Below are 56,086 nucleotides of genomic sequence, written 5' to 3' on the forward strand. Positions count from 1 at the left end.
TTTTTAAAAAGTGAGGGATTGGTTATGTTATTTCTTCATGACGTATGGGTGAATTGGTTTGAAGGGGAAGAGAATGGCTATAATGTGTGCCATTTTCATGAGTGGCGCAAGGAGGACAGCGTGGAGCTGTTAGATCAAGTACCTTTACTCAAGGTGCAGAGTCCTTTGTTTGATTACATAGAGAATGATCTATCAGAGCTGCCAAAGACGCTGCTAGAGACTGTATTTGAGAAATCATATATTCGAAAAAATCATGAACGCCGTAAATTAGAGTATTGCTTTGTGGTCACGGACGGGATTAGAATCATCGCTGTGGATACGATTGGTTATTCCATCCCTGTGAGAAAGAGCCGATTGATTCCAAGACAGGAGCAATTGGTGTATGAAATGGTGAAAGATGTGAAGGCAGAGGAGTATGAATTTACGACAGACAGCCTTGAATCGACGAAAGAATATCACATCCTATCATTACCACCGCAGCATATCAGCGGATTAACGAGAAAAGAAAGACAGCTGAAGCAGCTGATGTTTATGGCGCTAGATCAACTAAAGGGGCTTCAAAACCGAGCAGAAATTGCCTATTGGTATACAGAATGGAATCCGCGTATGTACAACCAGATCAAACGAATGTCTTTCGAGGAAATTTGGAACATGCTTTATAACGAAACCATTGATGGATGGTCAGAAAACCATTTAGCCTTTTGTGAAAAAATGATTAAAGGACAGCCATTTTTTGAAAAACTTTGGGAAATGGAAAACGAATCAAAAGTGAATTAGAAAAAGCTTGCAGCTGAATATGCTGCAAGCTTGTTTTATTTGCGTTTTCGGCCAAGACCCATTGCATTCTCCATTTTTTTCAGCATTTTGTTTGCCGCACGGTTTGCCTTTTCAGCACCCTCATCTAAAATGCGGTCAAGCTCATCTGACTCAATGAGTTCATAATAGCGATCTTGAATCGGTCTTAAAGCATCCACGACCACGTTCGCAAGATCTCCCTTAAATTCACCATAACCTTTGCCTTCGTATTTTTGTTCAAGCTCTGCAATCGATACGTTCCCTAATACAGAATAAATCGTCAGCAAGTTGGCAATTCCAGGTTTGTTTTCTTTGTCATATTTGACGATGCCTTCTGAATCAGTCACAGCACTTTTGATTTTCTTTTCAAGCTGTTTTGGCTCATCTAATAAGGTAATGAAAGATTTTTGGTTCGGATCAGATTTGCTCATCTTTTTCGTTGGGTCTGTTAAAGACATAATCCGAGCGCCTTCTTTTGGGATTTTGACTTCAGGTACAGTAAAGATGTCGTTATACTTTCGGTTAAAGCGTTCAGCAAGCGTTCTCGTTAATTCAAGATGCTGCTTTTGATCTTCTCCTACAGGAACTAAGTCCGTACCGTATAACAAAATATCGCCAGCCATTAATGGCGGATACGTTAATAGTCCTGAAACGACTGCTTCCTTACCAGCAGATTTGTCCTTAAATTGAGTCATTCTTTCTAATTCCCCAATATAAGCGACACATTGCAGCATCCATCCTGCCTGGGCGTGGGCAGGTACCTCTGATTGGATAAACAATGTTGCCTTCTCAGGATCAAGTCCCACTGCCAAATAAAGAGCGGCTAAGCTTCTAATATTTTGTCGAAGGGCTAAACGATCCTGACTCACCGTAATGGCATGCTGATCGACCACACAAAAGTAGCCGTTGTAATCATGCTGAAGATCGACAAATTGTTTCATCGCTCCAATGTAGTTCCCCAATGTCACAGAACCGCTAGGCTGTATGCCTGAGAAAATCGTCTTTTTTGTCATACTAAAACCTCTTTTCTTCAATATAAAAAGGCCCACCCATCACTTTTCAACAGAAAAGGGACGAATGAACCGTGGTACCACCCTTGTTATTTCAATACGAAATCACTCAAGACGTTGATATCGGAGACTGCTCCGTCTAAGCCTACTGACTCTGTCAAGTGTTCGGTTAGCTGCTCCAAAGCCCATTCCATACATGCCATTATCTGCTTGCACCGACCGCAGACTCTCTGTAAATGGTGAATATATGTACTCTTCTTTTTCATCGCAACAGTATGTCTATCTATTATAAAGGATGACCATGAAAAAGTCACGAAGCCTATTTGTGACCTTCTCATCATGTCGTTTGACACTTAAAATTTTAGATAAAATAGTAACTATCTGTCAGAATTTTTTAAAAAAGGATGATTAATTATATGTATAAAACATTATTCCTGCTGAATTTGTTAAATTATTTTAATCAATTTACGCTTTAATTTGTTGAAGTGATTGAGACTTTAGTTTATAAAAATCAATCTTTATCCCCATTTACGTTTTTTAAAAATATGTGAAATTGATATTGCAATAAATTATTCTATTCATTATAATGAATTTGTTCACACGTTTGTGCTAGGCTCTTTACATAGTGAAAATTCAGAAAAAACAAAAGAAATAGAAAGTAAGCTATTCAGGGACTTTTTTACGCTATTTCTTAAATCTGAATCTCATCTTCTATCGAGACCTTTGAACTAAAAACATATTATAAGGGGGAATACAGTTGAAAAAGCGTTGGTCTGTTGTTACTTTAATGCTTATTTTCACACTTGTATTAAGCGCTTGTGGTTTCAGCGGAAACAAATCAGGCGACAGCACGAGCAGTTCTGGAGAGGCTAAAACAACATTAAATGTGAATATCTCCACTGAGCCTTTTTCTCTACATCCGGGATTGGCAAATGATTCAACTTCAGGAAGTGTCATCCGTCAGACTTTTGAGGGATTAACAAGAATTAACGCTGAAGGTAAGCCAGAAAACGCAATGGCTTCTGATATCAAAACAAGTGATGATGGTAAAACTTACACATTCACACTTCGTGATGCAAAATGGTCTAATGGTGACCCTGTCACAGCACAAGACTTCGAATATGCTTGGAAATGGGCATTAGATCCTAAAAATGAATCTCAATATGCTTACCAGCTTTATTATATTAAAGGTGCTGAAGCTGCTAACAAAGGGGAAGCAAAAGTTTCTGATGTTGGCATTAAAGCAAAAGACGACAAAACGCTTGTAGTTGAGCTAGAGAACCCAACACCGTTCTTTACTGAACTAACTGCATTCTATACGTATATGCCAGTCAACAAAAAAGTGGCTGAAAAGAATAAAAACTGGTACACAAATGCTGGTGAAAACTACGTATCTAATGGACCATTCGTTCTTTCTAAATGGAAACACGGCGGTTCTATCACACTTGAAAAGAACAATGAATACTGGGATAAAGACACTGTGAAATTGAAAAAGATTAACATGTCTATGATCAAAGATACAAACACTGAACTTAGCATGTTCAAAAAAGGCGAACTTGACTGGGCTGGTTCTCCAACTGGAAGCCTTCCAACTGAGTCTTTAAAAACGTTGAAAAAAGAAGGCGGTCTTGAAATTCAAACGATCGCTGGTATCTATAACTACAAATTCAATACAAAAGTAAAACCTTTAAACAATGCGAACATCCGTAAAGCCCTTGCTTACTCAATCAACCGTCAAGCAATCGTTGACAAAATTACGCAAGGTGAACAAGTTCCAGCGATGGCAATCGTTCCTCCAACAATGGAAGGATTCACGGATAACAAAACTGGTTACTTCAAAGATCATGATGTAGCGACTGCTAAAGAACTTCTTGAAAAAGGTGCGAAAGAATTAGGTTATAAGTCAGTTTCTGATCTTCCAACATTGAAATTGTCTTACAACACAGATGAAGGCCACCAAAAGATTGCACAAGCAATTCAAGAAATGTGGAAAAAAGATTTAGGTGTGAACGTTGAACTTGATAACTCTGAGTGGAACGTATACATCGATAAAATCCACAGTGGAGACTACCAAATCGGACGTATGGGCTGGTTAGGAGACTTCAACGATCCAGTGAACTTCCTTGAGCTTTACAAAGATAAAGACGGTGGAAACAATGACACTGGATGGGAAAGCAAAGAGTACAAACAATTATTGAATGATTCTGCAAAAGAAACAGACAAAACAAAGCGTGAAGAAATGCTGAAAAAAGCAGAAAAAATCATCATCGACGATATGCCTGTAGCGCCTATTTACTTCTACACTCAACTTTGGGTACAAGATCCAAAACTTAAAGGTGTGGTTGTATCTGGACTTGGTGATGTTCAATACAAATGGGCACATTTCGAAAAGTAAGAGTTATAGTGTAAGAGATCTACGGCAAGGATCTTAAGGTATATGGAGGATGTCTCTCCATATACCTTTCTTGCTGATTAGAGAAATTGTTGTAAAATCATGGAGGTGCAATTCCGTTGCTTAAATATATCGGTAAGCGATTAATATATATTTTAATCACACTGTTTGTTATTGTAACTGCAACTTTCTTTCTCATGCAGGCAGCACCTGGTGGTCCATTCTCTGGAGAGAAGAAACTTCCTGCTGAAATTGAAGCAAACCTAAACGAGCACTACGGGTTGGACAAACCCTTATTTGTTCAATACGTGAGCTACCTAGGTTCAGTTGCAAAATTAGATTTTGGTCCCTCATTTAAATATAAAGGACAAACTGTTAATGATTTAATCAGTTCTGGATTCCCCGTTTCCTTTACCCTCGGAATTGAGGCAATTCTCCTCGCATTAGCATTTGGTGTATTGTTTGGGGTCCTTGCAGCGCTCTATCATAACAAGTGGCAAGACTATACGATTGCCATTTTAACGATCTTTGGAATCTCAGTTCCAAGTTTCATCTTAGCGGCGCTATTACAATATGTATTTGCATCTGAGGCAAGCTTTTTAGCGATCTTCCCAGTTGCAGGATGGGAGTCTTGGGCAAGCACCGTACTACCTTCTATTGCACTTTCCTTCATGCCAATGGCATTTATCGCTAGACTTGCACGGTCAAGTATGCTTGAAGTATTAAATAGTGACTACATTAGAACGGCTAGAGCAAAAGGATTAACAAAATCAGCTGTGACGATCAAACACGCCATTCGAAACGCATTGTTACCTGTTATCACATACATGGGACCAATGGCAGCTTCAGTGTTGACAGGTAGTTTTGTCGTGGAGAAGATTTTTGGTATTCCTGGTCTTGGCTCTCACTTTGTTACAAGCATTACAAACCGTGATTACACCGTCATCATGGGTGTCACAGTCTTCTACAGTATTATTCTATTAGTCAGTATTCTAGTTGTTGACGTCCTCTACGGTATTATTGATCCTAGAATTAAACTGACGAAGGCGAAGAAAGGGGTCTAACACATGGAAGAGATGAGAAAAGATTTATTTGTGCCTGCGACAGCTGACGCAGCAGAATCTGAAAAAATTTCTAAACCTAGTCTATCTTTATGGAAGGATGCCATGCTTCGCTTCCGTGCAAATAAACTTGCAATGGTTGGACTTGCAATCATTTTCATTATTGTGATTCTGGCCATTTTCGTTCCAGTGTTCTCGAAATATGATTATTCAACGACAGATTTGCTTAATGCAGATCAGCCGCCATCAAAAGAGCATTGGTTTGGTACAGATGATCTTGGCCGAGACATGTTTGTTCGTACATGGGTAGGGGCAAGAATTTCGATCTTCATCGGTCTTGCTGCAGCAGTTCTTGACGTGATCATCGGGATCATCTGGGGAAGTATTGCTGCGTTCAAAGGCGGCCGTACAGATGAAGTCATGATGCGTATCGCAGACGTTTTATGGGCAATTCCAACACTATTAATGGTTATTTTAATGATGGTGGTTCTGCCAAAAGGATTATTAACGATTATCCTTGCTATGACAGTCGTAGGCTGGATTAACATGGCACGTATCGTTAGGGGACAAGTTTTACAATTAAAGAGCCAAGAATACGTTCTTGCAGCACAAACATTAGGTGCAAAAACATCTAGACTTTTATTTAAACACTTGATTCCAAACTCAATGGGACCCATTCTTGTCACAATGACATTAACGATTCCTTCTGCTATTTTCACAGAAGCATTCTTAAGCTATCTAGGGCTTGGTGTACCGGCTCCATTAGCTAGCTGGGGAACAATGGCTTCTGATGGAATTCCGGCCATGACGTATTATCCATGGAGATTATGGTTCCCAGCCGCATTTATCTGTATTACAATGTTTGGTTTTAACGTGGTTGGAGACGGACTAAGAGACGCTTTAGATCCGAAGTTGCGTAAATAAGGAGTGATTAGGATGGAACGTGAACGTATTCTAGAGGTGAAAGACCTTGCAATCTCATTTAAAACATATGGTGGAGAGGTTCAAGCCATTCGCGGTGTGAACTTCCACTTAAATAAAGGCGAGACACTTGCTATTGTAGGTGAATCTGGTTCTGGAAAAAGTGTAACATCACAGGCCATCATGAGATTAATCCCGATGCCGCCAGGTTATTTCAAGCGCGGAGAGATTTTATTTGATGGGCAGGATATTGTCAAGAAAACGGAAAAGCAAATGCAAACCATTCGAGGAAAAGACATTTCGATGATCTTCCAAGATCCGATGACTTCTTTGAACCCAACCATGAAGGTCGGGAAACAAATTACAGAAGTACTTTTCAAGCATGAACAAATCTCAAAAGAAGCGGCTGAAAAAAGAGCCATTGAACTTTTAGAGCTTGTTGGGATTCCAATGCCTGAAAAAAGAATCAAACAATATCCGCATGAATTTAGTGGCGGGATGAGACAAAGGGTTGTCATCGCGATGGCACTTGCAGCCGATCCAAAGCTATTGATTGCTGATGAGCCAACGACTGCACTTGATGTAACCATTCAGGCACAAATCTTAGAATTAATGAAAGAAATTCAGCAAAAAGTCGAAACATCTATTATCTTTATTACCCATGATCTAGGTGTTGTGGCCAATGTTGCTGATCGTGTAGCCGTTATGTATGCTGGACAGATTGTGGAGACAGGGACTGTTGATGAAATTTTCTACAATCCGAAACATCCATATACATGGGGACTTTTAGCATCTATGCCAAGCCTAGACACTGATGGAGGAGCTGAAGGGAAACTAACGGCGATTCCAGGAACACCACCAGATTTAACAAACCCGCCGAAAGGAGATGCATTTGCACTCCGGAGCGATTATGCAATGAAAATTGACTTTGAACAAGAACCACCAATGTTCAAAGTATCAGATACGCATTATGTGAAATCATGGCTACTTCATCCGAATGCCCCTAAAGTTGAACCGCCTGCTTCCGTAAAGGCGAGAATGCGTGAACTAGAAGGTAGCTACGAAAAACCTGTATTAGTAAAAGAGGGTGAATAGCATGGCAGAAAAACTGTTAGAAATTAAAAATTTAAAGCAGCATTTCCATACAGCAAGAGGGACTGTAAAAGCAGTTGATGGTGTCTCATTTGATATTTATAAAGGTGAAACACTTGGACTTGTAGGTGAATCTGGATGTGGAAAGTCGACAACTGGCCGTTCAATCATAAGACTTTATGATGCGACAGATGGCGAAGTTCTCTATAAAGGGGAAAGCGTTCACGGAAAGAAATCAAGACAAAAAATGCTTGAATTTAACCGTCAAATGCAGATGATTTTCCAAGACCCATATGCTTCACTTAACCCTAGAATGACAGTTCTTGATATCATTGCAGAAGGGATTGACATTCATGGCCTTGCGAAAACAAAGCAAGCACGTAAAGACCGTGTATATCAATTGCTTGAAACGGTTGGTTTGAATAAAGAGCACGCGAATAGATACCCACATGAATTTTCAGGTGGTCAAAGGCAGCGTATTGGGATTGCTCGTGCGTTAGCTGTTGAGCCAGATTTCATCATTGCCGATGAGCCAATCTCTGCACTAGATGTGTCGATCCAAGCGCAGGTCGTCAACTTAATGAAAGAACTGCAAGAAGAAAAGGGCTTAACGTATTTATTCATTGCCCATGACCTTTCCATGGTGAAATATATCAGCGATCGTATCGGTGTGATGTATTTTGGGAAATTGGTTGAGCTGGCACCAGCGAATGAATTATATGAAAACCCGCTTCATCCATATACAAAATCATTACTATCTGCGATTCCGCTTCCAGATCCTGATTATGAGCGTAACCGCAAACGGATTAAATACGATCCATCTGTTCATAAAGGAACAAATACGGAATTTCGTGAAGTTAAGCCAGGTCACTTTGTCAGCTGTACTGAGGAAGAATTCAAAGAGATCAAAGCAAAACAATAAGAACAGAGAAGAAGCACTGCGATATCAGTGCTTCTTTTTTTTATTTTACAAAAAAACAAGTTGATGGTAATTTTTATGTAAAGTGAGTAAACTAGGAGGAAATGAAATGTTGTTATGGAAGACGTTTCGCTATTCATGTCTTCACTTTTTTATCGTCACAATGCTTTTTTCAATATCTTTTTTAACGGAACCAAACGGAGGAAAGTGGATGATCGCATTTTTAGTGCTCATTTGCATTATTTCGTTTTCGGTTGAATTTGCTGTGTATCGGCGCACGAATAAACAGAAGGAAGAAGTCCGGCGTATGAAGTACCTTTATTTCATCATGTTTCAGATCGCCATGACACTTCTTTTGTTTGCTTGCTTTCAAATGCTCATGAATCGTTCGATATAAAACTTTTTTGCTTTCTCTTGAAAAAAAGTGAAACCACCAATGGCATTGCTGCGTCTTACTAGTACAGGCGTTTAAATAGCAGGAAATCGGGAATAGATAAGGAAGTGGTTCTTAACTACATCATAAGGAGCGGATCCATGAATTGGTATGAAAAGCTCAGTGAATACTTCCCGATAGAAGAAATGAAGTCAAAAGAGCATATGGAAGCTTTATTAAAGGAAAGAAGTGATATTTATCATAAAGAAGAAGGGCCTCATCATGTGATGATGTACGCTGAATTTGATTCTTTCATCTTTATTGATTATTTATTTGTTTCCAAGGATGCAAGAGGTGAAGGCCTCGGCTCAAAGCTCATTCATAAGCTGAAGGAAAAAAGAAAACCGATCTTGCTTGAGGTCGAGCCTGTAGATGAAGATGATGCAGATACTGCAAAACGCCTAAAGTTTTATCAGAGAGAGCACTTCAAGCATGCTGAATCAATTGGTTATAAACGCAGGTCACTTGCAACGAATGAAGTCAACCGCATGGAAATTCTTTATTGGTCGCCTCGTACAGATCATGAGGAAGAAATGATGGAGGCCATGAGAAAGACGTACGAAAGAATCCATACGTATAAAGACGAAGAATGGTATGGACAATCGTATGAGGATGTTGATGATGTGCTGAAACTCATTGAAAATAGAAAACAAAAAAATATTTTCGATCATCTCGACTAAATGAGAATGTTCAGACTTCAAACATCAGCACAAAAAGAATGAAATTGTCTAGTTTTTGTCACAAAAATTGCAAGAAAATCTGTTCACACTTACTTTTTTATAGTATAATCACTATAAAGATTACTTATTTAGAACAATTTTAATTTAAGAATACAGATCAATATTCATTCTACAAATTGAGGAGTGAAGATTTATGGTAACATTATACACATCACCAAGCTGTACATCATGTAGAAAAGCAAGAGCGTGGTTAGAAGAGCACAATATTCCATACCAAGAGAGAAATATCTTTTCTGAGCCTCTTTCAATCGATGAAATCAAAGAGATTCTTCGTATGACGGAAGATGGTACAGATGAAATTATCTCAACACGTTCTAAAGTATTCCAAAAACTAAATGTAAATGTTGAGACAATGCCGCTTCAACAATTGTATAAACTAATCAATGAGCACCCTGGTCTTCTAAGACGTCCAATTATTTTGGATGAAAAAAGACTGCAAGTTGGGTACAACGAAGATGAAATTAGACGTTTCCTTCCTAGAACGGTTCGTACATTCCAACTTCGAGAAGCTCAGCGACTTGCTAACTAATAGACAACACGAAAAGCTGCCGATCATTTGGCAGCTTTTTTTATTTATTTTCAGCCGTTTGTTCGTAAAAGAGACTGGCTAAAATAACGGTTGCGACGGTTAAAAAAGGAAGCAACAATTCAAGTGTTGTATGCTGCGCCATAAATTCATTCAGTTTTACATCACGGACAATCATTTCTCCGCCAGTAAAAGCTAAAAGGGCACTCCCTCCGTATAAAAGAATCGGAAACTTGGTTAGTGCTGCATGAATCAGCTTACTCCCCCAAATAATAATCGGAACTGAAATCATTAAGCCAAAGGCAGTGAGCACCATGTTCCCCTTAGCTGCCCCTGCAACAGCGATCACATTATCAAGTGACATAAAAAGATCTGCAATCACGATGGTCTGAACAGCACGCCAAAGGGAGCCGCTGCTTTTAATCCGAATGGATTCTTTCTTTTGTTCAATTAACAAATTGTATCCTATATAAAGGAGAAAGAGACCGCCGATAAATTGCAAATAGGGGATGGTCAATAAATAAACGGCAGCACCAGTCATGGTGATTCTCATCAGCACTGCCAAAAGTGTGCCGATCCATATGGCTTTGTTTCGTTTTTCATTTGATAAGCTTCGACTGGCCATCGCAATGATTAATGCATTATCTCCGCCTAATATGAGGTCTATGCCAATAATCATCAGTAAGGATACGATCCACTCTGTTTCCATCCAGTTCACCTCATTTCACTAAAATAGCTCGTACAACCAATATATGAGGACAATTCAAATATATGTTTCTGCAAGTTTTCTCTGCAAAAAATGCGTTTTTATTTCTTTTATTCATGTTTTATCATAAAATAGACAGTACACAGCAATACCTCATTTCTTTAAATGGTTAACATGTAGACGGAACGGGTAAAGTGTAGTAAAGTACTATTAATTGGGAGCTTGTATGTCCCTTCAACATCTTATATAGAAGGGAAGGTTGGCAAAATGGAAATCGAAAGAATAAATGAACATACAGTCAAATTTTATATTTCCTACGGTGATATTGAAGATCGCGGTTTTGACCGTGAAGAGATTTGGTATAATCGTGAGCGCAGTGAAGAGCTGTTCTGGGAAGTGATGGACGAAGTGCACGAAGAAGAAGAATTTGCAGTAGAGGGGCCACTTTGGATTCAAGTACAGGCACTTGATAAAGGTCTTGAAATTGTCGTGACAAAAGCCCAACTTTCTAAAGATGGACAAAAGCTCGAATTGCCGATTCCAGAAGATAAAAAAGATCAAACAGATGAAGAAAGTTTAGATGCTCTGCTTGATGATTTTCATAAAGAAGAGCAAGATCAAGAAGATCATAATGAGAAGGACAAAAAACTTCAACTTCAGTTCGTATTGAAAATGGATGACTTTGAAGATTTGATTGCACTTTCTCAATTAAATATGCAGGATTTTACGACAAGTTTATATTCGTTTGAAAACCGTTATTATCTATATGTTGACTTCCACGAGGATTTGTCAGATGAGCAGGTGGAGAATAAGCTTAGTATTCTGCTTGAATATGCTCATGAATCAGTGGTCAGCATCTACAGACTGCAAGAATACGGTCAGCTGATTGTCAAAGAGAATGCGCTTGAAACGATTCAACAGCACTTCTCGTAACAACCAAAAGTCGATTTCTATAGAGGAATCGACTTTTTTATCTGAATGAAAAAGTAAATAAAGTGATCGGCAAGGAGAAAATGAAATGAGAAATGTAGTCAAAGTTCTATTTTTTCTTATCATTACGATAGGTGCTTATTTGATTATCCAAATTTTTGCCGGTGATCTAGCGGTAAGTGTATTAAGTTCCGTCAGTGTTCTATTCACTTTATCGATTATCTTCATCGGGTTTGTCATTTTCTTAGAAAACAGAAATCCCTCTCAAACGATTACGTGGCTTGTGCTGCTTGGGAGCTTTCCGCTTTTCGGGTTTTTGTTTTATATTTTCTTTGGACGCAATATTAAAAAGCGCAGACTTTTTGAAAAGAAAGCGGTACTGGATGAACAGCTTGTCCAGGAAGATGAACGTATCCACAGAGAAGCAATTGAAAAAATGACTCATATGGGTGACCATCAGCAGCTCTTATTTAAGCTGGCCCACAGACTTGGACATACCCCTATTACGTATCGCACATCCTCTAAAGTTCTGACCAATGGAGAAGAAACGTTCTCTCATATTTTTGAAGAGATCAAAAAAGCAACACATCACATTCATCTAGAATATTATATTCTCCGTCATGATGATCTGGGACAAGAATTAAAGGACATTTTAATCGAGAAAGCAAAAAGTGGTGTGATTGTCCGCTTTTTATATGATGATGTAGGCAGCCTAAAACTCTCCCGTCAATATATTGCTGACTTAGAAAAGGCTGGCGTGCAGATCGTTCCGTTTTTACCAGTGAGACTGCCCTTATTAAATAATAAAATCAATTTCCGAAATCACCGGAAAATCGTGGTGATTGATGGAGAAGTAGGATTTGTCGGCGGACTTAACATTGGGGACGAATATATGGGCAGAAGCAGACAATATGGATTTTGGCGTGATACCCACCTGATGATTAAAGGTGAGGCCGTTCGTGATTTGCAGCAGATTTTTATGCAGGATTGGTATTACATGACCAATGAAAGATGCTCGGGTGTGGATTATTTTAAAGATTTCAGCCATATGGAGAGTCGAGCAGAAGGCGTACAAATGATTGCGGGTGGTCCTGATAAACAGTGGGAAGTCATTAAAAATCTCTTTTTCTCCATGATTATCTCCGCCAAAAAATCAATTTGGATTGCTTCACCTTATTTTGTACCTGATGATGATATTTTGTCCGCACTGAAAATTGCTGCGTTGAGCGGAGTCGATGTGCGAATCATTGCGCCGAAAAATCCAGATAAACGCATCGTATTTCATGCGTCCCGTTCATACTTCCCCGAACTTTTAGAAGCAGGTGCGAAGGTATACGAATATGATCAAGGCTTTATGCATAGTAAGTTTATCATTGTGGATAGTGAGCTAGCTTCAATTGGTACAGCAAATATGGATATGAGAAGTTTTCATCTGAACTTTGAAGTGAATGCTTTCCTCTATAAAACAAAAAGCACAGAGAAGCTGGTCAACGATTTCTTAGGTGATTTAGAGCAGTCACATGAAATTGTTCCAGAAGAATTTGCGAAGAGACCTTTGAGGGTGAGGCTGTTTGAATCAACAGCAAGATTATTATCACCACTTTTATAAAAATTGTATTTCCCCCTTTTCTAAAAGGGGGATTTTTGATTTTACTAAGGGAAAGCAGGTTGAAATCGTGTTTTGACACGGTAAAAGTTCATTTTCCATATTCGCTTTCTTGTGAGAGAAAAAGCTATAATACGGTCATCAAAGAGCAAGGGGCGAAATATATGAATGCAGCGATCATGGAGAATGGCAAGCTGGTTCGCATCACACAACATCTGACTAAAAGGCGGCTAGAGCATGTAAGAGCTACGTGCAAATTTTACTGTCCTGAATGTAGGCAGGAGGTTCTATTAAAGCTAGGTGAGCATCGTGTCCATCATTTTGCACATAAACAGCTCTCGGCATGTCCATTAGCGTCCACCGGTGAAACAGCTTATCATCAGGCAGGGAAAATGGCTCTTAAGGATTGGCTCACGCAGCTTGGATATGAGCCGTTACTAGAGAAATATGTTTCAAACATTCAGCAGCGCCCTGATGTGACCGTTGCTATAGAAAATAAAAGCTATGCCATCGAATTTCAATGTGCAAATATTTCGTGGAAAGAGCTACATAAACGAACGGAAGGTCTCCAAGCTGCGGGGCTCTATCCTATATGGATCATAGGGGCGAATCGTTTAAAACGAATGGCTGGCCAGCTCTTTTCATTCTCCTCCATTCATTGGGGAATTTTAAGGCAGTCAAAGAATAGGAGACTCATTTTTTATTGTCCGATCCAAAATAGATTCATCCACCTGGATCAACTTCTCGTGTTTCAGCCAACGAAAATATGTGCCTCAATGACCGTTAGACCGCCTTCAGCTTATCGCCAACTACCAGCACTCTTATCTGTTTCCTCGAGCAATCATCAATTGTATAAAGAGTGGCTCAAGTGTATTCGGCAATTTAGGGAGCGGCCACCCCGCATTTTAGCAAATGAAAGCAAGCGTTTAAGAACCATTTTTTATGAGCATCATCAAACAGCATGGCCATTTCTACCGACAGAATTATTTATCCCCCTGACAGAAGCATATATCTTTTCAAGCCCTGTTTATGTGTGGCAAGGATGTCTTTATGATTGGATGGTTAGAAAGGGAAAAGAACAAGTGACCATTCATCTACTTTTAAAAGAAATTAAGCGATGTGTCCAGAATAAAGAAGTGAAGCTCCGATATACCAATGTCACAATAGAAGAAATCAAAGGGGTGATCATTTCATATGTACGGGCGCTTGTGAATCTAGGGTTTTTATACATGACGAAAGAGGGTAATTATCAAGTAACGTCGAATCAAAAGCCTATACAAACAGCAGAGGAAGCGATAAAACGAGATGCTTTCTTATTTCATTAGCATGTTTCATGCCCACTTTGATCATGATAAGAAAAAGGTGGTGCTGCTATTGAATAGAAAGAAACGCTTTTTTCTCATTTTTTTAGTTTGTTTGGTATTTATTTCTGCATATGATTTGACAAATATAGTTCAAAACAAAGAAGATAAATACAACACCAATTTCTTTCACTTTCCGAAAGGTTGGTTCAACACAACTCATGCAAGGGGGATTCATATGACTTCACAAAATAACAACAATCATTTACCAGACAGAAGCGAAGTAAAAGAAGAAAACAAATGGCGCCTTGAAGATATTTTTGAAAGTGTCGATTCTTGGAATAAGGAATTCGAAGCTGTAAAAAAAGAAATTCCGAAGCTCGCCCAATTTAAAGGCAAGCTGGCCCATTCTGCTGATGTCTTGTATGAAGCCCTAACATTTCAGGATCAACTTTCTGAAAAGCTTGGTAAGCTTTATACATATGCGCACATGAAATACGATGAAGATACAACAAATTCATCATTTCAGGCTTTAAATGATAAAGCATCCAATTTATTTACACAGCTGTCTAGTACATCTTCCTATATTGTTCCGGAAATTTTATCTATTCAAGAAGATAAGCTGCAGCAATTTATTTTGGAAAAAGAAGAATTAAAACTTTATTCTCACGCTCTCGAAGAAATTAACAAAGAGCGTCCGCATATTTTAAGTGAGGAGCAAGAAGCTTTATTAGCTGAAGCCTCTGAACCTTTATCAACATCATCCACTACGTTTAGTATGTTTAATAATGCAGATATTTCGTTCCCTTCTGTTAAGGATGAAAATGGAGAAGAAAAGAAAATTACTCATGGCAACTTCATTACCTTTTTAAACAGTGATGATCGTGAAGTGAGAAAGAATGCTTTTAAAGCCGTTTATAAAACGTATGATCAATATAAGAATACTTTGGCGTCTACACTCAGCGGCTCGATTAAAAAGGATAATTTTTATGCGAAAGTACGTCATTACAAATCTGCAAGAGAAGCAGCGTTATCACGCAACAGTATTCCTGAAGAAGTGTATGACAATCTAATTGATACAGTTCATCAATATTTACCGTTATTACACCGCTACATTGAATTGCGTAAAAAGGTATTAAAGCTTGATGAAGTGCACAATTATGACTTGTATACACCATTAGTAAAAGATGCTGGCATGAAGCTGACCTATGATGAAGCAAAGGATTATATGCTGAAAGGGTTAGCGCCATTAGGAGAAGAATATGTTTCGGTATTAAAAGAGGGACTCGAAAATCGCTGGGTAGACGTTTATGAGAATAAAGGGAAACGAAGCGGTGCGTATTCTTCTGGAAGCTATGGTACGAATCCTTATATCTTAATGAACTGGCAAAATAATATTGATAATTTATTTACACTGGCTCATGAATTTGGTCACTCTGTTCATAGCTACTATACAAGAAAGCATCAGCCATATCCGTACGGAAACTACAGTATTTTTGTAGCGGAAGTAGCTTCTACAACAAATGAAGCATTACTAGGTGAATACTTACTGAATCATTTAGAGGACAAAAAGCAGCGCTTGTATGTGCTCAATCATTTGTTAGAAGGATTTAGAGGGACGGTATTCAGACAAACGATGTTTGCAGAGTTCGAGCACCTGATTCATGTGAAAGCGCAAGAAGGGGAGGCATTAACGCCAGAGTTTATGACGAACCTGTATTACGACCTGAATAAGAAGTATTTTGGCGAAGGTATGGTTGTGGATAAGGAAATCGGATTAGAATGGACGCGAATTCCGCATTTCTATTACAACTATTATGTGTATCAATATGCGACAGGCTATAGTGCGGCTCAGGCATTAAGTAAACAAATTTTAGAAGAAGGGAAACCTGCGGTGGAGCGTTATACAGACTTCCTTAAAGCAGGAAGCTCTGACTATCCAATCAACGTGCTGAAAAAAGCTGGTGTAGATATGGCATCGAAAGAGCCAATTGAGGCAGCATGTCAATTGTTTGAAGAAAAATTAAAGGAAATGGAAGAGCTCATCTCAAAGACTGGTGAGTAACGAGAAGACTTCTGTCAGATGTGTGAGTGCAAACTCACCTTTTGGCAGGAGTTTTTTCTTGAAATAAAAAGACCAGATTGTTGACAAAGGGCTAAAATGAACTTGATTTTAGCCCTTTGACTTCTTTTTAGCGTGATAGAAAACCTTTGCAGGACTGACACCGAATGCGAGGGTTTGCCTACACGCTAGACCTCGTCTATATGAACGAGGTTTGTATTACGCTTTAAATCCTTTGAAGGTTTTCCGGTGATTCATTCGATAGAGTGTAAAGAGAATGGAAGCGAATAGGAGTGGAGACGTCAGGTAAAGAGGCAGCATCTTCATTAAGCCTAATATATTTAAACAGAAACATAAGCCAATGGCAACAAGTCCAATGGTTGTGCTGCGCATGCAGATCCCCCCATTTTTTTGTTACTTTCACTATATGAAAGTGACAGTCCTCTTATGTTTTGTGACAAAAATATGAACATATAGTATATCGGTTGTCATAAGTCGACAAAATTTGATATACTACAGATGTGAAATTAATCACATACAAACATTACCCCTTTGTTTGACCGTGAAAAATTTCTCCCATCCCCTTTGTTGTCGTTAAGACATAGTGAAACCGCGCTTATCCCGGCGCGGTTTCTTCGTACTTATCAATAGAACAAGTGTTCTTTTGGAGGTGAAGAAAAAAACATGGGTCAGCACCCATGTTCATTCTCACAGCGGTAGACATCAAGATCTGGATGATTGTCTCCTTCTGTATAACGCCAAAACATTTCCTGATGTACTTGTACACGTTCTACCTTTTTAGCGAATGCGAGCTTTTTCATCTCGCGTTCAACTTCTTCAAGGGTCAGGTCATATACAACGGCAATTTCTTTTGCTGATGCAAATTGAAAGTAAGCGATAAACCATTCAATTGGCGGTCGTTCTGAAGGTGTTGGTTTTTCGCCAATCATTTCAAAGAGAATTTCCTCGTAAATATCATAAGAATATGCACCTGAAATCTTTAATCCTTCTTCACCATTTATCGTATTAAAAAAGGCGAAAGTGGGAAGCTCAGACACATCCATTTCAGCTGCGATTTTCATATCACATTGGAGCGCTTTGACAGCACTTTGAGAATGGATATCTCGCTGGAACTCTTCAATGTCCAGTCCAGCCGTTTTTGCATTTTCTAGCAAGACTTGTTCACTGGTGACGTCCTGCTGATGGCAAAAAAGTGATTCTTGAATGAGTCGTAAAAATTTCATTCCGCATTTTCTGCCTTGAAGTTCAGCTGCTTTTAATGCAAGAGAGGCGAGATAAGGTGATGTCACAATTTGTTCAGACAGCATTTGTTCTTTTTTGGTCTGAGTTTTCGTGGCAAATTTCCCCCACGCTTCGGTTAGTAAATGTTTTTTTCGTTTCCGGTTCAAAGCATTAATACTAGAACTTGTAACCGTTCGTAAAGTGAAGAAACGGCCATATTTCATTTTCAACTTTTTAATTGATGGCTCTAATAACCAGCAGTCCGGGCTGAGAGGATCAATGAATACATAGATTTCAATCGGCTTTTGAGGATGTCCGTGACAATGTGAGAAATATTGCTCATGCGGATTGCAGCTCAAGATCGTCCGTCCTTTTCAGGTATTTGGTTGACCATGTGACGAGCCGTCAAAGACAGCCGCTCAAATAAAAAGTCACGAATATCGCCGGTTAGTCCTACTTGATCCATTGCATCCTCCATGCATTCAAGCCATGCGTCCGCCCGCTTCTCAGTAATCGGAAAAGGGAGATGTCTCGCCCGTAGCATTGGGTGACCATGCTCCTCAGTATAAAGCGGCGGTCCGCCTAAATATTGAGTTAAGAACTGTTTTTGTTTTCTTGCTGTTTCTTTTAAGTCATCCGGGAAAATAGGATGAAGCAAAGGATGACACTTTACATTTTCATAAAAAGTATCAACAAGTTGCGATAGAAGTTCCTCTCCAACCGCTTCGTAAGGTGCGTTAAACGATTGTACCATGTTGACTACTCCTTTAACTCGTAGCTAATAGGATGGCTCACCCTATTGCGAATTTCATGTATTTCAAAAGTGATATTCAGTTTGTTCTATTTTGTTGTTTCTATTCTTGTATACTTATTTTAACAACCTCTACTCAATTCCACAAACAAACCGCTTTGGTCCTTTGGGAATAGTGAGGGAGACAGGGTCCGTGTTCAATTGACCATATCATAACACATTCAGTCAAAAAAGGGTGAAAAGCGACATACAAAAAACCGAAGAGGTTATTCTCTTCGGTTTAGGCGAAATATTGAGCTGTGATTTTCTTTACATAATTTTGTGTTTCTTTAAATGGAGGAATGCCTCCGTACTTATCTACATTCCCTGAGCCTGCGTTATAAGCGGCTAAGGCAAGTGAGACATTTCCATTATATTTTTGCAGCATTTGTTTTAAATACTTCGTTCCGCCTTCGATGTTTTGGGCTGCATCAAAGGCATTGTTCACGCCAAGTGATTTAGCAGTAGACGGCATAAGCTGCATCAGTCCAAGTGCACCAGCATGGCTGACAGCATTCGTGCGATAACCGGATTCTTGCTTGATCACTGCGTGGATCAGCTTTTCTGGAACTCCGTGCTTTTGAGCCATTTGTGAGACGATCTGATTAATCTCTTTTGATGAAGAGCCTGAAACAGCTTTTTGAAGCGGCGGTGTGTAGCTGTTATTTAAGACGTTTCCAATACCATTTGCGGTATTCAATTGGCTGTCATTTGCATAAAGAGACTGAGATTGAAGCTGTTCACTGCCCGCTATCGCAGATAAATATGGATTCATGCGTGCATATTGCGTGTTCGGAGACGTTGATGGGTCCGATCCCATGAAAGCAGAAATGGAAAGCGGGAGACGAGATAATTCTGATCCGCCTAAAAAATCTTGCAACAGCGACTGGAATGAAGTCTCAGCGCTTGATTCTTGTCCAGCTGTGAGTTGTGTTTGTCCATTATCAGATTGTAACGTTTTGAGTGCTTGAAGCTGCATAAAGGATTGAAGTTGATTGACGTTCATCATGTTCCTCCTTCAAGGAATTCATCTATTCTTTTGTTTTCATTTTTTCTTCATAAAAACGTACGACTTTGTTTTTCGTGTGTCTTGGTGGGATTTGAAATTGCTGAAGCAATGCTGTGAAAGCGGCTTGTCCAATGTCTAAATCGCTCACTTCAAATTCAAGTTCATAGTCCTCTACTGTTAAATATCGGCTGTGATCCAAAACAATTAAGCCTTCTTTGATCATTTTTTCTGCTCTTGACGTTTCCAGTGAACCAAAATACACGATTTGATCCTTTTGAATGTGAAGGTGTACTAATCTGTCTGCCACTTCACCTTCAGGCAGGTGGAAATGTTCAAGACTTGCGGGAGGATCGATCGTTTGGTGAGTTTCCAAAAGGCCGATCTCATGCGGTTCCTTTAATGTGAGGACCCACTGCCCGCCTTTTTCTCTCATTCGTAATGCAGCGAATTTGGATTTTATATCAAATTGAGGTGTATCAAAATAATAGTTGGTTTGAGTGTGGAAGTCCTCGTCCTTTAATTGAAAATAATCTTTTAGCTGTTCAAATTCTTCTTTCATTAATAATTGTTTTAGTTCTATCTCAATTTCCTGTGCCATTTTGACATCAACCTTTCATTTAGAGGAAATATGATTATTGTACATGAAAAGCTTCTTTTTTTCTTATTTATTCCTTAAAAAGAGACGTATATAGATGCTAAATGAGGCAAAATGAACAATGAAATGGAGAAATCAAATTTTCTCAAAAAGTTCGGTTTATCAATATTGAACTTGATATGATAAAATAAAGCTGTACTTTGTTGTAAAGGAGATCATGATGCAAAACAGAATTGAAATCACAGAAGCAACTTTAAAAGAAGACAGGCTGATCTTGACGGTCCAGTCAGATGAGCAAATTCAAAAAGCAAAAGCATCAGGACAAATGCTTGTTGATTCTGATCACTTTGCGTTCGTTTACATACTTGAGACTGAGGAGTCTTTTACGTATCTTATTTTAGGAGAACATACATGGGCTCCATTAAAAGAAGCAATGAATCGTGAAATCCCTGTCTATTTGGCGGCGGAAGAGCAAACACTAGAACTCATTCAACTTCATCAGGAATTAAACTATTTAATCGACAATATTAAAGACAATGCCAATTACGGAGATATGGAAGAGAAAGTGAAGAGCACATTCCTCTGAAATAATTAGGTATTTGGAATTGGGGGAAGTTTCATGGACAAAAAACAATGGGATCAATTCCTCGCACCATATAAGCAAGCAGTCGAAGAATTAAAAGTGAAACTAAAAGGCATTCGAAAACTGTATGAATTTGAGGATGACCATTCACCAGTAGAATTTGTCACTGGCCGAGTGAAACCCGTTGCCAGCATATTGGAAAAGGCAAAGCGTAAAAACATCCCGATGCATGAGATTGAAACGATGCAGGATATTGCAGGGCTTCGCATTATGTGCCAATTTGTAGAAGATATACAAGTCGTCAAGAAAATGCTCCAGTCACGAAAAGATTTCGTGGTTGTAGACAAACGCGACTACATTGCAGAACATAAAGAAAGCGGATACCGCTCGTACCACCTTGTTGTGTTATATCCGCTGCAAACGATCAATGGAGAGAAGCAGCTCCTCGTCGAAATCCAAATCCGTACATTAGCCATGAACTTTTGGGCGACCATCGAGCATTCTCTGAATTATAAATATAGCGGGAATATCCCTGAGAAGGTCAAGCAGCGCCTTCAAAGAGCTTCTGAGGCAGCATCTCTTCTTGATGATGAGATGTCTGAAATCAGAGGGGAAATTCAAGAAGCGCAAGTGGCATTTTCCCGGAAAAAGAAAAACGATAGCTGAGCCTAAGCTTGATCAAATATGATGCTGCTTTCTCGTCGCAGCAAGGTGGAAAAGGAGAAGAATTCATGAAATTTGCAGTTTCTTCGAAAGGGAATTCTGTATCTGACACACTTAAAAATAAAATACAGACCTACTTATTGGATTTTGGAATGGAATTAAATGAAGAGGAACCCGATCTCGTCATTACAGTTGGCGGAGACGGAACCCTTTTATACGCTTTTCACCGGTATAGCAACCGTCTGAACGAAACCGCTTTTGTCGGCGTACATACAGGCCATCTTGGTTTTTATGCGGACTGGGTCCCGAGTGAAATAGAAAAGCTTGTGTTAGCCATTGCCAAAACGCCTTATCATATTGTGGAATATCCGATTCTTGAAGTCATCGTCAGGTACAACGATGGGGGCCGGGAAGAAAAATATTTAGCAATGAATGAATGTACGATTAAAAGTATGGAAGGTACACTTGTGGCAGATGTTGAGATTAGGGGTCAGCTTTTTGAAACATTCAGAGGAGATGGTCTTTGTTTGTCTACACCATCTGGCAGTACAGCCTATAATAAGGCACTTGGCGGGGCTATTATTCACCCATCCATTAGGGCGATCCAGCTGGCAGAAATGGCTTCAATCAACAACAGAGTGTTTAGAACGGTCGGTTCGCCGCTCATTTTGCCCGACCACCATACGTGTGTGATCAAACCGATTAATGATGTGGATTTTCAGGTGACGATAGATCATTTGTCGCTGCTGCATAAAGATGTGAAATCCATTCAATGCCGAGTGGCAGACGAGAATGTCCGGTTTGCCCGATTTAGACCATTTCCGTTTTGGAAAAGGGTGCAAGATTCCTTTATCGGCAAAGGAGAATAAGAAAGAGGTTGTTCTCGCTGGAATACTTTAAGATAAACAAAACCATATCAGCCAAAGAAGAAGGCAGGCTGCTGAAGGACTATTTAATCGATCTTGGCATTTCAAAACGAATGCTGACAGATATTAAATTTGATGGCGGTGACCTTCTGATTAATGGAGAGCATGTAACCGTGAGATATGAGCTACGCGAGGGAGACAGGCTCACCATTTTATTCCCCGAGGAAAAAGTGAGTGAAGGGCTAAAACCTGCGGCCATTCCGCTTGATATTTTATTTGAGGACGAGCACGTGCTTGTGCTGAATAAAAAGCCGTATATCCCATCGATTCCTTCTCGAGAGCACCCTGAGCATAGTATTGCAAATGGGGTGCTTCACCATTATGCTGAGCAGTCCGTTCGGCTGACTGTCCACTTGGTGAACCGTCTTGATCGTGATACTTCTGGTGTCATGTTAGTCGCTAAACATCGCTTTGCACACAGCCTTTTATCAAAGGCGCAGAAAAAAGGGGAAGTCAAGCGAACGTATAGAGCCATTACACATGGCATGATCACGCAAAAGGAAGGAACAATTAGAGCAAAAATTGCTCGAAAAGAGGACAGCATTATTGAACGAATGGTGGATGAATCTGGTCAGGAAGCCGTAACACATTATACGGTGCGGGCGGTACATACTCATTTAGATATGTCTGATGTGTCCCTTACCCTTGAAACGGGAAGAACTCATCAAATTCGTGTTCACATGCAATTCCTTGGTCATCCGCTTGTTGGAGATACGCTATATGGTGGAACAAGCGAGAGAATAGGCAGGCAGGCACTTCATAGTGAAACCCTTGTTTTTCCGCATCCGATAACAGGGGAGTCCATGACCTTTTCGGCTCCTTTGCCGGATGATATGACATTATTGCTTCAGTAAACAAGTAAACCCGGTCACCTGTCATGGTGGACCGGGTTTTTTATTGCGTGAAATGCTGAAATCTTGAATCGTCATATGGCATAGATGAAGGAACAGATACTGTCTCAAGCTCTGGATATCTAAGGGCAGAGAGCTTGTGGCCAAAGACGCAGCCTGTATCAATGTTAACCGTTCTACCGATAAATCTTGGTTCTTTTACGGGTGTATGCCCGTACACAATCCATGGTTTTCCGTGATATTCCTTTGCCCAGTCCTTCCTGACAGGTCGACCGTCTGGCCATGTTTCTCCGGTGACTGCTCCAAATAATAGATAAGACCTCATCTGTTTGTTCGGTTTTTTGCCAATATCCTTTTCCTTCATCGCTGCGTGTGCAATGATCAGTTCATTCGGAATCAGTACATCATAAAGCGGTGCCTTTTCAAATAAATGTTTAAATTCACGTGATAAAATGGTTTGTTCATCATGCGGCAGGTTTTTGATTTCGTTCACCGTTGTTTCAATGCCATGCAGTAATTTTACGGGATTTCCTTTCAAATAGCGATACAGCTTAAAACAATGGTTGCCAGGCACATAGCGGATTGCGCCCTTAGAATAGGCGTGTATGACAAATTGCATCACGGCAACTGATCGAGGGCCGCGGTCTGTTAAATCACCAACAAGGGCCAGTGTTCTCTTATCAGGGTGGACAGGTAGTCCATGTTTGAGTTCGTATCCTAGTTTGTGTATGAGGGTAAGCAGCTCTTCGTAGCAGCCGTGGATATCGCCGATGATATCGAATTTCATAAAGGTTCCTCCTGATTTTTTCATCCATTGATCGGATATAAAGAAGTTTGAATTTTAGAAAATATAACGAATGGCTTTCATTTCATTTGCGCAATTGTTAGAATCAATGCTTTAACGTAAAACTTAAAAATTAAACATGAATGTTAGGAGGCTTTAGCCAATGGAGCATACATCTGTTTCATCACTCGTTGTCGTTATTATTGTAGCCTTTTTCACCCCCATTTTATTGCACCGATTTAAGCTGACCATCCCGGTCGTTGTCGCTGAAATCATCATGGGGCTCATCATTGGAAAAAGCGGTCTTCAACTAGTTGTTGAACACGACGCATGGCTAGATACGTTATCCATGCTAGGTTTTATTTTTCTTATGTTTTTAAGTGGACTTGAAATAGATTTTTCTTCTTTTGAATCAAAGAAGAAAGCGCGAGAACTGCCAAATGGTTTAAAAGAACCGAATACATTTAAAACAGCGACCATTATTTTTGTTGGCGTATTTTGTATGTCCTTTATCCTGTCTTATGCGTTTGTCCTTGCAGGATTTATTCAAAATGCCTTTTTAATGACGCTTATTATTTCCACCATCTCATTGGGTGTCGTGGTTCCTACCTTAAAAGAGGAAAAGTTGATGCAGACGAATATTGGTCAAATCATTTTGCTTGTAGCCGTCATTGCTGATTTGGTGACAATGATTTTACTTGCTGTGTTTTCCTCCATTTATGGCGATGGAACAGGGAACATGTGGTTGCTCTTATTATTATTTGCGGCAGGTATTCTTCTTTATTTATTTGGCCGGGTATTTAAGACAAAGTCCATTTTTCAGTCCATGTCAAAAGGAACGGTGCAAATTGGGACAAGAGCCATCTTTACTCTCATTATAGTCTTAGTTGCCTTATCTGAATCACTCGGTGCTGAAAATATTCTTGGGGCTTTTTTAGCAGGTGTGCTTGTGTCTCTTCTTTCGCCTAATAAAGAGCTCGTACAGCAGCTGGACTCGTTTGGCTATGGATTTTTAATTCCGATCTTTTTTGTGATGGTCGGTGTGGACCTGAATATATGGTCACTCTTTAAAGATCCAACCATCATGATCATGATTCCGCTGCTGTTTATCGCATTATTGCTTAGTAAACTCGTTCCGATTCTTTATTTAAAAAAATGGTATGACATGAAAAAAGTTATCGGTTCTGGTTTTTTATTAACCTCGACGTTATCCCTAGTTATTGCGGCTGCAACGATTGGTGAGCGGCTTGGTGTCATTGATCATAAAATGTCAGGAGCCCTTATTCTAGTCGCTGTGCTCACGAGTGTTTTAACACCTGTTTGGTTTAAGGCGTTATTTAAACAAGAACGTGAAACCAATCATAAAAAGCGTGTGACGTTTATTGGAGCGAATCAGCTGACGTTACCTGTGACGCTTGATTTGCATCAGGATGAATATGACATCCGTATTTTACACGTCTTTCAGGAAAATAAAGAAGCCTTGCTTGCTGACTCCATCTTTGAAGTTGAAGCGATTGAACAATATGACGATGATACGCTCAGGCAGGCTGGCATCGGGCAAGAGGATGTGCTCGTTGTGGCTACAGGCAGTGAAACGAAAAATAAGGAAATTGCTTTATTTGCAAAAGAAGAAGGGTCTAAACAAGTCATTGCAAGTGTTAACAAAGCGGAAACCGAGCTGACTTTAAAGGAAGCAGGGATCGATACCTTTTCTAACTTCTTATCATCTAAAACGGTGCTGAGGGCATTGATTGAAGCACCTGATGCGATTCGCTTGTTAACAAATGAGGATTCTTCTTTGTATCAAATTCAAATGAACAATCATCGGTATCATAATGTCATGCTGAGGGAATTTCCTTTTACCGGCGATTTGGTGTTTGTCCGTATTTTTAGAGGAATTGACAGCTTAGTACCGCATGGGGATACGACGCTTAGAAGCGGTGACCGCGTGCTTGTGTCTGGCTCCCGGGAGTATGTGGCAGGACTTAGAGCCCAATTAGAGTTGCAATGAACCCTTGACCGATGAACAAATCCTGATTAAGATAGAGGTACAACAATATATGTTTGATCCACTAGGGGAGTCCTTTAAAAGGGCTGAGATAAAAGTGTAGACTTTTAGACCCTCATTACCTGAACAGGTTCATACCTGCGTAGGGAAGTGGTGCGGTGTTTGACTATGCTTTTTACAAATTCCAAACCACTTTCCACGCGGAAAGTGGTTTTTTTATATGGAAAAACAGGAGGAGAGGAACATGACATTTTCGAACGAATGTAAAGAAGCAGCAGCTAGATGGTGGAATGGGAGCTTTACACACCCTTTTGTGAAAGGGATTGGTGATGGCACACTTTCACTCGATCGTTTCACTTATTATGTGATGCAGGATTCGTACTATTTAACTCATTTTGCAAAAGTACAATCGTATGGAGCCGCTATTAGTGAGGACTTACATACGACAGGCAGAATGGCATATCATGCGCAGGGTACGTATGAAGCAGAGCTATCACTGCATAGAAAGTTCACAGAACTGCTCCAGATCTCTGATGAAGCGCTGGCAAACTTTAAACCTTCTCCAACTGCTTATGCATATACCTCGCATATGTACCGATCTGTGAAAAGCGGTCGTTTTGAAGAAATTTTAGCCGCATTATTGCCGTGCTACTGGCTTTATTATGAGGTAGGAGAAAAACTGAAACAAACAACGCCTGACCATCCGATTTATCAAGAATGGATTTTGACATATGGCGGGGATTGGTTTAAAGAGCTTGTTTTTGAACAGGTGAACCGTTTTGATGAACTTGCAGAAAAAGCGCCAGAACATGTGCGGGCTAATATGAAAGAAAATTTCGTGATTTCGAGCTATTACGAATACCATTTCTGGGAGATGGCGTATGAAAAAGAAATGTGGCAAACAGCATGCTTAGATGGGGTTGGTGCAAATGGAACTCCATGCAGTGACAAATGATACGCTTCCTGTCAGGGAGCTCATCAAGCAAATAAAAGACATTGCGTCTGAAGTAGACTTTATTCATATTCGTGAACGATCGAAGGCAGCAGGTGAGCTGGTTCACCTCGTGAAACAACTCCTAGCAGAAGGTGTTCCGAAAGAAAAGCTGATTATAAATGACCGAGTTGACGTTGCGCTGCTGACCAATATTCACCGGGTTCATCTTCCAGGACACAGCTTTTCGCCAAAGGAATTAAGACAAAAATTTCCTCACCTCCATGCGGGGGTATCGGTTCATTCGATAGAAGAAGCCAAAGCAGCAGAGAAGAACGGGGCAGAGTATGTCATGTTTGGGCATGTGTATGATACCGCATGCAAACCCGGACTTCAGGCGAGAGGCATAAAGATTGTGGAAGACATGACTTCTGCGCTGTCCATTCCAGTCGTTGTCATTGGTGGAATCACACCAGAACGACTGCCAGAATTGATGCATGTTGATTTAAAGGGAATAGCCGTCATGTCGGGGATTTTTGCTCATCCTCAGCCGCGCAAAATGGCGCAAACATTTTCTAAAAAGCGAAAGGAGAATCCTTATGAACAAGCATTATGATGTTGCAATCATTGGTGGTGGAATCATAGGGATGTCGATCGCTTATCACCTTGCAAAAGTAGGAAAGCAGATTGTCTTATTTGAGGCAAATGAGATCGGGAAGCAAACGACGAGTGCGGCTGCTGGCATGCTGGGTGCACATGCTGAAGGAGAAGGTGATGAAGATACTTTCTTTCAAGTAGGCAGACAAAGTCAGGCTTTATATGAAAAATTAACGGTCGACCTTCAGCATGAATCGGGCATTGATATTCGGACATCAGTGGGCGGGATTATGAAGGTGGCTTTTACAGAACAAGAAAAGCGAGCTCTTTGCCGGATGCAGCATTTGCCCACATTTGAATGGCTTGAAGCAAGCAGCGTAAAAGAACGTATGCCTCAAATAGCAGATGACATCGTAGGAGCAGGCTTGATAGCAGATGATGTCCATGTCGAGCCATATGCGGTGTGCAGGGCTTTTTGGCAGGCGGCTGTTCGGCACGGAGCGGATGTGAAGGAGTTTACCCCCGTTATCGATGTGAAGAGGGGGAAAGAAACATTGACAGTCAGTACAGCTAAAGGCATCTTCACATGTGATCATCTGACTGTAGCAAGTGGTGTATGGTCAGGCCGTTTTTTAGAAGAACTGGGGTTATCACATTCTCTCTATCCTGTAAAAGGAGAATGTGTGTCTGTTTGGAATAACGGTCCAGCGCTTGCACACACCATCTATCATGATCATTGTTATATCGTTCAAAGGGATAGCGGTAAGCTAGTGATTGGTGCAACGATGAAACCGAATGACTGGCAGGCCGTTCCGACACTTGGCGGTATTGAAGCAGTTATTCACAAAGCATCTCAGCTCATGCCTTCTATTCGAGAGATGCCGATTGATCAATGCTGGGCAGGACTTCGGCCAGCGACAAGCGACCGGCACCCCTATATCGGAAAACATCCGGAAGACGAGCGTATTCTTTTTGCAACGGGACATTACCGAAATGGCATTTTACTTGCGCCAATTACGGGGGAAATCATTCGCGGCTTGATAGTAGGCGAGTCTGTGAATAAGGAATGGCTTCATGCGTTTCGTATTGGGCGAAAGGAGGCATTGTTCGTATGAAAATTCAATTGAATGGAAGAATGGTTGATTTCGATAAGGAAAATGGCACGATTTTTGATCTGCTATCAGCCTATCAACTTGAAAACCGAGTGGTGATCGTTGAAAAGAACCAAGAAATTATAGATAAAGAAGCCTTTCAACAGGTAAAAATTCAACCAAATGACACGATTGAAATCGTTCACTTTGTAGGAGGAGGATGACAACATGCTGCGCATTGGCGGAAAAACATTTACATCAAGACTATTACTAGGGACCGGAAAGTATCCATCATTTGAAGTTCAAAAAGAGGCGGTCAACGTATCAGAAGCTGAAATTTTGACCTTTGCTGTGCGAAGAATGAACATATTTGAACCATCCCAGCCCAATTTTTTAGAGCAGCTCGATTTATCAGCCTATACATTGCTGCCAAATACTGCCGGGGCAAGTACAGCGGAAGAAGCGGTGCGGATTGCCCGTTTAGCGAAAGCTTCTGGACTGTGTGACATGATCAAAGTAGAAGTTATTGGCTGTTCAAGGTCTCTTCTGCCAGATCCAGTCGAAACGTTAAAAGCATCTGAAATGTTATTAGAAGAAGGTTTTATCGTGCTGCCATATACGTCAGATGATGTGGTGTTGGCAAGGAAATTAGAAGAACTTGGTGTCCATGCCATTATGCCAGGTGCTTCTCCAATTGGATCAGGTCAAGGGCTTTTAAACCCTCTGAATCTATCGTTTATTATCGAACAGGCAAAGGTGCCAGTTATTATTGATGCGGGTGTTGGTTCTCCGAAGGATGCTGCTTATGCGATGGAATTGGGCGCTGATGCTGTATTACTGAATACAGCCGTGTCTGGCGCAAAGGACCCTGTGAAAATGGCTAAAGCGATGAAACTGGCGATTGAATCTGGAAGACTCGGGTTCGAGGCAGGCCGTATTCCACTCAAAAACTATGGAACAGCCAGCAGTCCGCAGGAAGGAATGCCAGCATTTTGAGCACACGTTATTCACGCCAAGAGCTTTTTAGGCCTATTGGAGAGGAAGGGCAAAAACGGCTACATGCCTCAAAGGCCGTCATTATTGGGGCTGGGGCACTTGGAACAGCGAGTGCTGAAATGCTCGTCCGTGCCGGCGTAGGATCTGTCACCATTTTGGATAGAGATTATATCGAATGGAGCAACCTGCAGCGTCAGCAGCTATACACAGAACAAGATGTTCTTGATCGGCTGCCAAAGGCTGTGGCTGCTGAGAAAAGACTCAAGCAGGTGAACAGTGACGTTCATGTGAGAGGAATCGTCATTGACGTGACCGCTCAAAATATTGATGAGTACGTCAGCGGGGCATCCATCATCGTGGATGCAGCGGATAATTTTGAGGTCAGAATGATTGCGAACGATGCAGCCGTCAAACATCAAATTCCGTTCCTTTACGGAGCCTGTGTAGCAAGCTACGGTATTCAATTCACAGTGATCCCTGGTGAAACACCATGTTTACACTGCCTACTTGAGCATTTACCTGCACAAGGCATGACATGTGATACAGCAGGAATTATTAGTCCAGTTGTGCAGCAGGTTGCGGCCTATCAAGTGGCGGATGCACTGAAGCTTTTAACAGGACACCACATCACGCCGGTATTAAGATCGTTTGATTTATGGACAAACGAGCGATCTGATATTCGATCCGTTACGTCTTTAAAAAAGAAACAATGTCCAAGCTGCGGTCTTAAGACATACCCATTTCTCTCATATGATCAAAGAGCAAAAGCAGATGTATTATGTGGACGAAATACCGTACAAATTCGCAGTGCACTAGGGGCACCCCCGGCGCTGCATGAAGTAGCCCGTCAGCTAAAGAAAGCAGGAATGGATGTGCTGGAAAATCCTTATTTGCTTTCGTGTCAGAAGGATGAGTACAAGCTCGTTTTATTCAAAGATGGCAGAGCGCTTGTACATGGGACAAATGATATTGCGAAAGCGAGAACGATTTATCATCAATGGATTGGCTAATGAGAGGGTGAGATGACATGACGATTAAAAAAGCATTAACCATCGCAGGTACTGATTCTGGTGGTGGAGCAGGTATTCAAGCAGATTTGAAAACCTTTCAGGAGCTTGGTGTGTACGGAATGTCCGCCATTACGGCCATTACAGCTCAAAACACACTTGGTGTTCACGGTATTTACCCACTGTCTATTGAGGCGCTCGAAAGTCAAATTGATGCAGTAGCAGAAGACTTGTTGCCAGATGCCGCTAAAACAGGGATGCTGTGGAGTGCCGACATGATCAGTGTCGTTGCTGAAAAGACGAAGCAATATGACTTGAAACTAATTGTCGATCCAGTCATGATTGCCAAAGGCGGCGCTTCTTTATTAAATGAAGATGCGGTCTCTGCTATGAAAACACAGTTACTACCTGTCAGTTATGCAGTCACACCGAATCTCCCTGAGGCAGAAGTGCTGACAGGCATGCGCATTCAGACAAAAGACGATCGCCATAGAGCAGCAGAACGACTTTATGAGCTTGGCACGTCCTATGTTGTGATCAAAGGAGGTCATAGCCCTTCAGACGGCCTCATTACAGATCTTTTGTACGATGGAAAAAGCTTTTTTGAACTCAGTAATGAACATATTGATACACCACATACACACGGAACAGGCTGTACATTTGCAGCGGCATTAACGGCAGAAATAGCAAAAGGTCGTTCCATGAAGGAAGCCTTTGAAACGGCAGAAACCTTTGTCCATGAGGCGATCAAATTTCCTCTGAATATTGGCGCTGGGCACGGACCGACTAACCACTTTGCTTATCAGCAAAACAGAGTCAAAGCATAAAAAGAAGACTGTCTTCACTTGTGAGGACGGTCTTTTTTCTGAAATAAAAACTTTCTTTCAGGGGAAATTGTCAATATCTCATGATTTGTGATAAGATTATGATCAGGTACTAATACTATGTCTTGAAAAAATAGGAGGCTTTAATACATATGAACTTTTCTTTAGAAGGCCGTAATATTGTGGTGATGGGTGTTGCCAATAAACGAAGCATCGCTTGGGGAATTGCTCGTTCACTTCACGAAGCAGGAGCTCGTTTGATTTTTACTTATGTTGGAGATCGTCTGGCAGAATCAGTGAAAGAGCTAGCAAGCACGCTAGAGCGTGATGATTCCATTATTCTTCCTTGTGATGTGACAAGTGATGAAGAAATCGAAAAATGTTTTGCAACGATTAAAGAAAAAGTACAAGTCATCCATGGTGTTGCACATGCGATTGCATTTGCGAACAAAGAAGAGCTTGTCGGTGAATATTTGAACACGAACCGTGAAGGTTTCCTTTTAGCGCACAACATTAGTGCCTATTCACTAACAGCTGTAGCAAAAGCAGCACGTCCGCTCATGACAGAAGGCGGAAGCATTGTCACACTTACTTACCTAGGCGGAGAGCGCGTTGTCTCTAACTACAATGTCATGGGTGTAGCAAAAGCAGCCCTTGAAGCAAGTGTGAAATACTTAGCAGCTGATCTTGGAGCGGAAGGCATCCGTGTGAACAGCATTTCTGCTGGTCCAATTCGTACGTTATCTGCAAAAGGAATCAGCGGCTTTAATACGATCCTGAAGGATATTGAAGAGCGTGCACCGCTTCGCCGTACAACGACTCCTGAAGAAGTTGGCGATACAGCACTATTCTTATTCAGTGATTTATCGCGCGGCATGACAGGTGAGAATCTTCATGTTGATTCTGGCTTCCATATCATTGCCCGCTAAACGAATAAATGATTTGCAGCATACCAATCACTGGTATGCTGTTTTTTATTTTTCTTCTGATTTGGGGTGTCCTCTCATATATATAAGGAATGAATCATTCGGGAGGGATCAGTATGTCAAATAAAGGTGATGAGAATCAAAAGCCGCTTATGTATATTGTTCAGCCGAGCTATGATGAATCAGCGCCGGCCATGCAAAATATTGTGAGAAAGCGCAAGAAGTCAGAAAAACCTTCAGAAACCAAAAAAAGTGCCAAAGAGGATGCAATTGAAGAGAGCGTGCAAGATCCTGTATCACAGGAAGTAAAGCAGAAAAAAGAAGAGCCGCCTGCGCTACAGCAAGAGCGGGAGATCAATCAAGAAAAAGATAATTCACAAAATCGAGAGCCAGTACAAGAACAAGAAAAACAGCCAGAAGGCGTATTTCATGAAACAAAAGAAGAACCAAGAAGAAAACGAGTGAAGAAGCCGTTAAGCCAAATGAATATCGAGGAGAAAGTCGATTTTCTTACAAGTCTGCCGCATAATATGCCGAGAGCGCTTTGCCTCATTGAAGCCGATGGAAAAACATACAGAGGAATCATCATGGAGAGAAAAGACAATATGGTCGTCATCCGCACGGCAGGCGGCGGTAATCCAGTGGAATTAGCGATTGGTGATATTTCTTCTATTCATCCACTTGGTTTTTAATGAACATAAAAAAAGTCCCATAACGGGACTTTTTTTGTTAGCAGCTACGGTTGATGAGTCTTGGATTTAAGCACTCGATTGCGCAGAAGCAGTCAAGGTCTACTTCAATGCAATATTTTGATTTTTCTAAACGGAACACATCACATACGGAATCTTTATCTGTAAAATCTAAAATATGACGATCTTTGTCAAATGCAATAAGCAAGCTGAGTGTTGCGCAGTGATCAGAGATGTGTTCGACTCTGAAAAATGCAGTGCTGAAGCAAGGGCCAGCATCTACTTCTCCGACGTTTCCGAATGCGACGAATGGTTTTGATTTTGAGGTAAATAGAACAAACGGGACAGTGTCACCTAATGAATGTGATGGAGAAAGGAGATTGCTGTAACAGCTGGTTGGGCAATCCTCTTCGACGGCATTTTGTAAGTCGTTTATGTTTTCAACAGCCTCTGCTACACAGTTCCATGAATGTTTGCGGCTCATATTCAACCCTCCTATACAAGGAAATTTGTTTGAGTGTTTGAGCACTGTCATCATCATCTATAAGCTTTATTACGTGTCTCGCCGGTTGATGCATCTAATGTCAATCAATGCGGAAGCGGCCGCCTTTTGCTGACTGCTCCGCATGATTGGTTGTCACTCGTGAGGAAGGGGATGCTTTGACTTATGACAAGTTAGATGAGCGGGCGATTGGTTTAGCCGTGGTGATGATGCTTTTTATCTTTTGTTGGCATGACTCTGTCGACAAGTTCTGGATTTAAACATTGGATCGCGCAGAAACAGTTCAAATCAACTTCGATACAAAAGTCCGCTTTTTCTAAACCAAAGAAGTCAGGATCGCAAGGGTGACAAACGCTTAGCGTATGTCCGTGTACATCAACAGGTCTTAACACAGATAATGTGGCACAGCAGTCATGCAATTTTTCAACCCGGAAGAAAATGGATTCGAAGCATTGGCAATCGTCAACAAATCCTCCAATGTTTCCGAAAGTAGAGAACAATCCGCCCTTTTTATCAAAAAGTAAAAACGGAATCGTATCTTTTCCAGAAACTGTCGGGCTTAATAAATTACTGTAGCAGCTCGTAGGACATTTATCTTCTACAGCTTCCTGCTCTGCTAAAATCTTATCAACCGCATCGCATACACAGTTTTCATCATGTCGGCCATGGTGTTTTCCGCAGCTCATGGATTTCAGCTCCTTTAACAAGGTATTTGACTTTAGTCCTTAACAACATATGTATGCGCCCTCTAGTTGGTGTGGGTAAATGACTATTTATCTTTGTTGTATTTTTAGAAAAAGGAAAAGCAGAGCTTTTCGCTCTGCTTTTGTACATTAGAGGATACCAATTGCAACGATCGTCGCAACAAGTGTCTGTGTAAGCGTTTGGATGGCAATAGAGATGTCTGCATCGATTGTAGAGACTGTAACGTTTCTAGAGTTTTCGATAACAAGTTTCTGGCGATTTGTTTGTTTGTGGCTAGCTGCTTGCAATAGATCTTGAGTGACGCGGTCAGCTAGGTCACCATCAGCGATTGAGATGTTTGTAATGGTGATGATCGCTGTTTGAACAGCTGCTTGGATAGATGCTGCAACCTGTGCATCAACAGAAGAGACGTTAATGTCACAAGAATCTCTAACGATAATGACTTCCTCAGATGTCTGCTTTGTTACACTCACTTGATCAAAGTCTTGTAAAACATCTTCATCATCATAATAGTGGCCGTCACAAACTGCTTTTCTTTCGTAGTTATGATGGTAATCGCCGTGATGTGTACAGTTGCGATCTAGAGCGACCCAAGAGTATGGTTTAGAATCCATTTCTTTTCCTCCTTCCGTTTACTTTATTAAATGCTGGAATGATTGGTTTTGTCTCGGGCATTTATCCTAGCAGGCAACCCATTTTTATTTAATCGTTATTTTGCTGCGCTTGACGACGCTGCTGGATACGTTCTCGAAGTGAATTTCGTTTAGGGCGCACTTGTGGTTCAGGCTCGACCTCTTCTGCATGTTTTGCTGCCTCTGCCTGACGCTTTTTCTCCTGCTGCTGCTGTACGAAATCATCTGCTTTCTTTTGTAAATCCTGAACCAGCTTCAAAATCATCCTTCTTTGATCTTCTGAAAGGTTTGCTTTCTGATCATCTGTGACATTATTTTTGTTTAAAATATCACTCACAAGAAGGCTTGTTAATGGATCAACATCAGTGTTGATTTGAAACTCCTTTTTTTCGTTCTCTTCAGCCACGATTATTTCACCTCTTTCATACGTGATGTTAGAAAAAGAAAGGGTCAAAGAATGCCGGCTTCAACTAAAAGTACATTCAGTGTTTGAGTGAGAATTTGTACGGAGTTCATAATGGATGCATCAGATAATGTAATCGTGACGTTATAACAATTGATGATTTGAATCACTGTTTTCTTTTGAACTGTCACTTGTTGTGCAGCTAAAAGCTGTTCTGTGATGTCTGCAGCCAATTCATCATCTGGTACAAGAATTTGAATTAAAAGAGTAATGATTGTCGTTACGGTCGCTTGAAGGGAGAGTGCGGCTGTTACATCTGTTTTATGAATCGTGACATTTTCGGAATCCTTGATCTCGATGAAATCATCATAATTGCTGATTAATTCGTTCAACAGTTGTGTGTATAATAAATCAGCACTTTCTTCAATAGACAATACTTTCACTCCTTTCTTATCTATACATTATTTAATGCAGCAGAGGCTCAAGGTGGAATCGGAAAGCATGAAAAAGTACAACCCAATTTTATTTGCACCCGATTCATCATGGCGGTCTTTCTTTTTGCATATATAAAGAAAGGACGGAAAAAGAAGAATGAAGGAGGTGGATGTTCCATGAGCGGCGCTTTGTCATTTGCTATATTTGCCCTCGCATCCTTTAGGCTGACGAGATTGATCGTGTTTGATACGATTACAGCCCCCTTTCGCCGTCTATTTCATGAAGAGCAAGAAGAGGTAAACGAACAAGGTGAAGTCGAGACCTATATCGTCATTAAGGGGAAGGGACTGCGATCTTGGATAGGAGAGCTGTTAAGCTGTTATTGGTGTACGGGTATGTGGTGCACTGCTGCTTTACTACTGATATACATATTTTTTCCTGTCATCAGCATGTGGCTTAATTTACTATTAGCGATTGCCGCAGCAGCAGGCTTGATTGAAGCAGTCGTGTCGAAGCTTGTGAAATAAACAGGCATTCTGATCAGACACGCTTAAAGAAAATGCATATACTAACATGGAATAGGAAAGGAAGGGTTGCGATGAAACCAACTGAAACACCGTCACATATGCTTCAAGGGTATCCAGCGCAGTCAAATCAACAATCTGTATATACGAAGAAAATCAAGAAGACTGGCTGCGGCTGCGGGAAGAAAAAGAAACCTCAATAGGGAAAAACAAAAGCCGGATTTATCCGGTTTTTTTGTTGCCCTTTTTTTGGGTGATGCATATGTAAGAGAGAAGGGGTGACCAGAATGGATGCATTCGAACAATTAATCGGTTCCTTGTTCACTAAACCCCATGATGGGAAAGAGCAAGCGCACGAAAAAGCTGAAATGGATCTAGCGAATAAAGCGAAGGATCTTGAAGAGCACTTAAAAGCATTTGGCGAGAAAATGGATACTTTTGCGAAAGAAACAGAAGCATTCATGATCCGTCATGGAGAGGCAGATTACGTCTTTAAACAGCAGAAATAAAAATTCCGCACTTTTTTATGTGATCGTCCAAACCATTTCATGTATTTTTCATATTTTGTAAGGGAGAAGAGGAGGTGCTTAAATATGAGTTGTTACGGTTACGGTGGCGGTTATTGCGGAGGTTATGGCGGCGGCTACGGCGGCGGTTATGGTTCAACTTTTGTTCTTGTCGTCGTGCTTTTCATTCTTCTAATCATCGTTGGTGCTTCTTTCTTTAACTAAACAGTAAGAAGGTGAGGGAAGCAATAGGGAAGCCTTTTGCTTTCCTTTCTCTTTGCTAACAAGGCAGCAGGATAGGCACATATCTCGCCTATTTTCATATAGTAAGGTGATTACTCCACAAAGAGGAGGCAAAGGAATGGATAATAAGTTCTTTAAAAGTGTGGAAAATAAAACAGGTGTAAATATGAATGATGTCTTTAAGCTTGCAGGTTCTTTGCAAAACGCGAACTTTAAAGATGAGAATACCGTTCGAGGTGTCATTAAAAAAGTAGCGCAGCTTGCAAACAAACGTGTACCTAAAGAAATGGAAGACAAAATCGTTCAATCGATTACAAGTGGAAAAGAAAAGCTTGATTTTAATACAATCGCTAAAATGATGAACAACAAAAAATAAACAACAGGCTCTCCATTTAAAGGGGGGCCTGTTGTTTTTGGGTAAAACCTTCACGATGTTTCTTTAAAAGAGGGTACAAAAAGCGGGAACGATGAGCAGTTTTTCCTCTTCTATATGAAGGAACTGATAGATAAAGGGATTGTTCAGCTCTCGTCATGGCAACGTATAATAAGCGTCGCTCCTCTTCAATGGCTTCTTCATCACCGTTTCTCAGCTCATCAAGTGCAAAGTCATGAGGGAGCGCCCCATCAACCACACTCGTGATGTACACTGTTTGGAATTCTAGTCCCTTCGCACGGTGGATCGTCATGAGCTGAACGCCTGGTTCATCTGATTTTTCCTTTTCAGCAGATTTCATATGTTCGGCATGAGCGAGGAAGGCTTCAATTGTTTCAAAACGTTTCGCCGCTGTTTTCACATCTCGTACATCATCTGTTCCTTTTTCAAGCACATTCGTATCATTCACGCGTTTTTTTAAATAATCACCAAGTCCCATCCTTTGTTCAATAAACGCTACAGCTTCAGATGGCTTTAACGATTTTAACGTTCGAAACAGGGGAACGATCGATTGCAGTTTTTTGCGCTGAAACGGCTGAATGTCTGTTAGCTTTCCAAGTGCCTCTACCATAGAACAATCTTCCGTAATGGTCAGCGCCTTCATGGTATTCAGTGTTTGCTGCTTTAAAAAGAAAACGGGCAGCAGCAGCTTCATTGCGGCGACATCATCTGCATCCTGACTTAGCGAAAGAAAAGCGAGCAGCACCCGAACAATTCTTCTGCTATAAAAGGCTTTTACGCCAGCATCGGTTTGATACGGAATCGCCGATTGATGAAGACGTTCATAAATCGCACGGCCTCCTGTATTCGTTCTAAACAGCACGCAAAAGTCATTCGGTTTTGCACCGTTTTTAATTTTCTCCTGAATATCTGCTACGATCATGGTCGCTTCCTCTTCCTCGTCATATGGATAAAAAAGAGTCGGCGGAATTTTCTCCACGCGTACGGCTTTTAACGTTTTCTCGTAACGATGCTGATTCTTCTTAATAATGGCGTCAGCACTTGCGACAATCGTATGATGAGAGCGGTAATTTGCATGTAAATGGACGATCTCGGCCGAAGGATAGTCCTGTTTGAAGTCAAGAATAAAAGCAGGATTGCTTCCTCTAAATGCATAGATGGCTTGATCATCATCGCCTACACAAAATAGCTGCTCGGATTCTCCAGCTAAAAGCTGGATTAATTGATATTGTACGGGATTAATATCTTGAAATTCATCTACTAAAATATACTTGAATCGTTCTTGATATTGTTTGAGCAATTCAGGCTGCTTATTCAGCATGTGTAAACAGGCAATCGCCATGTCATCAAAGTCAAATTGTTGATTTTCACGCTTTTGCTGTTCGTATGATTGATAGATTGTCCACATTTGCTTTTCCTTTTCATCTTTCAGCTCAGGAAGTTCGTTTGGTAAAAAAGCATTTTTCCAATAGCCGATTGATTGCAGCACTTGATCGGTTGGATAGTCTTTTTCATCAAGTCCTTCATTCATGATCGCTTTGCGAATATACTGCTCTTTTTGCCAGTCGAATTTAATCAAATGCTGTCCGTTCCATTTGCCCCGATCATCGTGAAGCAGCATTTTATAAAATAAACTGTGGAATGTGCCTGTCACAACTTGGCTCGCCTGTGAAGGATGAAGCTGATACTGCATACGCAGTCTTTCTTTCATTTCACTGCTTGCTTTTGTGGTGAAGGTCACGAGCAGGATATGGTGAGCGGGGATTTGATGGTGCGACATCAGATAAGCAGCTCTTGCTGTCAGTACCCTTGTTTTCCCGCTGCCGGCGCCAGCTAGCACAAGCATCGGACCGTCTTTGTGTGTGACTGCTTGAAGCTGCGGTGCGCTAAAGGTGATGTGTGGAAAGAGGTCAATGGTATGCACTTCTTCATTCTTTTCTAAATGAAAGGTTTCGCCAAATTGAATGGATCGTGGTTCCTGCCAGTCATCCGATTCTTCTGTTTGTGAGATGATCTGTTTGCCGGTTGGAAAGCGAAAGCCGCCAAGTTCTTTGTAGGATGCATGTTCCTCTTGTTCAGCCGGTTTCTTTTCCTCTTGTTGTTCTCTTTTTTCGCAAATCTCTTGCTGAGATATTTGCTTATGGATAAAGGCAGGTTCTTCATGTATATTTAATCTAAAAAAGACGGGTTGTCCGCAATATGGGCAAGATAAATGCCCTTTTTTCCCCTCATCATGGAGGAATTGATAGTGTTCTCTCGAATATGTATGTAATGAGATCGTTCGATCATGTCGTCGTGCGCATTTCAAAGCTAGTCCTCCAATAGTCAATCAATCTTAAAAAGAAACACATCTAATCATATCAAATGAGGCGTGTTTCAAACAGTCATAATTAGGGAATAGTAGAGTAGAAGAGAAGCAAAGGAGGCGTTCTTGATGGGATATATAGCCCCGATTCAGCCGGATCTGTATTTTCAATATATCAATCGTCCTGCTCCTCAGGATAAAGAAGACTATGCGAAAGTGACGAAGGTCACCCGCACCTTTCATGACAAGGTATACAGAGAGCTGGAGAAAAAAGAGGACTTAGTGACAGAAGCGGAAACGAAAGTACAGCAAAAAAAGCGGGAACGCTTTGTACGAGATATGTTTATGGAAGAAGGTAAGGGCGTTCATATCAATACTTACGTCTAAATGACTGCGCTTTCTTCCTGAGCGAACGAGATGGAATCAATAAAAAGCCAGAGCATCCATGATGCCCTGGCTTTTTATTTTCGTTAAACGGATAGTGTTTTTGTCATTTTGACATGTGTAATCCCTGCTTCTTCAAACGGTTCTGAAATGGCTTTGTAGCCTTTCTTTTCGTAGAAAGGAAGAGCTTGGACTTGTGCATGCATGACAGCTTCTTTCGCTCCGTTTGCCATCGCTTCAGACTCAAGTGCTTCTAAAAGCTGGTGGCCAAGACCGAAAGAGCGCGCCTCTTTTAATACACAAATTCGTTCAAGCTTTGCCTTATGACCTTCAATTATGCGCAGTCTAGCAGCAGCTTGTGGTTTGTTGTCATCATTATAAATGACAAAGTGAATGGCGTCGTCCTCAAGTTCATCAATTTCGATCTCTAACGGGACTTCTTGTTCTTTTACGAAAACTTCTTTTCGAACATAATAAGCATCTTCTCGTTGTGTTTGTTCTTTTACGATGACTGTATTCAAATGTCTTTAACCCTCTTCTCCTAAGATAAATGTTTCATAAACGGTCCAAGAACCGTTCTCTAATTGATATAAAAGGTGGAAGCGGTCAACCGTTTCCTCGTGGTCAATTTTTCTGAGCTTCAATGTGCCTAGAACGTCTGAATGCTCATCGTCTGATAACTTTTGAGCCACTGTCACATGCGGAACAAATGCATATTCAGGTGTACCAGCAAGCGGATCAGTGTACAACTTCTCATTGAGAGTCATTAATTCTTCGTTCGGTTCTACTTTCATATAAATCACGTTGTTTACAGGAGCGAATGAACTGAATTTTTTAATACGTAACGTAATAGGAGAAGCATTTTTTGCGTACTCTCGCAAGGTGGAGACGACCTCAGCTGCTTCTAGATCCGTTAATTCAAAAGGTGTTCTTAATGTTAAATGAGGTGGTATGAGTGCATAGTTCGGATCATAACGTTTCCGATAAGAGTTCGCAATATCTTGCAATTTTTTTGATGGAAATAAAACAACTCCGTATTTCATCATGTTCCCTCCTGATTAAGAAAGTATTTATTATTTTTTATTATAACAAAATTCAGTTGATTAACGAATATGGGAGCATTCTTTTTAACGAAGGTGAAATGAGCGGCTGCCAAAACGTCCATTTATGATCGCCTTCGAATGTCTCAAATAAATAATCCGCACCGGACTTCTCCAAAAGGACCTTTAATTCTTCGTTCGGCTGAATAAAGTCAAGCACTTGCCCATCTGTCGTTTTCACAGCTGTTTCTTCTATCCCGATTTGATGGATAATGGCATAATGAGCAAGGGATGATGACTGTTTGACTGCTTGCAGGACCGACTCATCCACGTAAGGAGACTGCAAAATCAATCCGCCAAATAACGAAGGATAATCAATGGCTGTCATAAGTGAGATCGTAGCACCTAATGAATCACCAATAAATGTACGACCTGATCCAACTTGATACGTTGGATAGTGTTCATCAATATACGGAACTAGTTCATTTGCCAAAAAGCGTTTATACGCCTCGAACTTTGGTCCGTCTGGATGATACGTATTTCGCCTTTCAGTCACATTTTCATATGGGACACCAATGATAATCGAGCGTTCCATTTCTTTGTTTTGCATTAATTCTTCCGCTTGTCTGCCTATTTTACCTAGACGGAAATAATCATGACCATCTTGTGCAATGATGACATGATATGTATAAAGGGGGGAGTAATTGACTGGCAAATAAATCAAAATGGTCATATCTGCCCCAAGTTCTTTTGACTGTAAGGTTTCTTCTTGAATGATGCCTGTTTTCTTCACCATAATCCATTCCTCCAGCTAACCAAATTCATCATAAGTGAAACGTTTCCATTCATTGTAACACGAAAAACAGCGTTGTTCCTATATGCTAACATGCAATCAAATTGGCTGACATCCAAACTGCTACAAAATACAGAAAATTTTAATTAATCGTTACATTTCCCCTTGAAAAATGAGGTTTAATGCGTTACAGTATTAAGAATTAGAACAGACAGACAACACATTCTTATCGTGAGAGGTGGAGGGACTGGCCCTTTGAAACCTCAGCAACCGGTATGCATCACTTCATGTGATGTACCAAGGTGCTAAATCCAGCAAGCAGCTTTTTTGCTTGGAAGATAAGAGGAAGCGATTAAACCCCTTCTTCTTATGAAGAAGGGGTTTTTCTGTTTTGAAATTAGATTTTTACTTAGGATGGTGTCAAATGACAGAACATGTGGAAACGAAGTTAGCGCAAATTGGAAACCGCAGCGAAGAGGTGACTGGTACTGTCAGTCCTCCCGTTTATCTTTCAACAGCTTACAGACATAGAGGCATTGGGGAATCAACAGGATTTGATTATATTCGGACGAAAAACCCAACAAGGCAGCTTGTAGAAGATGCGATTGCTTCACTCGAAGAAGGAACGGCCGGTTTTGCCTTCAGTTCGGGAATGGCTGCCATCCAAACGATCATGGCGCTGTTTGAGAGCGGGGATGAACTCATTGTTTCATCAGATTTATATGGCGGTACATACCGTCTATTTGAAAACGAATGGAAAAAGTACGGACTGCGTTTTGTTTATGATGATTTTTCAGATGAAGACTGTTTACGCTCTAAAATGACGCCAAATACAAAAGCCGTCTTTATTGAAACGCCAACAAACCCACTCATGCAGGAAGCGGATATTCAACAGGTTGCGAAAATCGCAAAAGAACACGGTGCATTGGTCATTGTGGATAACACCTTTTATACGCCCGTCTTGCAAAAACCGATTACACTCGGAGCGGACATTGTCATTCATAGTGCCACCAAATATTTAGGCGGACATAACGATGTTCTTGCCGGACTTGTCGTCACAAAAGGAGAGAAGCTATCGGAAGACATGTTCCAGCATCAAAACGCCATTGGGGCGGTTTTATCTCCATTTGACTCATGGCTTTTAATGAGAGGAATGAAAACATTGGCGCTGAGAATGCGCCAGCACGAGGCAAATGCGAAGGAATTAGCTGATTTTCTAAAGCAGCAGCCTGAAATTCAAGATGTCCTTTACCCAGGAAAGGGAGGCATGCTGTCATTCCGAGTAGCCAAAGAGGACTGGGTCAATCCATTTTTGAAGCAGCTGAAAACGATTTGTTTTGCTGAAAGCCTTGGCGGAGTCGAAAGCTTCATTACGTATCCTGCAACGCAAACCCATATGGACATCCCAGAAGAGATTCGCATCGCAAACGGTGTGTGTAACAAATTGCTCCGTTTCTCAGTCGGGATTGAGCATGTGGAGGATCTAAAAGCAGACCTGAAACAGGCACTATCAAATGTGAAAGAGGAGGTACACACGAAATGACCACACATGATTGGACACTCGAAACACAACTCGTTCATAATGCGTTTAAAACAGACCGCTCAACAGGTGCAGTCAGTGTACCGATTCAACATGCATCGACGTTTCACCAAAGCAGCTTCGATGACTTTGGTCAATATGACTACTCCAGATCAGGCACCCCTACACGTCAGGCATTGGAGGATACCATTGCAGCGCTAGAAGGAGGAACGAGAGGGCTTGCCTTTGCGTCAGGTATGGCAGCCATTTCAACCGCTTTTCTTCTATTATCAAAAGGAGATCATGTCCTTGTCACAAGAGATGTGTACGGCGGGACTTTCCGAATGATCACCCAAGTTCTTTCAAGATTTGGGATTGAGCATACCTTTGTGGACATGACCAATTTGAATGAAGTGAAACAAGGCATTCAATCAAATACAAAAGTCATTTACATGGAAACACCGTCAAACCCTACACTCGGTATTACGGATATTGAAGGTGTCGTACAGATTGCGAAAGAACATGACTGTCTGACTTTCTTAGATAATACGTTTTTAACGCCTGCGCTTCAGCGTCCGCTGGACCTTGGTGTTGACGTTGTGCTGCACAGCGCAACGAAATTTTTAAGCGGCCACAGTGATGTACTGTCAGGCTTAGCCGTGGTGAAAGATGAGAAGCTAGGAGACGAACTTTATTCGCTGCAAAACTCCTTCGGGGCGGTACTTGGCGTACAGGATTGCTGGCTTGTGCTTAGAGGATTAAAGACCCTTCAAGTCAGATTAGAAAAAGCCAGTCAAACCGCATTAGAACTGGCTTCATTCCTCAAAGAACATCCTGCGGTCAAAAAAGTATATTACCCAGGATTAGATGATCACCCAGGGGCAGACATTCAGCGGAAGCAGGCGAGCGGTGCAGGTGCTGTTCTTTCATTTGAACTAGAAAACCAAGCGGCTGTCAAAGAATTGGTCGATGGCGTCACATTACCTGTATTCGCCGTCAGCCTCGGAGCAGTCGAATCCATTCTTTCCTATCCGGCTAAAATGTCACATGCCGCTATGCCAAAAGAAGAAAGAGAAAAAAGAGGCATTACGGATGGTTTACTACGATTAAGTGTGGGCGTAGAAAACGGAGAAGACCTCAAAAGGGACTTCAAACAAGCACTAGATCAACTAAAGCCAGCTCTTGTAAACCAATCATAAAAGTCAGTGAAAAGCCGGTATGGATACCGGCTTTGTGCCTTTTTTGAACAAAACCATTGACTACTGATCATGATGGTTATATAATAGAGACTGTCAGTAACAGAAAGCCCAGAACTGATACATAACCCGATTCCGTAGCTCAGCTGGGAGAGCGCTACCTTGACAGGGTAGAGGTCGCTGGTTCGAGCCCAGTCGGAATCATCGTTTAAACCCTTGCCTAGCAAGGGTTTTTTGTTTTTTTTGACAACGAATGTTTGTTCTGTTTCTTTTGTTTGGGGACGAATTGGGGACGAACTTTATCCACCAGATTGTTTCTCAGTATCTTTAGGATCAAAACGATTAAAGTGTTCTGCAGTGTTTTAAGGGTTAATTTCTAATAATTCGCGAGCTTCTTCTTCTGTAATTTCTCCATCTCGAGAAGCGATTAATGTTTCGAGATCTTTTTAATATTCGACTTGTTGTTTCTACCTTTGGGAAGAACATCAATCGAGACATCTAAAATGTTCGATATAGCTATTAACGTATTATGGTCTGGTTCTCTTGTCCCTAATTCATAGGCTGTATATGCTGAGATACCAAGTTTATTTCCATATATTGTTGCCTACCCTTTAATAAATACATTCTAACGTAACGTTTAGTTGCATATAAGCGCATGTAACAAAAAGAAACGTTTTTCTCAAAGTGGTTGATTTTGTAACAAACGGTGGAAACATAAGCATAAGGGGGGAAAAGTAAACGGACTAATACCAACTTTTCAATGTTAATATTCTTAGATGGGAACAAACAAAAGGTATTTGGAACTCATCAACAGACAGTAATTATCAAGGTTGAATTAAAATCTTGAAATCACTAACATAGGCATAGTGAAGGCGGCTATATATTTTAAAGTTAGCTAATTAAAAATGATAGGAGGGTCACCCCCCTATCTATTTTGCCTGTCCAAGTACCATCACCCTTTTATGCATCTTTTAATAAAGAGACCGAAACATTTGATAGATTCTTTTTGTGTATTGGCTTTTAGATGAATAGTTTTCAGCTCATCTTGAGGAGTTATTACCTTTTGACTCATGTTGCTGTCTGCATTAGAAGTTGAAGCGAATGCAGGAGATGCAGAAACAAGTAAAGCAAAGGATAATGCCGAAAAAGTTAAAACTTTTTTTAATCTCATTTAAAACTCTCCCTTGTTTATTTTGATATTCCTGATTATCCCATTTTTTATAATAAAATCAAGGGCGTTTTGTAAAAATATGAACGGTTTTTAGAGTTAGATAGATTATAAGAAAATGTCAATATGAACTTTTAAGGAGTGGTAAGGTGAAATCTGAACAATTGTGTATATTACCAGGGATTGATGAGAAGCAAGTTGAAATGCTCTAATCAAGGAGCTGAAGGTCTATAGGGCTCTGAAGGTGAAGGAAGAAAGGAACAGTTACATTAATTATATTGATGATCTTTTATACTGTTATTATAGTTTGGCTAAACAAAGAATTAAAGAAATTAGAACGCGAGAGCCAACTAATGATGAAATTAAAGCATCGTTTCAGGCGTATAAAAATATTAGGATTGTTGGTGCATCCGAAGCGTCTTTGTCTAAACAGGGTGAATTGATTGAGGATTTTAAAAGAACTCATGTTATCATAGAAGAAAATGGATATTGGAGGATTGTCGTTAAATGCTCAAATCAAAGTTAGTTGTTTGGACGTTTATCGTTGTGACTGGATTCTATATGCTGGTGAGTATATGGAACATTGCTGTATTTCCAGATAAAACATGGACAGATTACGCAGGACAGATTTTGATTGTAGTTTTTGGAAGTATGGTGAATGGTTTAATCGCTGCATTCTTTATGTACGCAGCAGCTATGTTAGTGAAATATATTAATGGTGATAAAGCTTAAAACAGGTGTATAAAAAGGTAACATTTTTTTCGGTTTTTAAAAAATACGAAGTAACACCAGAGGATACAGAAGGGTAAGGAAAGCTTATGTATCAAGGTTTATAAGTGAATAGAGGATATCGGTGATAATCACAGGATTCTACATATCTACCTTGACAGGGTAGAGGTCGCTGGTTTGAGCCCAGTCGGAATCATCGTTGAAACCCTTGCCTAGCAAGGGTTTATTGTTTTTTTTCTTTTGGTTGGGGACGAATTGGGGACGAACTTTATCCACCAGATTGTTTCTCAGTATTTTTAGAATCAAAAAATCCCTTTTCCATACCGATCACACACTTTTAATAGTATCAGCATATCAAGTTTAAGAGGTTACTTACAAAATATTTAGAACTTTTTAGTAAGAATCCTCAGAAATGTAATACGGTTTTAAGTATTTTCATTTATAATTCTCTATTTGTCTATACTTTTCATATCGCTGTTGTATAAGCTCTTCCGAGGATAATCGTATCAATTTTTTAAGAGATGATTCGATTGCAGATTCAATCAATTTTGCTTGTGATTTTATATCATTTTGTGCTCCACCCTTAATTTCAGGAATGATTTCATCAATAATTCCTAAATGCTTTAAATCTTTTGATGAAATTTTCATATGTTCAGCAGCTTCTGGAGCATACTTAGCATCCTTCCATAGGATAGATGCTGCTCCTTCTGGCGAAATGACCGAGTACCATGAATACTCTAACATATGGATATGGTTACCGACACTAATACCAAGAGCTCCACCACTTGATGCCTCTCCAATTACAATACAAACAATTGGCACTTTAAGTGTAGCCATTTCCAATAGATTTCGAGCTATCGCTTCAGAAATTCCACGTTCTTCAGACCCTTTGCCTGGATAGGCGCCAATTGTATCAATGAATGTAATAATAGGGCGATTAAATTTATCAGCTTGTTTCATCAGTCTTAGCGCTTTTCTATATCCTTCTGGATGTGCCATTCCAAAATTTCTTTCTATATTTTCCTTTGTACTTCTCCCTCTTTGATGACCAATAACCGTAACGGGCATCCCTTTAAATTTTGCAATACCACCTATCATTGCTTGATCATCGCCATATAATCGATCACCATGAAGTTCGAAAAAGTTTGTAAACAATAAAGGTATATAATCCAATGTCGTGGGCCGGTTACGTAGTCTTGCAATTTGAACTCGTTGAAAAGGTGTAAGATTAAAATAAATTTCATCTTGCATTTTATTTAAACGTTTTTCTAATACATGGATTTCTGATGATAAATCTACATTATGTTCTTTCATCATTTTCTTTAATTCATCAAATTTCTCTTTTAGTTCAATAATAGGACGTTCAAAATCCAAACTCATTTTATCCTCCAAAGGGTATGATTTACCTCACTCTAATCAAAAGACTTAGAAATAGAATCAATAAATAATTCAAAACCATCCACAACTATTTTTTGTTCTGATTCTGATAAATTATTGAGGATACGTTGATAAAATGTAAGGGATTGTTCTCTTAAGCGATTAACAGTAATGTGGCCTTTTTCTGTGAGGTGCAGAAAAAGTTCTCTTCTGTTTTCTTCATTTACTTCACGATAAACAAGTCCCTTTTTTACTAACTTATCTACCAATCTACTTACAGTTGAAGTCTCTAATCTAAGTTTATTGGATAGTTGCCAAACAGTTAATTTTTCCATCTCTATTTCCTCTAACGCCATCATTTGAGAAGTTGGTAGAGGTTTTTCAAATGGTCCATTGGGCAAATTTTGAGATTCAAAAACCCCAGTTATTATAATCATTTTCTTAATATCTGATCTTAGTTTTAAGGCATCTTCTCTTTTCAAAAAGGTCACCCTCCTAAAATTCATGTATGATACATCAATTGTATTATACATGAATATGTTTTTTTCACAAGTTTAACGTAAGCCCATATGACAACATGGACAAGAGATTTCTTCTTGTTAAAATGGTTTAAGTGGATTGATCATAGTCGATCCACCTGATTGATAGATGCATCAGGATCTTACCCTAAGTAATTGCTGTTTACTGTTCTTTCAACAAAAATATGAAAAATAAAGAGAGGGGGAGAAAAATATGAAGTCATTTTTACTAATTGGACAATCTAATATGGCAGGTCGAGGCTTTAAGCATGAAGTGCCACCAATTTATAATGAAAGAATCATGATGTTGCGAAATGGTAGGTGGCAAATGATGACTGAACCGATTCATTTTGATAGGCCGGTAGCTGGTGTAGGACTGGCGGCTTCCTTCGCGGAGACTTGGTGTAAGGATCATGAGGGAGAAAAAATTGGTCTTATTCCATGTGCCGAAGGTGGCAGTTCCATTGATGAGTGGTCACGAGATGGGGCATTATTTCGTCATGCAATAAATGAAGCTACATTTGCAAAGGAAGATAGCGAATTGGCCGGGATATTATGGCATCAAGGAGAAAGTGACAGCCAAGATGGGAAATACAAAGAATACGATGAAAAAATACGAAGATTATTTCATGAGCTAAGAACTGAATTATCTGTACCTAACATTCCGCTTGTGATAGGTGGTTTGGGCGATTTCTTAGGAAAGACAGCATTTGGCGCAGGATGTGTGGAATATCAACTGATCAATGAGGTACTACAAAAATATGCAAATCATCATGAAAATTGTTATTATGTTACCGCGAAAGGCCTTATACCTAATCCGGACGGAATTCACATTAATGCGTTGTCCCAAAGAATATTTGGTATAAGATACTATGAAGCATGTCGAAAAACAGAACATATACATGAACCATTACCAAATGAACATGAGCTAGTGAATGACTGTCATAATAGAATGAATACCTCAGCGGAGAATACATATATAGCACTAGAAAAATTCACGTTGGGCAAGATAACTTACGAAGAGTTGCTGCAGGCTTTAACGTAGGTAAAGGTCATGGTAGTCTTTGAATAGACAGAAACATGATATATCTTTTGAAAGGATGATTGTGGTGGTAAAAACAGATAAAGCTTCCTCCTGAATACAAGAAATTACATTCAGGAGGAGATAAAAAATGTTTAAACAAATAGATGAAAATTATCCGAGAAAAGAGCACTTTCATCATTATATGACGGTAACCCGATGCTCATATAGTCTGGTGATCGATCTAGACATCACGAAATTGTATGCGATATTAAAAGAAAAAAGGCTAGATTCAATGCAAATTACCTGAAGACAAAAGGTATTCTCATGGAAATCTAGAAGATGAAGGCAGACTGAAATGAGTCTGCCTTTTAGTTTTGTGATGATAAAGACATGTGCCAAAGGTTTATTGATGTACAATGGTTCTTTTTGCGGTTTCTTTTCGGTGTCATGTAAATTTCTGTATGTCATAATAAATGTAATATAAGGCAATCTTGTGGAAGGGGAGTAAGGGGATGGAGAAGGTTCTTTCTTCACATGTTGGTGTGAAAATAAATGAATGGTATAAAATGATTCGTCAATTTAGTGTTCCAGATGCAGAGATTTTGAAAGCTGAGGTAGAACAAGAAATTGAACGAATGGAAGAAGACCAGGATTTACTGATTTACTATCAATTGATGTGCTTTCGTCATCAGCTTATGCTTGATTATATTAAACCCTCTGATCAACGCTCTTTATCCATTGCAGACTTAGTTGATAAAATAGAAAACTCCAATCATAAATTGTCCGGCATGCTGCAGTATTACAACGCTTTTTTTCGTGGGATGTACGAGTTCAGTATAAAAGAATATGTACAGGCCATCCAATACTATAAAATGGCGGAGAAACAACTTACGCTAGTTATAGATGAAATTGAACAAGCTGAATTTCATTTCAAGGTGGCTGAAGCTTATTATATTATGAAACAAACCCACGTTTCGATGCATCATATTTTAAAAGCTCTGGAAATCTACGATCAATATGATCTGTATAAAGTAAGAAAAATTCAATGTTTATTTGTCATAGCAGGAAATTATGATGATTTGGCTCGACATGATAAATCAATTCCTCATCTAAAGAATGCAATTAAAATTGCAGAGGAAATTGGAGATCAAAAAATCCTAACTAAAGCATTTTTGAACATTGGCCATACATTTGATAGAGACGGTCAATGGGATGAAGCTATCAATTATTTTGAGAAGGCTATTCAAAAGGCAGATGATGATTCGGAGCTTCTTACCAAATTGTATTTTGCGATTAGCTGTACGCAATTTAAAGCAGGAAGACTTAAAGAAGGAGAAGCATCTTTAAAACAAGGAACTAATATACTTGAGGAAGCCCCTAATAAGCTTTATGAAAATCTATTTACCTTCTTAGAAGCGGTTTATGTTAATAATATAAATGAGGAGCAGCTGGCCGAAGTGTTTCAGTATCTAGAACAGAAACAGCTTTTCGCTTACGCTGAGGCATGCTATATAGTGTATGCAGATGAGTATGGGAAAAAAGGTCAATTTGAAGAAGCAACAGCTGCTTATCAAAAGGTATTAGAAACACAACTCAAAATTCAGAGAGGGGATTGTTTGTATGAGTTTTAAGAAGGGTTTTACGATGATTGCTCTTACAGTGGTTGCAGCTGCAGGAGTGTACACTATTGCAACTGATCGAAACACAACATCGATACAAATACAAAAAATCGATCGAAACACGACTATGATCGATCGAAACACAACTTCTCAAAACGTATAGGCAAAATTAAAACAGACCCTGCATGGTCTGTTTTTTATGGGGACGGATTGGGGACGAACCCTTTCAGCTCTCTTCAGAAATGCACATTTTTTATCAGAAAGGCTCATCATAGAACCTTATTAAATCAGCCTTTTTCAGGGAAGGTCTGTTTGCTTCAGATGAGGTCATTCACCTTGACAGGATAGAGTTCGCTGGTTCGAGCCAGTCGGAATCATAGATGTTGATACAGAGCCACTCTCGAGATAATCGAGAGTGGCTTTTGTATTTTTAAAACCAAAAAGAAAAAGGTAACATTACCAAAATAAAAACCACACTGAAAATATAGTGTGGTTAATTTAAAATGCCGTCCATTTGATCAGCTATCTGTTGGCCTGTTGAAGTTAGTACATGAGCATATGTTTGAAGCGTTACTTTTATACTTTTGTATCCTAGTCTTTCACTCACTACTTTTACAGGTGCACCATTTAACAATAAAATAGGTGGTGGTTCGTTGACCTGTTTTTCTTAATCAGGGAGCTACATAAAGTGGCTCTCTGCACAGAATCAATCTTTCTTTTTTTTGTAGTCTTTTACTAAGCTTGAAACAGTTAAACCCATTACACCGAAAGCTACTACATAAAATAAAATATTTGTTACAGGTGTATCAATTTTCCCTAAAATCAAGACAACAGCTATAATAGCGATGGGTAAAGTAATTAACAAACTTTTGGATGCTTTATTTTCCTGTGTCATTAACCAAGCACCTCCTTATTGTTTCAGCATTGTGTTTTAGTTCATTTTAAAAAACGAACAACATGATGGTTTTAGCAACCCACCATGCTGCATTTTCACTTCCAGTAACTTTAAGAGCACCTAAATAAATACCATGTTCAAGAGTGCCTGTATAATGCTCAATAGTTATTAGAATTGTTTCTAACCCTGTAACACCGCCTATCATTACTTTCAGTTTTGAAGGTAATTGGTCATAAGCTTCTTTTATTGCTTTTATAGCCCATGTGAATTTACCGTGTGTAATAGCTTCTCCATTTGTTTTTGATTGAGCTCCTTTAATTGCTTTTTTGAACTTTTCTGTTTCTACTTCATTTAAATTCCAATACTGTGTTATCTCATCTATTGTAGGCTCTTTTGCTTGATCAAAAGAAGATTTTACAAATGAATAAGAATAGAACTGTTCTTTCTCAAAAGCTTTAGATGCATTTGCTTCTGCAAAAGGTGAGAGTATAAAAACAGAAATTCCTGCAACCATTGATAATATTAAACCTTTGGAAGTACTTGATTTTCCCATAATAAGCTCCTACTTTGGAATATTTTTTAGATTAAGCTTTCAACGTAATTAATAATTCAATAATTGTTTTAGTTGTTAGAAATATTCTTCCTTTTCTAAATAATGTTATCATTTGTAAATAAATGAAGTAAATAGGTTATTTGTTATAGGATAGAATGGTACAATATACATATTAATTACGAAAAGACATGACTAGCAAAGAATTTAAATCATTCGTAGAATATAAAAAAGGAATATCTTTTTTGCTCTTAAAAACGAAGAAATACCAGAGGGGAATATTAAAGAAGAAGAGGAGGATAAATAGCTTCTACAGAAAAAATAGAAGTGAATACAGTATATCGTTAATAATTACAGGATTTTTATATCTTCTTTGTAAGCTGAGAAAGATATAGAGCACTAGAAAAGTTCACGTTAGTCAAGATCACTTAAGAAGAATTGCTGAAGGCTTTATCGTAGGCTAAGCTTATGGTAGCCATTGAATGAAAACGTTATAACTTAGAGTAGTGGTAGACAGAAACATAACCTACCGGTTGAAAGGATGATTGTGGTGGTAAAAACAGATAAAGCTTCCTCCTGAATACAAGCAATTACATTCAGGAGGGGATAAAAAATGTTTAAACAAATAGATGAAAATTATCCGAGAAAAGAGCACTTTCATCATTATATGACGGTAACCCGATGCACATATAGTCTGGTGATCGATCTAGACATCACGAAATTGTATGCAATATTAAAAGAAAAAAGGCTAAAAGTATATCCTGTGCAAATTTATTTGTTAGCAAGAGCTGTGCAAAAAATACCGGAATTTCGGATGGATCAAGTGAACGATGCACTTGGTTACTGGGAGATTCTCCATCCTAGTTATACGATTTTAAATAAAGAAACAAAGACATTTTCAAGTATTTGGACGCCTTATGACGAAAACTTTGCTCGGTTTTATAAAAGCTGTGTAGCGGACATGGACACTTACAGCAAAAGTAATAACCTATTTCCGAAACCTCATATGCCAGAAAACATGTTCAATATTTCAAGTCTGCCGTGGATTGATTTTACTTCTTTTAACCTTAATGTATCTACAGATATAACTTATTTACTACCAATATTTACGTTAGGTCAATTTAAGATGAAAGAAGAAAAAATCACCTTGCCAGTCGCGATTCAAGTCCATCATGCTGTTTGTGATGGCTATCATGTCGGTCAATATGTGGAATATTTGAGGTGGCTTATTGAACATTGTGAAGAGTGGTTAGACGACTCATTGGATATGTCCTGAATGTCAGGAGTGATTTGCAAGAGGTTTCCAATGGTTTATAGAAGTTAGCATAAAGCAGACTTTAACGAGTCTGCTTATTTGTTGTGTGATGAAGAAGTTATTAGTTTGCAAATAAGGCAAACATGTTTTGTTTCTCAATTATTTTTGCGGTTTCTTTTCGGTGTTTTGTAAATTCCATTATGTGATAATAAATGTAATATAAAGGTATTTGGATGGAGTGTGGATAGGGATATAGAAATTTTCAGCTTGAAACTGTCTTCAAGAGTAGTAGGCCTGAAAAATGATTCTGAGTGTTTGTCATGTAAGCTTCTAAATTAATTAATGATAGGTGATGAACTACGGAGTAATGGAATATTTTGAAACTGTAAAAAGGGCGGGCAGATTCTTATAGAAGAAAGCAGTGATTTTGTCGGATGTGAAAAAATGTATGCTCACTCTATCTTAAAATCATTATATTGAATTAAATGTATATGTATTTACTCTAAAAATTGATAAAGGTGGTTTACATGATGAAAAAAAGCAATACATTATTACTGTCTTCAATATTTTTAGCTAGCACGATATTCCCTGCAACTGTTTCAGCAACTACTGTTGAGAAAAATGAAACTGAATGGATAACAATTGCAGAGGATACTTCAACGGATTCTGTATCGCATTCAACTAACAAAAAATCGGCAAAAGCTGACTATGTTACGAATTGGAAACTAAGAAAAACTGGTGGATTGATTGGCGAGATATTTCAATGTAACTACAGCATGTTAACGACAGCGAAGTCAAAGGGTAAAATTGATTATATAGAAGCAAAATCACGACTATATGGAGGAGATGGAGGACTTTCTAAAAGCAAGACCGATTCTGCGAAGAAATCAAATTATGCTGGAGCGAATGCTGCCGGTGGTGTTGATGGTGGCTGGGGATGTAAAGGTAAAGCGATTGGAAACTCTTTATATAAAGATAGTGGTTATAAAACTGTTAGTCGCCAAAAGACTTTTAAAATTTAATAGACATGATGAGACATAGAACAATTTTATTCATAACCATTTTCATCGTATTACTAATGACTTTTATTTTATTTGTCAGACAAGGAAAAGTCTCTGGCGATATAGACTATAATGATGAAATGTTGGATGTTACTGGACCAGGAACGGAGACCGTATCATATGGTATGTATGAACCTGAGGGGAAGCTTCTGGATACTCTAGATATCGGTTTGATTAAGAATAACCAAATGAACAAAGTTCTTTCCTTCTCACACTACATAGACGCAGATAGAAAGTACACGTTATTCTTACTAGCAAATTTTAATCAAATAGCATTTTCTGCAGATAATCATAGACCAGCTAAATCATACACATTTGAGATGACTAAAGACCAGGTGATGACATTACCAATCAAAGCGACATTACCAAAAGATGTTGGAGAAATAGCGTTTATTATTGTTCCCGAAGCAAAGTATCATTTGAAAGATAGTCATATAGATATAGCGACAGGTTTACAAGAAAATTATATTATGCGATTCATTACAAAAAAAGCTTCATCTCATCATATTAGAAGTGAATTTTCTCCAATATATAAAACGGATGAATTAACTGGAGAAGAAATTTTCATGGCTTCAGGAAAGGTTTCAAATAAAGTGCTGTATACTTCAAAAAGTCAAATGCCGGTCTATCTCCAAGTGGATAATACAAGTAAAGAAAAAATGAATTATGCTTTAGTCGCATTCTCGGAATTCGATCAACAAAAATTCAATGGAAAACCTGTGATGTATGTATCTGTAGAAAGTGAAAAAACAAATGTTTATCAAATAAAATTGCCAAAAGTGAAAAAGGAAAAGAATTTTCAAGTCATTGCTTTTCCTGCACCTTTTGATAATAGTACTAAATTTGAGGAAGTTAATTTTAGAGGCTATTCTTCTATTAGAACGTTAATTCAACCATAGGAGGCAATTTTATGTGGATGATCATTATTTTATTCATTATATTGATAGGATTTACAGGGAACATGGTATCGATTTTGAGAAATATTCAACAATCTAATGAAAAGATTATAAAATTATTAGAAGAAAATCAGACACACAAGTAGTCCATTGAGTTATGGTTTATGACAGCGTATTTAGCACACTGCTCCTGAGAGGGAGCTCTTTATTTACGGTTTCTTTTTGGAAAGAGTAGCAGAATAGAAAGGCTCTTAAAGCTCAAAATGATATTCAAAAAGGAGAGTGTCTGTATGGTGATTAAAAGACTCCTAATCATTGTATCCATTGTATTGTTAAGTGTTTCAACAGCAGAAACTTTAAAAATCATTGAAACGAAATCAATTCGGAATACAACAATGGAGGAACAA

General features: G+C 39.6%; 65 protein-coding genes, 1 tRNA gene, 1 pseudogene, 2 riboswitches and 1 other annotated feature (1 of these 70 cut by a window edge). Of the genes and pseudogenes, 45 read left to right on the plus strand and 22 right to left on the minus strand.

Annotation, left to right across the window (positions count from 1 at the left end; translation table 11 throughout):
- Positions 1-24 precede the first annotated feature (24 nt).
- On the plus strand, positions 25-777 hold the full coding sequence (locus NST24_RS05745; RefSeq protein ID WP_017367012.1) for a YjbA family protein: 753 nt from the start codon (positions 25-27) through the stop codon (positions 775-777).
- Positions 778-812: 35 nt separating this feature from the next.
- Here NST24_RS05745 and trpS read toward each other — a convergent pair whose 3' ends face one another.
- Positions 813-1,808: a tryptophan--tRNA ligase gene (trpS, locus tag NST24_RS05750; RefSeq protein WP_268356302.1), complete on the minus strand. Its 996-nt coding sequence runs from the start codon at positions 1,806-1,808 to the stop codon at positions 813-815.
- Positions 1,809-1,861: 53 nt separating this feature from the next.
- Positions 1,862-2,080: a binding site (T-box leader), on the minus strand.
- 482 nt (positions 2,081-2,562) lie between these two features.
- On the opposite strand from trpS, the gene NST24_RS05755 reads away from it, so the two are divergent.
- The 8 genes from NST24_RS05755 to spxA all read left to right on the plus strand — a co-directional run bounded on the left by NST24_RS05755 (position 2,563) and on the right by spxA (position 9,892).
- Positions 2,563-4,200: a peptide ABC transporter substrate-binding protein gene (locus tag NST24_RS05755; RefSeq protein ID WP_007499024.1), complete on the plus strand. Its 1,638-nt coding sequence runs from the start codon at positions 2,563-2,565 to the stop codon at positions 4,198-4,200.
- Positions 4,201-4,316: 116 nt separating this feature from the next.
- Complete coding sequence (locus NST24_RS05760; RefSeq protein ID WP_007499022.1) at positions 4,317-5,261, plus strand: ABC transporter permease; 945 nt, start codon at positions 4,317-4,319, stop codon at positions 5,259-5,261.
- A 3-nt stretch (positions 5,262-5,264) separates the two neighbouring features.
- Complete coding sequence (locus tag NST24_RS05765; RefSeq protein WP_017360167.1) at positions 5,265-6,182, plus strand: ABC transporter permease; 918 nt, start codon at positions 5,265-5,267, stop codon at positions 6,180-6,182.
- Positions 6,183-6,185: 3 nt separating this feature from the next.
- Positions 6,186-7,274 (plus strand): ABC transporter ATP-binding protein, encoded by a 1,089-nt coding sequence (locus tag NST24_RS05770; RefSeq protein ID WP_089374143.1) that lies wholly within the window; start codon positions 6,186-6,188, stop codon positions 7,272-7,274.
- Between the two features lies 1 nt (position 7,275).
- The gene (locus NST24_RS05775) at positions 7,276-8,193 is read left to right on the plus strand and encodes an ATP-binding cassette domain-containing protein (protein ID WP_024720064.1); all 918 of its coding nucleotides are present in this window, start codon (positions 7,276-7,278) and stop codon (positions 8,191-8,193) included.
- 106 nt (positions 8,194-8,299) lie between these two features.
- Positions 8,300-8,587 (plus strand): hypothetical protein, encoded by a 288-nt coding sequence (locus tag NST24_RS05780; RefSeq protein ID WP_025207152.1) that lies wholly within the window; start codon positions 8,300-8,302, stop codon positions 8,585-8,587.
- Positions 8,588-8,724: 137 nt separating this feature from the next.
- Positions 8,725-9,303, plus strand: coding sequence for a GNAT family N-acetyltransferase (locus NST24_RS05785; protein WP_268373914.1), 579 nt, complete (start codon positions 8,725-8,727; stop codon positions 9,301-9,303).
- Between the two features lie 193 nt (positions 9,304-9,496).
- A complete protein-coding gene (gene spxA / locus NST24_RS05790; RefSeq protein WP_003211421.1) occupies positions 9,497-9,892 on the plus strand; it encodes a transcriptional regulator SpxA in 396 nt (131 codons plus the stop codon).
- 40 nt (positions 9,893-9,932) lie between these two features.
- On the opposite strand, the gene NST24_RS05795 is transcribed toward spxA, so the two are convergent.
- Positions 9,933-10,598, minus strand: coding sequence for a TerC family protein (locus NST24_RS05795; protein ID WP_007499010.1), 666 nt, complete (start codon positions 10,596-10,598; stop codon positions 9,933-9,935).
- Positions 10,599-10,862: 264 nt separating this feature from the next.
- Between NST24_RS05795 and mecA the strand changes: the two genes are divergently transcribed.
- The 4 genes from mecA to pepF all read left to right on the plus strand — a co-directional run bounded on the left by mecA (position 10,863) and on the right by pepF (position 16,497).
- A complete protein-coding gene (gene mecA / locus NST24_RS05800) occupies positions 10,863-11,528 on the plus strand; it encodes an adaptor protein MecA (protein ID WP_008348474.1) in 666 nt (221 codons plus the stop codon).
- An 85-nt stretch (positions 11,529-11,613) separates the two neighbouring features.
- Complete coding sequence (gene cls, locus NST24_RS05805) at positions 11,614-13,134, plus strand: cardiolipin synthase (protein WP_008348473.1); 1,521 nt, start codon at positions 11,614-11,616, stop codon at positions 13,132-13,134.
- Positions 13,135-13,295: 161 nt separating this feature from the next.
- Positions 13,296-14,456: a competence protein CoiA family protein gene (locus NST24_RS05810; protein ID WP_342462435.1), complete on the plus strand. Its 1,161-nt coding sequence runs from the start codon at positions 13,296-13,298 to the stop codon at positions 14,454-14,456.
- A 214-nt stretch (positions 14,457-14,670) separates the two neighbouring features.
- A complete protein-coding gene (gene pepF / locus NST24_RS05815) occupies positions 14,671-16,497 on the plus strand; it encodes an oligoendopeptidase F (RefSeq protein WP_327878665.1) in 1,827 nt (608 codons plus the stop codon).
- Between the two features lie 216 nt (positions 16,498-16,713).
- Here the strand turns inward: pepF and NST24_RS05820 are convergent, their stop codons facing one another.
- The 5 genes from NST24_RS05820 to NST24_RS05840 form a co-directional block, all read right to left on the minus strand.
- Positions 16,714-16,887 (minus strand): hypothetical protein, encoded by a 174-nt coding sequence (locus tag NST24_RS05820; RefSeq protein WP_008348466.1) that lies wholly within the window; start codon positions 16,885-16,887, stop codon positions 16,714-16,716.
- A gap of 296 nt (positions 16,888-17,183) precedes the next feature.
- Positions 17,184-18,095: a ClpXP adapter SpxH family protein gene (locus NST24_RS05825; RefSeq protein WP_342462436.1), complete on the minus strand. Its 912-nt coding sequence runs from the start codon at positions 18,093-18,095 to the stop codon at positions 17,184-17,186.
- Positions 18,092-18,490 carry a thiol management oxidoreductase gene (locus NST24_RS05830; RefSeq protein ID WP_342462437.1) on the minus strand — a complete coding sequence of 133 codons (399 nt, stop codon included), beginning with the start codon at positions 18,488-18,490 and terminating at the stop codon, positions 18,092-18,094. The genes NST24_RS05825 and NST24_RS05830 overlap by 4 nt, the downstream gene beginning before the upstream one ends.
- A gap of 277 nt (positions 18,491-18,767) precedes the next feature.
- Complete coding sequence (locus tag NST24_RS05835; RefSeq protein WP_008348461.1) at positions 18,768-19,532, minus strand: lytic transglycosylase domain-containing protein; 765 nt, start codon at positions 19,530-19,532, stop codon at positions 18,768-18,770.
- 25 nt (positions 19,533-19,557) lie between these two features.
- Positions 19,558-20,133 carry a CYTH domain-containing protein gene (locus NST24_RS05840; RefSeq protein WP_041092056.1) on the minus strand — a complete coding sequence of 192 codons (576 nt, stop codon included), beginning with the start codon at positions 20,131-20,133 and terminating at the stop codon, positions 19,558-19,560.
- A gap of 217 nt (positions 20,134-20,350) precedes the next feature.
- Here NST24_RS05840 and NST24_RS05845 point away from each other — a divergent pair, with 217 nt between their 5' ends.
- The 4 genes from NST24_RS05845 to NST24_RS05860 all read left to right on the plus strand — a co-directional run bounded on the left by NST24_RS05845 (position 20,351) and on the right by NST24_RS05860 (position 23,156).
- Positions 20,351-20,716, plus strand: a complete 366-nt coding sequence (locus tag NST24_RS05845) for a hypothetical protein (RefSeq protein ID WP_008348459.1) — start codon at positions 20,351-20,353, stop codon at positions 20,714-20,716.
- 33 nt (positions 20,717-20,749) lie between these two features.
- Complete coding sequence (locus NST24_RS05850) at positions 20,750-21,379, plus strand: GTP pyrophosphokinase family protein (RefSeq protein WP_008348457.1); 630 nt, start codon at positions 20,750-20,752, stop codon at positions 21,377-21,379.
- 65 nt (positions 21,380-21,444) lie between these two features.
- Positions 21,445-22,245 (plus strand): NAD kinase, encoded by an 801-nt coding sequence (locus tag NST24_RS05855; protein WP_008355343.1) that lies wholly within the window; start codon positions 21,445-21,447, stop codon positions 22,243-22,245.
- 17 nt (positions 22,246-22,262) lie between these two features.
- Positions 22,263-23,156 carry an RluA family pseudouridine synthase gene (locus NST24_RS05860; protein ID WP_201268126.1) on the plus strand — a complete coding sequence of 298 codons (894 nt, stop codon included), beginning with the start codon at positions 22,263-22,265 and terminating at the stop codon, positions 23,154-23,156.
- A 40-nt stretch (positions 23,157-23,196) separates the two neighbouring features.
- Here NST24_RS05860 and prpE read toward each other — a convergent pair whose 3' ends face one another.
- A complete protein-coding gene (gene prpE, locus NST24_RS05865) occupies positions 23,197-23,940 on the minus strand; it encodes a bis(5'-nucleosyl)-tetraphosphatase PrpE (protein WP_017359667.1) in 744 nt (247 codons plus the stop codon).
- Positions 23,941-24,100: 160 nt separating this feature from the next.
- Here prpE and NST24_RS05870 point away from each other — a divergent pair, with 160 nt between their 5' ends.
- From NST24_RS05870 to NST24_RS05915, 10 genes are all read left to right on the plus strand, one after another.
- The gene (locus NST24_RS05870; protein WP_274660968.1) at positions 24,101-25,948 is read left to right on the plus strand and encodes a monovalent cation:proton antiporter family protein; all 1,848 of its coding nucleotides are present in this window, start codon (positions 24,101-24,103) and stop codon (positions 25,946-25,948) included.
- Between the two features lie 53 nt (positions 25,949-26,001).
- Positions 26,002-26,111, plus strand: a riboswitch (TPP riboswitch).
- Positions 26,112-26,189: 78 nt separating this feature from the next.
- On the plus strand, positions 26,190-26,900 hold the full coding sequence (gene tenA, locus NST24_RS05875) for a thiaminase II (RefSeq protein ID WP_017367022.1): 711 nt from the start codon (positions 26,190-26,192) through the stop codon (positions 26,898-26,900).
- On the plus strand, positions 26,875-27,492 hold the full coding sequence (gene tenI / locus NST24_RS05880) for a thiazole tautomerase TenI (RefSeq protein WP_046343188.1): 618 nt from the start codon (positions 26,875-26,877) through the stop codon (positions 27,490-27,492). The genes tenA and tenI overlap by 26 nt, the downstream gene beginning before the upstream one ends.
- Positions 27,476-28,588, plus strand: a complete 1,113-nt coding sequence (gene thiO / locus NST24_RS05885) for a glycine oxidase ThiO (protein WP_268416949.1) — start codon at positions 27,476-27,478, stop codon at positions 28,586-28,588. The genes tenI and thiO overlap by 17 nt, the downstream gene beginning before the upstream one ends.
- The gene (gene thiS / locus NST24_RS05890; protein WP_017367025.1) at positions 28,585-28,788 is read left to right on the plus strand and encodes a sulfur carrier protein ThiS; all 204 of its coding nucleotides are present in this window, start codon (positions 28,585-28,587) and stop codon (positions 28,786-28,788) included. The genes thiO and thiS overlap by 4 nt, the downstream gene beginning before the upstream one ends.
- A gap of 4 nt (positions 28,789-28,792) precedes the next feature.
- Complete coding sequence (locus NST24_RS05895) at positions 28,793-29,560, plus strand: thiazole synthase (protein ID WP_007498979.1); 768 nt, start codon at positions 28,793-28,795, stop codon at positions 29,558-29,560.
- The gene (locus NST24_RS05900; RefSeq protein ID WP_024720132.1) at positions 29,557-30,570 is read left to right on the plus strand and encodes a thiazole biosynthesis adenylyltransferase ThiF; all 1,014 of its coding nucleotides are present in this window, start codon (positions 29,557-29,559) and stop codon (positions 30,568-30,570) included. Before NST24_RS05895 ends, NST24_RS05900 begins: the two co-directional genes overlap by 4 nt.
- Before the next feature lie 17 nt (positions 30,571-30,587).
- Positions 30,588-31,394 carry a bifunctional hydroxymethylpyrimidine kinase/phosphomethylpyrimidine kinase gene (thiD, locus tag NST24_RS05905; RefSeq protein ID WP_024720133.1) on the plus strand — a complete coding sequence of 269 codons (807 nt, stop codon included), beginning with the start codon at positions 30,588-30,590 and terminating at the stop codon, positions 31,392-31,394.
- Between the two features lie 149 nt (positions 31,395-31,543).
- Positions 31,544-32,320: an enoyl-ACP reductase FabI gene (gene fabI, locus NST24_RS05910; protein ID WP_003211867.1), complete on the plus strand. Its 777-nt coding sequence runs from the start codon at positions 31,544-31,546 to the stop codon at positions 32,318-32,320.
- 113 nt (positions 32,321-32,433) lie between these two features.
- Positions 32,434-33,009, plus strand: a complete 576-nt coding sequence (locus NST24_RS05915; RefSeq protein ID WP_282746902.1) for a CotO family spore coat protein — start codon at positions 32,434-32,436, stop codon at positions 33,007-33,009.
- A 37-nt stretch (positions 33,010-33,046) separates the two neighbouring features.
- Here NST24_RS05915 and NST24_RS05920 read toward each other — a convergent pair whose 3' ends face one another.
- The 5 genes from NST24_RS05920 to NST24_RS05940 form a co-directional block, all read right to left on the minus strand.
- Positions 33,047-33,490: a CotY/CotZ family spore coat protein gene (locus NST24_RS05920; RefSeq protein ID WP_008348434.1), complete on the minus strand. Its 444-nt coding sequence runs from the start codon at positions 33,488-33,490 to the stop codon at positions 33,047-33,049.
- 212 nt (positions 33,491-33,702) lie between these two features.
- Positions 33,703-34,194, minus strand: a complete 492-nt coding sequence (locus NST24_RS05925) for a CotY/CotZ family spore coat protein (protein WP_008348432.1) — start codon at positions 34,192-34,194, stop codon at positions 33,703-33,705.
- Positions 34,195-34,341: 147 nt separating this feature from the next.
- The gene (locus NST24_RS05930; RefSeq protein ID WP_008348431.1) at positions 34,342-34,827 is read right to left on the minus strand and encodes a spore coat protein; all 486 of its coding nucleotides are present in this window, start codon (positions 34,825-34,827) and stop codon (positions 34,342-34,344) included.
- An 88-nt stretch (positions 34,828-34,915) separates the two neighbouring features.
- The gene (locus NST24_RS05935) at positions 34,916-35,251 is read right to left on the minus strand and encodes a hypothetical protein (RefSeq protein WP_035392394.1); all 336 of its coding nucleotides are present in this window, start codon (positions 35,249-35,251) and stop codon (positions 34,916-34,918) included.
- A gap of 44 nt (positions 35,252-35,295) precedes the next feature.
- Positions 35,296-35,682, minus strand: coding sequence for a spore coat protein (locus NST24_RS05940; RefSeq protein ID WP_007498962.1), 387 nt, complete (start codon positions 35,680-35,682; stop codon positions 35,296-35,298).
- Positions 35,683-35,859: 177 nt separating this feature from the next.
- Between NST24_RS05940 and NST24_RS05945 the strand changes: the two genes are divergently transcribed.
- From NST24_RS05945 to NST24_RS05965, 5 genes are all read left to right on the plus strand, one after another.
- Complete coding sequence (locus tag NST24_RS05945; protein WP_035700339.1) at positions 35,860-36,210, plus strand: DUF1360 domain-containing protein; 351 nt, start codon at positions 35,860-35,862, stop codon at positions 36,208-36,210.
- 71 nt (positions 36,211-36,281) lie between these two features.
- Entirely contained in the window at positions 36,282-36,410 is a 129-nt protein-coding gene (locus NST24_RS05950) for a hypothetical protein (RefSeq protein ID WP_008348422.1), read from the plus strand.
- An 84-nt stretch (positions 36,411-36,494) separates the two neighbouring features.
- A complete protein-coding gene (locus NST24_RS05955) occupies positions 36,495-36,716 on the plus strand; it encodes a hypothetical protein (RefSeq protein ID WP_008348420.1) in 222 nt (73 codons plus the stop codon).
- 84 nt (positions 36,717-36,800) lie between these two features.
- Positions 36,801-36,938 carry a YjcZ family sporulation protein gene (locus tag NST24_RS05960; RefSeq protein ID WP_008348419.1) on the plus strand — a complete coding sequence of 46 codons (138 nt, stop codon included), beginning with the start codon at positions 36,801-36,803 and terminating at the stop codon, positions 36,936-36,938.
- 136 nt (positions 36,939-37,074) lie between these two features.
- Positions 37,075-37,332, plus strand: a complete 258-nt coding sequence (locus NST24_RS05965; RefSeq protein WP_008348417.1) for a stage VI sporulation protein F — start codon at positions 37,075-37,077, stop codon at positions 37,330-37,332.
- Between the two features lie 16 nt (positions 37,333-37,348).
- On the opposite strand, the gene NST24_RS05970 is transcribed toward NST24_RS05965, so the two are convergent.
- Positions 37,349-39,658 (minus strand): ATP-dependent helicase, encoded by a 2,310-nt coding sequence (locus tag NST24_RS05970; protein ID WP_342462439.1) that lies wholly within the window; start codon positions 39,656-39,658, stop codon positions 37,349-37,351.
- A gap of 126 nt (positions 39,659-39,784) precedes the next feature.
- Between NST24_RS05970 and NST24_RS05975 the strand changes: the two genes are divergently transcribed.
- The gene (locus NST24_RS05975) at positions 39,785-40,042 is read left to right on the plus strand and encodes a hypothetical protein (protein WP_008348414.1); all 258 of its coding nucleotides are present in this window, start codon (positions 39,785-39,787) and stop codon (positions 40,040-40,042) included.
- Between the two features lie 83 nt (positions 40,043-40,125).
- Here the strand turns inward: NST24_RS05975 and NST24_RS05980 are convergent, their stop codons facing one another.
- Genes NST24_RS05980 through NST24_RS05990 form a run of 3 tightly spaced genes read right to left on the minus strand, consistent with a single transcriptional unit; the run spans position 40,126 to position 41,875 of the window.
- Positions 40,126-40,560, minus strand: coding sequence for a GNAT family N-acetyltransferase (locus NST24_RS05980; protein ID WP_024720138.1), 435 nt, complete (start codon positions 40,558-40,560; stop codon positions 40,126-40,128).
- 6 nt (positions 40,561-40,566) lie between these two features.
- Positions 40,567-41,082, minus strand: a complete 516-nt coding sequence (locus tag NST24_RS05985; RefSeq protein WP_024720139.1) for a YjcG family protein — start codon at positions 41,080-41,082, stop codon at positions 40,567-40,569.
- Positions 41,083-41,134: 52 nt separating this feature from the next.
- Positions 41,135-41,875 (minus strand): esterase family protein, encoded by a 741-nt coding sequence (locus tag NST24_RS05990; protein ID WP_024720140.1) that lies wholly within the window; start codon positions 41,873-41,875, stop codon positions 41,135-41,137.
- A gap of 220 nt (positions 41,876-42,095) precedes the next feature.
- A riboswitch (SAM riboswitch) is annotated at positions 42,096-42,217 on the plus strand.
- A gap of 79 nt (positions 42,218-42,296) precedes the next feature.
- Between NST24_RS05990 and NST24_RS05995 the strand changes: the two genes are divergently transcribed.
- The 3 genes from NST24_RS05995 to NST24_RS06005 all read left to right on the plus strand — a co-directional run bounded on the left by NST24_RS05995 (position 42,297) and on the right by NST24_RS06005 (position 44,791).
- Positions 42,297-43,415 carry a methionine biosynthesis PLP-dependent protein gene (locus NST24_RS05995; protein ID WP_024720141.1) on the plus strand — a complete coding sequence of 373 codons (1,119 nt, stop codon included), beginning with the start codon at positions 42,297-42,299 and terminating at the stop codon, positions 43,413-43,415.
- The gene (metC, locus tag NST24_RS06000) at positions 43,412-44,590 is read left to right on the plus strand and encodes a cystathionine beta-lyase (RefSeq protein WP_017359653.1); all 1,179 of its coding nucleotides are present in this window, start codon (positions 43,412-43,414) and stop codon (positions 44,588-44,590) included. Before NST24_RS05995 ends, metC begins: the two co-directional genes overlap by 4 nt.
- A 128-nt stretch (positions 44,591-44,718) precedes the next feature.
- Positions 44,719-44,791 (plus strand) — tRNA-Val (locus NST24_RS06005).
- A gap of 748 nt (positions 44,792-45,539) precedes the next feature.
- On the opposite strand, the gene NST24_RS06010 is transcribed toward NST24_RS06005, so the two are convergent.
- Positions 45,540-45,758, minus strand: a complete 219-nt coding sequence (locus tag NST24_RS06010) for a hypothetical protein (RefSeq protein WP_224563074.1) — start codon at positions 45,756-45,758, stop codon at positions 45,540-45,542.
- A gap of 504 nt (positions 45,759-46,262) precedes the next feature.
- Here NST24_RS06010 and NST24_RS06015 point away from each other — a divergent pair.
- Positions 46,263-46,487, plus strand: a complete 225-nt coding sequence (locus NST24_RS06015; protein ID WP_017359644.1) for a hypothetical protein — start codon at positions 46,263-46,265, stop codon at positions 46,485-46,487.
- A 432-nt stretch (positions 46,488-46,919) separates the two neighbouring features.
- Here NST24_RS06015 and NST24_RS06020 read toward each other — a convergent pair whose 3' ends face one another.
- Positions 46,920-47,864: an acetyl-CoA carboxylase carboxyltransferase subunit alpha gene (locus tag NST24_RS06020; protein ID WP_216894921.1), complete on the minus strand. Its 945-nt coding sequence runs from the start codon at positions 47,862-47,864 to the stop codon at positions 46,920-46,922.
- Positions 47,865-47,896: 32 nt separating this feature from the next.
- A complete protein-coding gene (locus tag NST24_RS06025; RefSeq protein WP_047945567.1) occupies positions 47,897-48,343 on the minus strand; it encodes a MarR family transcriptional regulator in 447 nt (148 codons plus the stop codon).
- A gap of 250 nt (positions 48,344-48,593) precedes the next feature.
- Between NST24_RS06025 and NST24_RS06030 the strand changes: the two genes are divergently transcribed.
- From NST24_RS06030 to NST24_RS06045, 4 genes and pseudogenes are all read left to right on the plus strand, one after another.
- Positions 48,594-49,424: a sialate O-acetylesterase gene (locus NST24_RS06030; RefSeq protein WP_216894923.1), complete on the plus strand. Its 831-nt coding sequence runs from the start codon at positions 48,594-48,596 to the stop codon at positions 49,422-49,424.
- 127 nt (positions 49,425-49,551) lie between these two features.
- A pseudogene (locus NST24_RS06035) lies at positions 49,552-49,689 on the plus strand (CatA-like O-acetyltransferase); the annotation flags it as partial.
- 226 nt (positions 49,690-49,915) lie between these two features.
- The gene (locus NST24_RS06040) at positions 49,916-51,034 is read left to right on the plus strand and encodes a tetratricopeptide repeat protein (protein ID WP_216894925.1); all 1,119 of its coding nucleotides are present in this window, start codon (positions 49,916-49,918) and stop codon (positions 51,032-51,034) included.
- Positions 51,024-51,185 carry a RapH phosphatase inhibitor gene (locus tag NST24_RS06045; RefSeq protein WP_142154801.1) on the plus strand — a complete coding sequence of 54 codons (162 nt, stop codon included), beginning with the start codon at positions 51,024-51,026 and terminating at the stop codon, positions 51,183-51,185. The genes NST24_RS06040 and NST24_RS06045 overlap by 11 nt, the downstream gene beginning before the upstream one ends.
- 543 nt (positions 51,186-51,728) lie before the next feature.
- Here NST24_RS06045 and NST24_RS06050 read toward each other — a convergent pair.
- Together NST24_RS06050 and NST24_RS06055 are read right to left on the minus strand one after the other, a co-directional pair.
- Positions 51,729-51,917: a hypothetical protein gene (locus NST24_RS06050; protein ID WP_045035248.1), complete on the minus strand. Its 189-nt coding sequence runs from the start codon at positions 51,915-51,917 to the stop codon at positions 51,729-51,731.
- Between the two features lie 46 nt (positions 51,918-51,963).
- A complete protein-coding gene (locus tag NST24_RS06055; protein WP_259254732.1) occupies positions 51,964-52,470 on the minus strand; it encodes a hypothetical protein in 507 nt (168 codons plus the stop codon).
- A gap of 610 nt (positions 52,471-53,080) precedes the next feature.
- Between NST24_RS06055 and catA the strand changes: the two genes are divergently transcribed.
- The 4 genes from catA to NST24_RS06075 all read left to right on the plus strand — a co-directional run.
- A complete protein-coding gene (catA, locus tag NST24_RS06060) occupies positions 53,081-53,743 on the plus strand; it encodes a type A chloramphenicol O-acetyltransferase (protein WP_061418717.1) in 663 nt (220 codons plus the stop codon).
- 509 nt (positions 53,744-54,252) lie between these two features.
- The gene (locus NST24_RS06065; protein ID WP_056407879.1) at positions 54,253-54,744 is read left to right on the plus strand and encodes a hypothetical protein; all 492 of its coding nucleotides are present in this window, start codon (positions 54,253-54,255) and stop codon (positions 54,742-54,744) included.
- A gap of 56 nt (positions 54,745-54,800) precedes the next feature.
- Positions 54,801-55,682 carry a hypothetical protein gene (locus NST24_RS06070; RefSeq protein WP_234823325.1) on the plus strand — a complete coding sequence of 294 codons (882 nt, stop codon included), beginning with the start codon at positions 54,801-54,803 and terminating at the stop codon, positions 55,680-55,682.
- A gap of 287 nt (positions 55,683-55,969) precedes the next feature.
- Positions 55,970-56,086: the 5' portion of a RapH phosphatase inhibitor gene (locus NST24_RS06075; protein ID WP_216894933.1), read on the plus strand. The gene runs 57 nt beyond the window's last position; the window shows 117 of its 174 coding nt (coding positions 1-117); its start codon is at positions 55,970-55,972; its stop codon lies off the right edge, out of view.

The organism is Bacillus sp. FSL R5-0286 (genome assembly GCF_038593245.1).
Classification (GTDB): domain Bacteria; phylum Bacillota; class Bacilli; order Bacillales; family Bacillaceae; genus Bacillus; species Bacillus altitudinis.

Excerpts from the sequence above, each read along its gene's own strand:
- NST24_RS05745 (WP_017367012.1), top strand. The coding sequence starts at position 25 with ATGTTATTTCTTCATGACGTATGGGTGAATTGGTTTGAAGGGGAAGAG.
- trpS (WP_268356302.1), bottom strand. The coding sequence starts at position 1,808 with ATGACAAAAAAGACGATTTTCTCAGGCATACAGCCTAGCGGTTCTGTG.
- NST24_RS05765 (WP_017360167.1), top strand. The coding sequence starts at position 5,265 with ATGGAAGAGATGAGAAAAGATTTATTTGTGCCTGCGACAGCTGACGCA.
- NST24_RS05775 (WP_024720064.1), top strand. The coding sequence starts at position 7,276 with ATGGCAGAAAAACTGTTAGAAATTAAAAATTTAAAGCAGCATTTCCAT.
- NST24_RS05780 (WP_025207152.1), top strand. The coding sequence starts at position 8,300 with ATGTTGTTATGGAAGACGTTTCGCTATTCATGTCTTCACTTTTTTATC.
- NST24_RS05785 (WP_268373914.1), top strand. The coding sequence starts at position 8,725 with ATGAATTGGTATGAAAAGCTCAGTGAATACTTCCCGATAGAAGAAATG.
- spxA (WP_003211421.1), top strand. The coding sequence starts at position 9,497 with ATGGTAACATTATACACATCACCAAGCTGTACATCATGTAGAAAAGCA.
- NST24_RS05795 (WP_007499010.1), bottom strand. The coding sequence starts at position 10,598 with ATGGAAACAGAGTGGATCGTATCCTTACTGATGATTATTGGCATAGAC.
- mecA (WP_008348474.1), top strand. The coding sequence starts at position 10,863 with ATGGAAATCGAAAGAATAAATGAACATACAGTCAAATTTTATATTTCC.
- cls (WP_008348473.1), top strand. The coding sequence starts at position 11,614 with ATGAGAAATGTAGTCAAAGTTCTATTTTTTCTTATCATTACGATAGGT.
- NST24_RS05810 (WP_342462435.1), top strand. The coding sequence starts at position 13,296 with ATGAATGCAGCGATCATGGAGAATGGCAAGCTGGTTCGCATCACACAA.
- pepF (WP_327878665.1), top strand. The coding sequence starts at position 14,671 with ATGACTTCACAAAATAACAACAATCATTTACCAGACAGAAGCGAAGTA.
- NST24_RS05820 (WP_008348466.1), bottom strand. The coding sequence starts at position 16,887 with ATGCGCAGCACAACCATTGGACTTGTTGCCATTGGCTTATGTTTCTGT.
- NST24_RS05830 (WP_342462437.1), bottom strand. The coding sequence starts at position 18,490 with ATGGTACAATCGTTTAACGCACCTTACGAAGCGGTTGGAGAGGAACTT.
- NST24_RS05835 (WP_008348461.1), bottom strand. The coding sequence starts at position 19,532 with ATGAACGTCAATCAACTTCAATCCTTTATGCAGCTTCAAGCACTCAAA.
- NST24_RS05840 (WP_041092056.1), bottom strand. The coding sequence starts at position 20,133 with ATGGCACAGGAAATTGAGATAGAACTAAAACAATTATTAATGAAAGAA.
- NST24_RS05845 (WP_008348459.1), top strand. The coding sequence starts at position 20,351 with ATGCAAAACAGAATTGAAATCACAGAAGCAACTTTAAAAGAAGACAGG.
- NST24_RS05850 (WP_008348457.1), top strand. The coding sequence starts at position 20,750 with ATGGACAAAAAACAATGGGATCAATTCCTCGCACCATATAAGCAAGCA.
- NST24_RS05855 (WP_008355343.1), top strand. The coding sequence starts at position 21,445 with ATGAAATTTGCAGTTTCTTCGAAAGGGAATTCTGTATCTGACACACTT.
- prpE (WP_017359667.1), bottom strand. The coding sequence starts at position 23,940 with ATGAAATTCGATATCATCGGCGATATCCACGGCTGCTACGAAGAGCTG.
- NST24_RS05870 (WP_274660968.1), top strand. The coding sequence starts at position 24,101 with ATGGAGCATACATCTGTTTCATCACTCGTTGTCGTTATTATTGTAGCC.
- tenA (WP_017367022.1), top strand. The coding sequence starts at position 26,190 with ATGACATTTTCGAACGAATGTAAAGAAGCAGCAGCTAGATGGTGGAAT.
- tenI (WP_046343188.1), top strand. The coding sequence starts at position 26,875 with ATGGAACTCCATGCAGTGACAAATGATACGCTTCCTGTCAGGGAGCTC.
- thiO (WP_268416949.1), top strand. The coding sequence starts at position 27,476 with ATGAACAAGCATTATGATGTTGCAATCATTGGTGGTGGAATCATAGGG.
- thiS (WP_017367025.1), top strand. The coding sequence starts at position 28,585 with ATGAAAATTCAATTGAATGGAAGAATGGTTGATTTCGATAAGGAAAAT.
- NST24_RS05895 (WP_007498979.1), top strand. The coding sequence starts at position 28,793 with ATGCTGCGCATTGGCGGAAAAACATTTACATCAAGACTATTACTAGGG.
- thiD (WP_024720133.1), top strand. The coding sequence starts at position 30,588 with ATGACGATTAAAAAAGCATTAACCATCGCAGGTACTGATTCTGGTGGT.
- fabI (WP_003211867.1), top strand. The coding sequence starts at position 31,544 with ATGAACTTTTCTTTAGAAGGCCGTAATATTGTGGTGATGGGTGTTGCC.
- NST24_RS05915 (WP_282746902.1), top strand. The coding sequence starts at position 32,434 with ATGTCAAATAAAGGTGATGAGAATCAAAAGCCGCTTATGTATATTGTT.
- NST24_RS05920 (WP_008348434.1), bottom strand. The coding sequence starts at position 33,490 with ATGAGCCGCAAACATTCATGGAACTGTGTAGCAGAGGCTGTTGAAAAC.
- NST24_RS05925 (WP_008348432.1), bottom strand. The coding sequence starts at position 34,194 with ATGAGCTGCGGAAAACACCATGGCCGACATGATGAAAACTGTGTATGC.
- NST24_RS05930 (WP_008348431.1), bottom strand. The coding sequence starts at position 34,827 with ATGGATTCTAAACCATACTCTTGGGTCGCTCTAGATCGCAACTGTACA.
- NST24_RS05945 (WP_035700339.1), top strand. The coding sequence starts at position 35,860 with ATGAGCGGCGCTTTGTCATTTGCTATATTTGCCCTCGCATCCTTTAGG.
- NST24_RS05950 (WP_008348422.1), top strand. The coding sequence starts at position 36,282 with ATGAAACCAACTGAAACACCGTCACATATGCTTCAAGGGTATCCAGCG.
- NST24_RS05955 (WP_008348420.1), top strand. The coding sequence starts at position 36,495 with ATGGATGCATTCGAACAATTAATCGGTTCCTTGTTCACTAAACCCCAT.
- NST24_RS05960 (WP_008348419.1), top strand. The coding sequence starts at position 36,801 with ATGAGTTGTTACGGTTACGGTGGCGGTTATTGCGGAGGTTATGGCGGC.
- NST24_RS05965 (WP_008348417.1), top strand. The coding sequence starts at position 37,075 with ATGGATAATAAGTTCTTTAAAAGTGTGGAAAATAAAACAGGTGTAAAT.
- NST24_RS05975 (WP_008348414.1), top strand. The coding sequence starts at position 39,785 with ATGGGATATATAGCCCCGATTCAGCCGGATCTGTATTTTCAATATATC.
- NST24_RS05985 (WP_024720139.1), bottom strand. The coding sequence starts at position 41,082 with ATGAAATACGGAGTTGTTTTATTTCCATCAAAAAAATTGCAAGATATT.
- NST24_RS05990 (WP_024720140.1), bottom strand. The coding sequence starts at position 41,875 with ATGGTGAAGAAAACAGGCATCATTCAAGAAGAAACCTTACAGTCAAAA.
- NST24_RS05995 (WP_024720141.1), top strand. The coding sequence starts at position 42,297 with ATGACAGAACATGTGGAAACGAAGTTAGCGCAAATTGGAAACCGCAGC.
- metC (WP_017359653.1), top strand. The coding sequence starts at position 43,412 with ATGACCACACATGATTGGACACTCGAAACACAACTCGTTCATAATGCG.
- NST24_RS06010 (WP_224563074.1), bottom strand. The coding sequence starts at position 45,758 with ATGAGATTAAAAAAAGTTTTAACTTTTTCGGCATTATCCTTTGCTTTA.
- NST24_RS06015 (WP_017359644.1), top strand. The coding sequence starts at position 46,263 with ATGCTCAAATCAAAGTTAGTTGTTTGGACGTTTATCGTTGTGACTGGA.
- NST24_RS06020 (WP_216894921.1), bottom strand. The coding sequence starts at position 47,864 with ATGAGTTTGGATTTTGAACGTCCTATTATTGAACTAAAAGAGAAATTT.
- NST24_RS06030 (WP_216894923.1), top strand. The coding sequence starts at position 48,594 with ATGAAGTCATTTTTACTAATTGGACAATCTAATATGGCAGGTCGAGGC.
- NST24_RS06040 (WP_216894925.1), top strand. The coding sequence starts at position 49,916 with ATGGAGAAGGTTCTTTCTTCACATGTTGGTGTGAAAATAAATGAATGG.
- NST24_RS06045 (WP_142154801.1), top strand. The coding sequence starts at position 51,024 with ATGAGTTTTAAGAAGGGTTTTACGATGATTGCTCTTACAGTGGTTGCA.
- NST24_RS06050 (WP_045035248.1), bottom strand. The coding sequence starts at position 51,917 with ATGACACAGGAAAATAAAGCATCCAAAAGTTTGTTAATTACTTTACCC.
- NST24_RS06055 (WP_259254732.1), bottom strand. The coding sequence starts at position 52,470 with ATGGGAAAATCAAGTACTTCCAAAGGTTTAATATTATCAATGGTTGCA.
- catA (WP_061418717.1), top strand. The coding sequence starts at position 53,081 with ATGTTTAAACAAATAGATGAAAATTATCCGAGAAAAGAGCACTTTCAT.
- NST24_RS06065 (WP_056407879.1), top strand. The coding sequence starts at position 54,253 with ATGAAAAAAAGCAATACATTATTACTGTCTTCAATATTTTTAGCTAGC.
- NST24_RS06070 (WP_234823325.1), top strand. The coding sequence starts at position 54,801 with ATGACTTTTATTTTATTTGTCAGACAAGGAAAAGTCTCTGGCGATATA.